Source organism: Cytobacillus sp. OWB-43, assembly GCF_034651445.1.
GTDB lineage: Bacteria > Bacillota > Bacilli > Bacillales > Cytobacillaceae > Cytobacillus > Cytobacillus kochii.
Window position 1 is genome coordinate 190133 of sequence record NZ_JAYEFF010000003.1, and the last position, 56465, is coordinate 246597.

The window sequence follows — 56465 nt, forward strand, 5'->3', positions numbered from 1 at the left end:
GCTAATCTCATTGGAACGAGTTATCGCCACTTAAATCGAGTGATTCAACAGTTTAGTGAACTTGGTTTAGTTGAAAGAAAAGACAAATGGATTCAGATTAAAGATTGGGAGGGCCTGCGGGAAATGGCTGGTTCGTCCCTATATGAATGAAACAACAGGAGAGGCTATATATGAAAAAGTATCAATATTTATTTTTTGATGTGGACGACACATTATTAGATTTTAGACATACGGAAAAAAGGGCATTAGAGCGTTTGTTTGAACAAGAAAATATCGTATTAACTGATGACATAAAAGGGGATTATCACCGCTTTAATAAAGGGTTATGGCATGCGCATGAACGGGGAGAGATTGGCAAAGAGGAACTTTTAAACACGAGATTTACCGAGTTCTTCCGACTTCATGGAAAGCAAGTAGACGGCTTAACAATGGAACGGAGTTACCGCAATTTCTTATCCGAAGGACATGAACAATTAGATGGAGCGCTTTCGCTTATTCAACAACTATCGACACAATATGAACTTTTTATTATGACGAATGGTGTAGCGCAAACGCAAAATCGCAGGTTACGTGATTCCGGGTTGTTTCCTTATTTTAAAAATATCTTTATCTCAGAAGAAACTGGTTTTCATAAGCCTATGAAAGCATACTTCGATTATTGTTTCCAGCGTATAGATCAGTTTAATTGTGGAAAAGCACTCATTATTGGTGATTCTTTAGTAGCTGATATAAAAGGTGGTCTTGCTGCTGGAATGGATGCTTGTTGGATGAATGTTGCAAAAGTAGCTAATGACACAGACATTACACCCACTTATGAAATCAATAAGTTAGTCGAGCTCTTACCTATATTAGAAAGGAGGGAGTTCATTGACTCATAATCCAAAGGGTAAAGAACGATTGATACTAGCATTACTTTTAGGGATGCTAGCGACATTAGGACCATTAAATATAGATATGTATTTACCAAGCTTTCCGAGTATTGCTTCGGACTTAGAGACATCGGCTTCTATGGTCCAATTGAGTTTAACGGCTTGTTTAATTGGTTTGGCTTTTGGACAATTGGTGATTGGACCGATTAGTGACGCAAAAGGAAGGAGAAAACCACTTTTAATTTCTATTCTACTTTTTGCTGGTGCCTCTTTTTTATGTGCAGTTGCCCCTAATATTACAACCCTTGTTATTGCAAGATTTTTGCAAGGAGCTACTGCCTCTGCGGGAGTTGTCTTATCGAGAGCGGTTGTTAGAGACACATTTAGTGGAAGAGAACTAACGAAATTTTTTGCGCTATTGATGGTCATTAATGCGGTTGCTCCGTTAGTCGCTCCCATTGCAGGGGGAGGCATTTTGCTTTTTCCTTCTGCGAGTTGGCATTGGATATTTATAAGCTTAGGAATCATAGGTTTAATCATTTTCTTAATTGTATTTTTAAAACTTAAGGAATCCTTACCTGTAGAGAAGCGTAGACCAAGCTCTTTGAAATCCACGTTTCGGACAATGGCAGAGTTGAGTACAGACCGTTCTTTTATTAGCTATGCTTTAATCGTTGGATTTGTTCATGGAGGAAGTTTTGCTTATGTCTCAGGTACACCGTTTGTTTATCAAGGGATTTATGGTGTTTCACCGCAAGTATTTAGTATTCTATTTGGCATAAATGGACTTGCAATTATAACCGGGAGCACCATCGTAGGTCGTTTAGGTGGAAAAGTGACAGAGAAAAAATTGTTAAAAATCGCGGTCACAGTCGCTGCATCGTCGACATTATTCTTACTTTTGATGACGATTATAAAAGGACCGCTTGCATTAATCGTCATTCCAATCTTTATTTATATGCTCTCAATGGGAATGGTTTTGACAAGTTCGTTTACATTAGCAATGGAATTCCAAGGACATCGTGCAGGCAGTGCAAGTGCCATTTTAGGAATGCTTCCTCTTGTGGTAGGAGCGACGGTTTCTCCATTAGTAGGGTTGAATGAATCAACAGCTATACCGATGGGAGCCATTTTGTTCGTTACATCCTTTATTGGTTTTACCCTCTTCTTCACTGTTGCCAATCGTGATGAAAAGACACAAATAAATGTATAGAAGCATAGGATGAATCATTCATCTGAACAAATTGGACTGCATCTCAATTGTTAGAATCTAACAAATGGAGGTGCAGTTTCTTTATGGACAAATGATAGGAAGAATATGGAGGGGAACTCTTCTTATTAGAATTTGAGCACCTATTTAAAAAGTCATGGAAAATCTGCACAGATTGAACTTGTATTGATTAATCAATAGTTACGAAAAGGTATAAAGTGGGTAGGTAATGGAGGAGTTAAGTAGGTTTAGGGCATAGGAAATTAGAAGTTTTCTTTGTCATAGAAACATCTATGGATCAAATAAATGTCTCGCTCAAGCAATAAAAGGACAAGTTTTTTAAAGACTACGGATTCTAGAAAGTTTTTTTGACATTGGGAAACCACCACATTTAATCGACAACTTGATCAGTATCGATCACTTCTTGCAAAAGAGAGATATGTTCATCGATAATATGAATTCTTGGATCTTGGGGGTTAGTAATATGTTTTTTCATATCTTGCAAAAAATGCAATTCTCTTTCCATCAATTGTCTTTCTATTGAATCAAGCATATATGAAAACTCCTTTTTAAAGAAAAATAATAGAGGTTGTCCCTTCTTTCTATTATTATATGCACGGCAGTCTATTATATACATTACATTATTGCCACCTTTATTATTATACCTATATTTTTTTCCTAGATACAGTGCAAATTTCCTGATTGATAGTGAAGAAAGAGAACTTCATTTAATTTTCAATTTTTCTTTAAGTAAAGAAGGAGTATTTCAATCAGAGCAGGAATGAGTATAGTTTAAGTAATAATAGAGAGGAAGATGTGAAGTGAATCAAGTTTTATTAATAATTGATGCACAAGAAGCATTAATTGAGGGGGAAAACGGTCAAACGCCCGTCTATCAAAAAGAGCAGCTGATTACTAAAAAAAATATATTAATTGAACAAGCGGAGAAAAATGATATTGACGTTATATTTGTAAGAGATCTAGATGTAGGCGGTGGGAGTGGAGATGGCTTTCAAGTACATCACTTAATTAAGGTACCTGAAAAATCTTCCAAAAAAATGTTTAATAAACTTGCGACGAATGCTTTTTACGAAACTGGTTTATTAAATTACCTAAAAGAGAGGAATATTCAACATCTAATTATTGCAGGATGTCAAACGGAATATTGTATTGATACAGCTGTCCGATATGCAACTGTTAATGGTTTTGATGTTACTTTAATTAAAGATGGACACTCGACAATTGATTCAACAGTTTTACCTGCTGAGAAAATAATTGCTCACCATAATCAAACCCTTCATGGTCACTATAATGTTGATCATTTTTCAGTCGTAAGAGGTAGTCATGAAGCTGTCTTTATCCCACCTCACAATGAATACAGGAAGGAGTGGGCAGTTGAGCAAGAGCAACTAAAATAAGAAACTTATCCTTACTGAGTTGCCAAGAGAGTCTGCCCTACTAAATATTTGTTGAGCAGACTCTCCTAGTCAAACATCGCCGACTACCATTGTCATATGTTGAGGTAAGATAGAAATTGAAGTGGGTGTTTCGGCAATTAATTCTCCATCACAATCAATTTTTTGAATTGGTTGAGCTTCTATCTTTAATGATTTTGTTCGGAAATAGACGATTTCATCATTATTTTTATCTGGATAATCGTCTTTTACTTGTGATTGGAACCAGGTCCAAAAATTTTGCATACTGGCTTGTTTAATAATTAACACATCAAGTAAGCCATCTTGGATATTTGCTTGAGGAAAGAAGGATTGCATACCGCCTAAATAAGAACCATTTCCTATTACCACCATGACAGCATCATCATCATAGGTGCAATGATCACTTTCAATTTTTAAATGGAAGACTTCGTTTTGAAAAATAAGCTTAGACGCTTGAATATAGTAAGACATTTTACCAAGTTTTTTACTATTATTATCCATTTGCTCTGATACTTTTGAAATTAAGCCAATTCCCCAGAAGTTCAAAAAGTATTGATTATTAAAAGTACCGATATCTATTTGTTTTATCTTTTTTTCTTTAATCTGTTTAGCGGCTAATATTGGTTCTTGACTTATGCCAATGGTTCTTGAAAAATCATTACATGTGCCTCCAGGTAAGATAGCAAATGCTGGTCTCTCTTGCAATGGTGCTAATGCATTGACTAGTTCAAAGATTGTTCCATCTCCGCCAGCGCCGATAATTAAATCCACTGAAGACGCAAGTTTTTCCACGTATTTAGCGCCGTCACCCTCCTGTTTTGTTTGATATATTTTCACATTTGTAAAAGTTTCTTTTAATTCTGTTTCAATTTCTTCAATTTGATTCATTAATTTCTTGTTCCCTGCATTAGGATTTAAAATAATCGCTACAGTATTCATAACTACATTCCCCCTTTCATATGTACATACTTCCCGTTTTATTTGTAAATGTAGCATGAAATAGAAAAAAATATATTATTAATTCGAGATATTTCACTTGAAGATAAATCATTTGAGTGGTAAAGTGATAAATATAACGAGGTGACTTTAAAAATGAAAAAGCATACTTTAGGGTCTTTATTATGGATGAGGATAGCTAGATTTACACATCAAAGTAACTTATTATCTAATGAGTTTTTAAAAAAATATCAATTAACTGCTTCCCAATTTGATGTTCTTACACAGGTAGCAGCTTACGAACCCATTACCCAACAAGAGCTAGCTGATAAATTAACCGTAAGCCAAGGGGGGGTATCTAGAATGCTTTCAAAACTAGAAAAAGAGGGATTGATTATAAAAGAAGTAAAATGGAAAACAAAAAAAATTTCTCTTACAGCAAAAGGGAAGACAAAACTAGCTGCTGCATATGAGGCTCAATTACATTTTCAAACCTCCTTTTTTGATGAATCACTATCACAGGATGAGCAGAAGATTCTTTATCAGTTATTATCAAAACTACAAAAAAATAGTGATCAGAAGAAAAAATCCATTATATAGGAGAGGATTAAATGACGTACATTGCAGGTCATCATCATACATCGATGATTACAAAGGATGCGAATAAAAATAATCACTTTTATAAGAATATACTTGGTTTAAGACGGGTTAAAATGACTGTAAATCAGGATGATCCCTCTATGTATCATCTGTTTTTCGGAGATGAAATCGGAAGTCCAGGCACAGAATTAACATTTTTTGAAATACCGATGGCAGGTAGAACCCATAAAGGAACAAATAGTATTACCCGCATTGGATTACTTGTTCCATCCTATGAGAGTTTACTGTTTTGGTCTGAACGTTTTAAGCAATTAAAAGTAAAACATGGAGAAATTACAGAATATACGCAACGCCCCAGTCTATCATTTGAAGATCCCGATGGCTTGCAATTAGTGCTTATTGTCTCTGAGCAAAGCCTGTCATTTTGGAGAGGTTGGTCTCAATCACTTATCCCTAAGGAGCATCAAATTATGGGCATGGGCCCAGTTGAAATGACAGTGAGAAGACCCGAGAAGTTACAGGACACGCTAGTGAATATGTTTGGCTACTCTATTTCTTATCGAGAAGAAAAATTAACGGTCTATCAATCATTAGCAGGAGAACCGTTCGGTGAAATTGTGGTGATTGAAAAAGATGGACCAGATGAGAGACCAGGACGAGGTAGTGTTCATCATTTAGCAATCCGAGTAAAAGACGAAGAGGAACTGAAATATTGGGAAAGTAAAGTAAGAGAAAAAGGTTTTTTAACAAATGGTATTATCGATCGCTATTATTTTAAAAGCCTATACTTTAGAGAATCTAATGGTATCCTTTTTGAAATTGCGACAGATGGTCCCGGGTTCACAATTGATACCGATCTCGTGCATTTAGGAGAAACTTTAGATCTTCCGCCATTCCTCGAAGAACGCCGAGAAGAAATAGAAAAGATGCTTAAACCTATAGAGGAGAATGAATAATGGAAAAATACCGGATAAATAAAGAGAATGGTCTGGAGTTCGGCTTGTACTCATTGGGTGATCACATTCCTAGTGGTAAAACAGGCAAACGAATATCCGCGCAAAAGAGACTAAATGAAATCATTGAGGCAAGTCAATTAGCTGAAGAAGCAGGTATTGATGTATTTGGCCTAGGTGAGAGCCATCAAACTTATTTTACAACTCAAGCACATACCGTTGTACTTGGTGCGATTGCCCAGGCAACGAAAAAAATAAAATTATCAAGTTCAGCAACAGTATTAAGTGTATCTGATCCTGTTAGGGTATATGAGGATTTTGCTACAATTGACTTGCTTTCAGGTGGCCGTGCTGAAATTGTCGCGGGTCGAGGTTCTAGAGTAGGAGCTTATCAATTATTGGGTATAGACTTGGCTCATTATGAAGATATCTTTGAGGAAAAGTTGGCTTTATTAAAGCAACTGAATGAGGAAGAAAGGGTGACATGGTCGGGAAGATTCCGTGCGCCATTAGATAATGCTGAAGTGCTTCCACGACCTCTGAATGGTTCACTTCCTATTTGGAGAGGTGTTGGCGGTCCACCAGCTAGTGCCGTTAAAGCAGGTAAAATGGGCATTCCAATGGTATTAACAACATTAGGTGGTCCAGCAGATAATTTCAAAATATCGGTAGATGCTTATCGCCAGACGTTAGAGGAGAATGGATTCCAAGCCAACCAATATCCAATTGCAACAACGAGTTTGTTTTATGTTGCAGATACAACTAGAGAAGCGCTTGAAGGAATGTATCCTTATCTAAATGGTGGCTTTCAAGCGATCAGAGGTGGAGGGGGTTACCCTATTCAGCAATTCACACAAGCGCCGGATGTAAGGGATGCTTTAATGGTTGGGAGTAAGCAGCAAATTATTGAGAAAATCCTCTATCAATATGAATTATTTGGGATGCAAAGGTTTTTAGCACAAATCGATTTTGGTGGAGTACCTTTCGCTGATGTAATGAAAAATATAGAGATTATTGGGAATGACATTATTCCAGCAGTGAAGAAGTATACAAGAGAAGAAGAAAAGTCGTCCGAAAGTTAATAGAAGCAAAGAAGCCACCCTATTGAAGGTGGCTTCTTTTTATATCTTATCAGTATCGATAATATTCATCTCTTTTATATGATTTTTTGCCTCTTGATCACCTAATTGATAGATCATCTCATAAAGACGCATCAAAATTTGATCATATTCAGGGTTAGGCGATTTTTTATGATACTCAAGAAAAGGAACTTGAGCTCTAGCAAAGGTTTTTAACTCTGCATTATAGTTCTCATCTAAAAAGCGGTTTAGCTCAGCAATTTCAGCACCTGTTGCATATACTCTAAACTGCCAATCATGACCATCCATTGTGTCAAGTATTGTACCGTTTTCAAGGTTGATATAGTAAGCTTCTCTATTACCGTCCATTTAAACCTCTCCTTTTTCTCGGATAGTCATGTTATTCCCTGTTGGACTTGTAGATAAACAAACTATTAAATAACTATTTTTATTAGTATGCCATTGAATCAGTTGTTTTTAACTTAATTGTTCTAAATATCGGTATAATGTAGATTTACTGATCCCTGTTTGTTCTTTAATTTCTAATAAAGTGAAATTTTTTGTTTGATACATTTCGATCGCTTTTTTAACATTCTCATCAGGCTTTTTTGGTCTACCACTCGATTTTCCATTTTCTTTTGCTTTTGTTAATCCCCTTCTGGTATTTTCACTGATTACGTCACTTTGAAAGGAAATAAGCTTATTTAACATTGGTAAGAAATGCTTACCCGTTTCATCACTTGTATCGATTTCTTCATGTATTGCTTGGAAAAAGATTTTTCGCTCATCTAACTCATTTAATAATTCTGCGAGATGATTAGTGGAGTCAGCCAATACGTTCAGTCTAGCGACAATCACTGTATCACCTTTTTGCAAATGGTTTAATAAATCCTTTAATTTATTTCTTCTTTTTGGTGAGGTATGTGCTTCTTGAAAGTATATATCGCAATCTTTTAAGTAAGTATATTGCTCATCTATATCTAAATCATGTAGAGGTCGTAAATATCCCGCGAACATAATCATTGCTCCTTTTCTTCTTAAAATGAATAAGAACTAATAGTTGCATACGTAATTAAAGATATCATATCACATCACCTGAAAATTTCTTGATATGACATAATTAATCCCAAAAACGTTCCTTTATGAAACTTTTTGTGTTAAAATCTTCTCATTGCCTAAAAAAAGACGTGAATGAGGTGTTTAGGATTGATCACATGGAAAGAACAGTGGTTTTCAAATATTAGAGGAGATATTTTATCAGGCATTGTAGTTGCACTCGCACTTATCCCAGAGGCAATCGCCTTTTCTATTATAGCTGGTGTTGATCCAATGGTAGGGTTATATGCATCTGTTTGTATTGCTATTATTATCTCTGTTACAGGTGGGAGACCCGGAATGATATCTGCAGCAACTGGAGCAATGGCACTCTTAATGGTTCCTTTAGTAAAAGAATACGGTTTGGATTATTTACTTGCTGCAACTATTTTAACAGGAGTCATTCAGTTTTTATTCGGTGTATTTAAAATAGCTAAGGTAATGAAATTTATCCCGAGAGCAGTCATGATGGGGTTTGTTAATGCACTTGCCATTCTCATTTTTATGGCTCAGGTGCCCCATATTTTAGGAGAGTCTTATATGACTTTCATCTTTTTAGCTATTACTCTTTTAATTATTTATATTGTACCAAGATTTATCAAGGTCATACCGGCTCCACTCATTGCGATCGTTTTCCTTTCAGCAGCCGCTATCTTTTTTCAAGCTGATATGAAAACGGTCGGGGATTTAGGAGCGATTTCACAAACATTACCAAGCTTCTTCATACCGAATGTCCCATTTAATTTAGAAACATTGATGATTATACTCCCCTTTTCTGTTGCTTTGGCAATTGTTGGGTTGCTTGAGTCATTATTAACTACTCAAATTGTTGACGATATGACTGATACTGTTGGAGATAAGAATAAAGAAGCAAGAGGGCAAGGGATTGCTAACTTTGTAACGGGTTTCTTTGGGGGAATGGCAGGTTGTGCAATGATTGGACAATCCGTTATCAATGTGAAGTCGGGTGGTCGAGGACGTCTATCAACGCTTATAGCTGGACTTGTATTAATGTTTTTAATCCTTGTGTTAGGAGGAGTCGTTGTCCAAATTCCAATGCCTGTGTTAGTAGGTATTATGGTTATGGTCTCTATAGGTACCTTTGATTGGTCTTCTTTTGCTTATTTGAGAAAGGCACCATTATCTGATTCGTTAGTGATGTTAGTTACAGTCGGGATCGTTGTGTACACACATGACTTATCTAAAGGTGTTATTGCAGGTGTCATATTAAGTGCTATATGCTTCGCAGCGAAAATATCAAAGGTAAAAATAACAAAGACAATCGACCACACAAATTGTTTAACAAATTATCAGGTTCAAGGCCAAATATTCTTTGTCTCTGTTGATGCTTTTTTAGAAAAAATAGATTTTGACGTAAAAAAAGAGACGATTGTATTTGATTTCACTCAAGCTCATATTTGGGATGATTCAGGTGTTGGTGCGTTGGATAAAGCGATCTTGAAGCTCAAAGAAAACGGAAATTCCGTTAAAGTTCGAGGTTTAAACGATGATAGTGAACAAATAGTTAAGCGATTAGCTGTCAGTCAACATGAGATACAAAAGAGTTAGGTAAACTATATCATCATTTAAGATGTGTAAAAAAGTTGCGAGATGCTCGGCACTCGCAACTTTTTAATTGTATAAAGTAATGATAAGTTTTTTTCCCTTATCTTTGAGTTAAAAGATAATTCATAATTATTTTTTAATGAATGATTTTCATTCATTATTTCTAAAATCTATTGTCGTCACTAATCACCCCATGATAAAATGCAGTGGTGCCCCAAATAGAGAGCGAATTGAATGATGGAGGATAGAAGCCATGAAAAAATATATATGGGATAGTATTGTCATTGTCTTTGGTGCGTTTCTTTTTGCATTAGCTATTAATCTGTTTGTCATCCCGAGTGAACTTAGTGAGGGCGGAGTTACTGGATTGACAATTATATTCTATTATCTTTTTGAATGGTCTCCAGGATTAGTGAGTTTCATATTAAATGCCATTTTATTGATTGCAGGTTATAAATTTTTAACGAAACAAACCGTTATATATACGATTATTGCTGTTATTTCGCTTTCTCTTTCCTTACATTTAACTGAAGGGTGGAACATTGATTCGAATGAGATATTAGTTAATGCCATTTTTGGAGGAATATTCTCTGGAGTTGGTATCGGATTAATTATTCGTGTTGGTGGTACTACAGCTGGAACAACCATTCTTGCGAAGATGACAAATAAGTTTTTAGGATGGAGTATTAGTTATAGCTTATTATTTTTTGATATTCTTGTTGTCTTAAGTTCTTATTTCATTATTGGTGCAGAGAAAGTAATGATTACACTTATTATGTTATATGTCGGTACAAAAGTGATGGAGCTTATTATTGAAGGATTAAATCCTAAAAAGGCTGTCACAATTATATCAAAAGAGTCAGACACGATTGCCCAACAAATCAATCAAAAACTCGACCGTGGAGTAACAGTAATGAACGGAAGAGGATATTATACAAAGCAAGCAAAGGAAGTACTATATATTGTCATTAGTAAACAAGAAATTATGAAATTGAAAAAAATTGTTTTAGCAACGGATCACACAGCCTTTGTTGCCATACATGATGTACGCGATGTGTTTGGTGAGGGGTTTGGAGATATGTCAAAAGGATGAGAAGTCGGCGATGAGCTGGCTTTTTCTTTTGGAAAGTTGAAAGTCTATAATATGTTGGAGTATTAGAGTGTAACCATTTAGAATATGATTCTCAAAAAAGGAGAGACTACGGCTCTCAGGAGAAGCGTAGTTACCTCAAGTGTCTTAAAGAAGTCAAACTTGTTGAAAAAGCAGAAGAGCTTAGCGCAACCGTCTTATATAACCGTAATTTAGAACACTAAAAGGAAATTGACTTTTCTATAGAGACGAAAGTGGCATATATTTGCAAATTGAAAAGATGAGCTAACTGATAGGCAAATTCGGCGTGAATCATGTAGAATAGGAGGGATGGTGTTTTATTCGAGATATTATAGAAGGAGAAAGAAAATGACAGAGAAGATAAATGATTTACAACAAGTCGAGATCAAGCCTTTGCCGATTGCAATTGTGTTAATGATTGCTGCTTTTATTGGATTATTTAGTGAAACGGCACTTAACATGGCTTTTACGAATATTATGGTGGACTATCAGATTGAACCTCATGCGGTTCAGTGGCTGACAACAGGGTTTTTATTAGTACTTGGTGTTTTAGTACCAGTTTCGGGATTACTTATTCAATGGTTCAGTACGAGGCAATTATTCGCTGCTTCCCTTATATTCTCGATTATTGGTACATTGATTGGCGCGTTATCAATCAGTTTTCCTATGCTATTAATATGTCGTGTGATCCAAGCGATAGGGACAGCATTGCTATTACCATTAATGACGAATGTGATCCTACTTATTTTCCCTGCGAATAAGCGTGGAAGTGTGATGGGACTTATGGGCTTAGTCATTATGTGTGCACCTGCTATCGGTCCGACCATTTCAGGGTTATTAATTGATCAATGGGGATGGCATTCTATATTTTGGTTATCATTACCTATATTAATCATTACTTTAGTTGTTGGAATGGCTTTTATGCAAAATGTTTCTACCATTACGAAGCCCCGAATTGATTTTGTTTCATTGTTATTATCGACGATTGGTTTTGGTGGCGTTGTATACGGGTTTAGTAGTGCAGGAGAGGGAAATGGTTCGTGGGTTAGTCCTTTGGTACTCTTACCAATTGTAATTGGTGTAATTAGTTTATTGTTATTCTCTATCCGCCAGTTACGTAGTCCAGAGCCAATGCTCGATTTACGTGTTTTCGCTCATCCAATGTTTTCTTTAGGAACCATTATGGTTTTCTTATGTATGATGATGATTTTATCGTCTGCTATCCTATTACCACTCTACTTAAAAGGTGGATTATTACTAACTGCACTAGCAGCAGGTCTTGTATTACTACCAGGTGGTTTAATTAACGGTTTAATGTCTCCAGTTACAGGGCGACTTTTTGACCGGTTTGGTCCAAGGTATTTAATTATACCTGGTTTCGTTTTAACAACGATTATGACCTTTTTATTTACTAGAGTAACGACGGAAACGAGTTCAGCTTTGATTATTTTCCTTCATACGGTGATGTTAATCGGCGTGGCGATGATTATGATGCCAGCTCAAACGAATGGATTAAATCAGCTGTCAAGAAGGCATTATCCAGATGGATCAGCTATTATGAATACACTATCGCAAATTGCTGGTGCTATTGGTACTGCCGTTGCTATTAGTTTAATGGCAGCAGGCCAATCCAGCTATATACCTAAAGAAGGTATGGCAAATACAGCTATCGCAGCTGAAGCACTAACAACTGGTGTTCAAACAGCGTTTTATCTTGGGCTAATTGCTTCAATCATCGGACTGGTTTTATCTTTCTTTGTAAAAAGAGTATATGTTGAGGATGAAACAAAATAAAACTCGCCATTTGGCGAGTTTTTTTAACTTTGATTTACTATAATTGTTCTACTGCATGCGGTTCTAAGATGACTTCGATGTTATTGCGTACAGCTTTAGAATACGGACAAGTTTCATGCGCTTTATGAACCAGTTTTTCTAATGTCGCTTGATCGGTTCCTTTTGCTTTAATATTTAATTTCACTTGTAAGCTATAGCCTTCTTTTTCATCCTTAAAGAGACTGACATTGCCAATTACTTCCGTATCTATCGGTGTCCGATCCATTTTAGATACACCTTGCAGGGCACTTTCAAAGCAAGCAGCATATCCTGCAGCGAATAATTGTTCTGGATTTGTCGCTTCGGGCATTTCTTTCGCTCTAGGTGTTCCTGGCATTGCTATTGCGACATTAAAGTTACCATCCTCCGATACCGCTGTACCTTCTCGACCACCACTTACTGTAACTGTTGCTGTAAATAATTTCTTAGCCATTTGGATCGTCTCCTTTTTAGAAATAGATTGTACTATATATATAACCTTTTTTTGATGAGTTACACATTTTTTTTAAAATCTATTCAAAAAAATGAGGGTTTAAGTTTGGCTCTTTCTAATAAATGTTTTGACCTCAGGAGGCGTATAAGTATAAAATTGCTGAATTAAATCAGCAGGACTCTCGCTAACTAGTGCCATTTTTAAAAATTTGTCCTGTAAAAATTGTTGTTCATTCATATGAGCAATCAGTGAAATTAAGAGGTCAAAATAGTGATCAATATTGAGGATACCAATAGGTTTTTGATGTAATCCTAACTGTCCCCAAGTAAATACTTCAAAAAATTCTTCTAATGTTCCGCAGCCACCTGGAAGCATAATAAATCCATCGGCAAGTTCTTCCATTTTATGTTTTCTTTCATGCATAGAATCAACGATGACTAGATCACTTAAGTTCGGATGGGCAATTTCTTTATCTTGAAGGAATTTAGGAATGACACCAATTACTTTTCCGCCGTTGGCTAATGTACTATCTGCTACTGCCCCCATTAAACCAATACTTGAACCGCCATATATGAGTGTGATGCTTCTTTTAGCTAATTGCTCTCCTAAAACCTGTGCCCCTTTCATATAAGAGGGATGTGCCCCTTGGCTTGAACCACAAAAGACTGCGAGTGCTTGCAAATTTTTCTACCCCCTTTTTATTTAATGAAGTATACTTATCTAAAGTATAGCAAATATTCTTATAAAATTTGAAGCGGCAGGTGGACCTATGAATGGTGTCGACATCATTACAGATTGTATGGCGACAAATTTTGAAATACAAAAGGTACAAACAGTACATCGGTTGAAATTGGCAGAATTTTGGGGCATTAAAGAAGGCGATCGTGTTTTAGAAATAGGTAGTGGCCAAGGTGACACCACAGCAGTACTAGCTTATTTAGTCGGTGAGGAAGGGTTTGTTCACGGTATTGATATTGCTTCTCCTACTTATGGAACCCCTATTACACTCGGTGAATCCATATCTTATTTGTTAAATTCAAAAATTGGCAAACAAATTCATATCGATTTCCATATGGATTTATTATCTGACCAAATTGAGTTCTTGGAAAAATCTTTTGATCATATCGTTTTTTCACATTGTGCATGGTATATGAACTCAATTGAGGAGTTTGCCGCATTAATGAAAAAAGTGAAAAAATGGGAAAAGAACCTATGTTTCGCTGAGTGGGATACGAGAATAAGTGTAGTTGAACAGTATCCACATTTATTATCAGTTCTCATTCAGGCACAATATGAGTCTTTCAAAAAAGAGAGTGACGCTAATATTCGTACATTGTTTACCCCTTTTGATATACAAAAAGTGGTGAGGGAGGCAGGCTGGGATATAGAGAAAGAACATATTATTTTCTCACCAGAGCTGCAAGATGCAAAATGGGAAGTGACTAAATTAGTAAGGGACTTGCATACTGAGTTAGAGCAATTAGGAGAAATACCTGAAAAGCTAAGGTCGCTTATCTTGTCACAAATGTCCATGTTAGAAGATTTTCGCGTGACGAATGAAATCACGCCATTATCTGTTTATGCGTTTACAGCTAAATAGCAATTGGACCGAATGAAATTTCTGTACTTAATATAGGTGTTTGTATTAGACAACTTATCACCTTCCAACATACCTTATTAAGGAATAAAACAGAATGGAGGTCTTAGCGTGAGCTATAAACAATGGAATAACCCAAATCAGGTGGCAGGTGCGCAATCGGGTGCACAATTGCCTCATCAAGTGGCAGGTGCGCAAACAGGTGCACAATTGCCTCACCAAGTAGCAGGTGCTCAAACTGGTCCATGGGGTGGTCAACCGCAATTCTTATCCCCATCTCATTCACCAGCACAACAAGGTCCAACTCAAGTTTCTCCAACTCAGCAATATGTAAAGCCGAATTATTCAAACACAAATATCAATCATGTACACCCTAGTCATACTACAAATGTTAATAAACACTGTATTACGCACAAACATTACTTCCCACACACTGAATCCGTTGTAAATGAGTGTAAAGAACAACATATCATGTGTGGTCAGCCTTACAACCCTTGTCAAACAGGCGGTTGGGGTCCTAAAAGACCTTGGTAAATTTTTTTGAGAACTGTCATTAATGGCAGTTCTTTTTTATTTTTCTTATATTTTCTTGATAGTGATCAAAAGGTTATTACAAATAGTATTCACGTTGACTTTACAAGGTACATAAAATGATGTATAGTTGGTTACACGAGTAATCAACCTATCAACTAGGTAGGAAGGGGTTAAAAGTGAAATCAGTCTTTGATGATTCTAAGCCAATATTTCAACAATTGGCGGAAACGATAGCAGATGATATTGTTGATGGTCACTTAAAAGAGGGAGATCAAGTACCTTCGACGACAGAGCTTTCTCAGTTTTATCAAATCAATCGAGCAACAGCACAAAAAGGTTTAGGGCTTCTTGTAGATAAGGAGCTGGTATTTAAACAGCGAGGTGTTGGTATGTTTGTAGCGAAAGGAGCGAAGGCGTTGTTATTAAAAGAAAGGCAAGCAGATTTCTATAAACAATATGTGCTACCTATGTTAGATGAAGCGAAGCGCATCCATTTAAAAGAAGAAGAAATTCTTCGACTTATAAGGGGGGGGAATAATGATTAAGATTCAAGGGATCGATTTTAACTACGGATCCACACTTGCTTTAAAGAATGTAAACTTAGTAGAAGAAGAGCCCATTATTATGGGACTTTGGGGTCGGAATGGCGCAGGTAAAACGACATTAATGAAGCTGTTGGCAGGTTTGGAGAAACCCAAAAATGGCGTCATTGATATTCATGGAATCTCGCCCTACAATCATTCAGAAGGGATGAAGTATATTGCTTATATGCAGGAAAATCATCCGTTTTCTGAGTTTTGGAATGTGAAAGATGCATTAATGTTTGGAGCGTATTTCAATCCAAATTGGGATCAGCAATATGCTGAAGAGCTGGTGGAATTATTTGAATTACCTAAGAAGAAGCTGATAAGGAAATTTTCTAAAGGGATGCAAACAATGATAAAAATCGTCATTGGCTTGGCTAGTAAGGCGCCAGTAACAATTATGGATGAACCGACAAATGGGTTAGACGCATTTAGAAGAAAACAATTCTATGATGTATTGTTAGAGACATATGAAGACCATCCACGTTTGTTTATACTTTCCTCTCATCATATAGAGGAAATTGAACCACTATGTGAGAAAATAGCTGTTATTCATAACAAAACATTAGCTAGTTATACCGATACGGAAGAGTTAAAGCGAAGGGGGCTCATGTTAACTGGGCCTGTAGAAGAAGTGCAAAAGCTAGTGCAGAGTCACCACCAAATACTTCAACAGAAAAAGTTACGTAACCAAATGCAAGTAATGATTGATGATGTAATAACAGATGAATGGCACACAATCGCGAATGCAAATAAGGTTCGTCTAGAAAATGTTTCGTTGCAAGACTATCTGGTGCAAAAAACAATGACGCAGGAAGGGAGAGATTAACATGTTCTCTACATTTAATGGACCGTTTAAATTAATGTTCGAAGATTTGAAGAAACAGACAATTATTATTCTCTCTATTACTGTGAGCATACTTATTCTATTTTCTATTAGTGGCTATTTAATTGGTGAGAATTTCACTGGTGCGATTTTTGGACCTATATATGGATTTTTTCTCATTTATCCGTTTTTACTCTATAATAAAACATATAAGTATGTTCTTTCACTAGGAGGAACAAGGCGGCAGTATCTTTTAAGTACAATAATTAATACAGTTTTATTTATCTGTATTAATACGGCTTTTCTTAATGTGATGTATCAGTTAAATTTATATTTATCAGAGAACAATGTTAATCCAGTTCAATTGCAACATGTTGGCTTATTATTTCAAAGTGATAATCCAGTTCTTTATTGGTGGGCTGATGTTGTGCTGTGTGTGTTTTTATTTGGTGTCTTATTATTAGTCAATAGTCTATGGTTTTATTTAGGTACAATTAGGCTATTAATTGGGATAACGATTTTCGGTGGCATATTGGTTGTTTGGTTTACAAATGAAGGAATGGGTAAAATAATTGACTTATTTATTAATCATTTACTTACATTCATTCACATATTAGGATTCGCTGGTTTATGCGGTATGGCTTTATCCTACTTGATTATGCGAAACGGCCCACTGGAAAGAGGTGGCCATTTAGTAGGGATAAGATTAAAGAATAATTAACAATTATATTGAAAAAGGTACTGCATGTCGCAGTGCTTTTTTTTCGATGATATATAGTGAACACCTAACAACAATGAGAATGAGGGGTGAAACCATATAAGACATGTAAGAAAAAGACGAAAATTAAGGTTAGATATGGTAATTGGAATGTGGAGTGAAAGAATGGGGAAAGTAATGACGATATGATTAAAATCTTATATTCGGAGTAAAGTAAGAAGCATAGTGACGTTGTAGTACGGGATAATAGATAAACGCTTGAAAAATCGATTTTTTCCATTTGGAAAAATAAAAAAGCTGAAAAAACTGTATGATATGTTAAAATAAACTCAAGAATTGAAAATGTTAAGGTTAGTGAGGACAAAAAGTTGAATAAACAATTAACAAAGGATTACTCACCCTATTTAACTTTTAATCGAAGTGAATGGTCAGCACTCAGTAGGAGATCAACCATTCCTTTAGAGGATTTGGATTTGCAGTCATTACAAGGGGTAAATGACCGATTATCATTGTCAGAAGTAACAGAAGTATATCAGCCTATTTCCCAACTTTTGAATTTGTACTATTTAAATGCAAAAAACATGCATAAAGATAGCAATCATTTCTTACAGATGGAAACAAAGAAGGTTCCTTATATTATTGGTATTGCAGGAAGTGTGGCAGTTGGTAAAAGTACAACGGCTAGAATGATTCAATATTTGATTTCGGAGTGGCCTGAACAGCCTAAGGTAGACCTAGTAACAACGGATGGATTTCTCTACCCAAATGAAATATTAGAATCAAAGGGACTTATGAAGAAGAAAGGCTTCCCAGAAAGTTATGATATTAGTAAGCTCTTCAAGTTTCTTTCTGAATTAAAATCGGGTCAATCAGTTGTGCAGGCACCTGTCTATTCACATTTAACGTATAATATTGTTCGTGATGAGATGCAAACGCTTACGGAGCCTGATATTGTCATTGTTGAAGGAATTAATGTCTTACAGCCACCTAAAAATGTGAGAGGTAAAGATAAGCCCTTTATCTCAGACTTCTTTGACTTCTCTATTTATATCGACGCTGAGGAAGCGAATGTTGAGAAATGGTACAAAGAAAGATTCCAACTACTTAGGAGTACGGCTTTTAAAAATCCGAAATCTTATTTTAATAAGTTTGCCAAAATGAGTGAAGGGGAAGCTTTAGCAATTGCTGACCGAATTTGGAAGGAAACGAATCATACAAATTTAAAGAAGAATATATTACCCACGAAGAACCGTGCTGATTTAATTATTGAAAAAGGCGAAGGCCATAGTGTGACAGAAGTAAAAGTTAGAAAGCTATAAAAGGAATCCCGACAATACCTGTACTAATAAAAAAACTGAGTGATAATCATCACTCAGTTTTTTTCTATTTAACAATGGCTAATACAAATCCGTCGTAACCTTTTTGACCAACTGTTTGTATAGCTGTAGATTCTACTTGGGGATGATTTTCAAGAAGGTCGAAGAAGGAGCGTACACCTTGTATGCGAGGGTCCGTACTATGTTCTTCAATGATTTCTCCATTTCTAACGATATTGTCGGCAATAATTACTGCTCCCTTATTAGCTAATTTTAAGGCCCAATTTAAGTATGCTGGATTATTCTCTTTATCAGCATCGATAAATATTAAATCAAATTGCACTTCTCTTTCATCAAGAATAGGTAATGTTTCTAAAGCTTTACCCTCAATGATTTCAACTTGATCTGAAAATGGAGTCTGTTCAATGTTTTTACGAGCAACATTGGCATATTTTGAATTAGCTTCTAATGTATAAATTTTAGCCCCTTTATTGAGTGCTTTTGCAAACCAAAGACTACTATAGCCTCCAAGGGTGCCAATTTCTAGAATGTTTTTAGGGGAACGTAACTTTGTGATTAAGTAAAGAAGCTTTCCTTGAGTTGGTGATACATCAATGGCAGGTAAGTCTGCTTCCTCATTTGCTCGTAGTATATCTTCGAGCTCACTATCAATAGTAATTAATTTGTCGATTAAGTAATCATCCACATCAGACCACACAATTTTATCTTCCATCATTATCTCCCCTTTTATGAAAAATGTATGTTTCTTTATTTTAAGTATATGTTATGATTTATAATAAAAAAAATATATTATTTTTATAGTTTTATAAATAATAATTATAATAAAGGGTGATTGAATGAACACACATGGATTAAGATTATTTTATCAAGTGGCAAAAATCGGCAGTTTCACTAAAGCGGCTGAGCAATTAAATATTAGCCAACCGGCTGTTTCTAGCCAAATTAAGAAATTCGAACATGAAATTGGTGTGCCTTTATTTCAACAAAATGGTAGAAAAGCCGTTCTTACTGAATTTGGTATAGCTTTGGCTGGTAAAGCAGAGCATTTGTTTTCTTTAGAAAAGCAAATTGAAGCATTTATAGATGATTACCGTAATGGTGAGGAAGGAACGATAAGGATTGCTACCACCTATTTACCTGCAAACTTATTATTACCTAAGTTAGCAGCCAGTTTTAAGCGTGAACATGAAAAGGTCAATTTGGTCATTTCTACAAGTAATACGAAAGATGCTTTTGATCAACTTCAACATTATAAAGCAGATATTGCTATATATGGTGGAATTGGTGAACGCCCGGAGAATGTTGATTGGTACGAATTATTAGAAGATGAACTATGGTTTGTTGTAGGGGCAAATCATCGATTAGCCAATCAAGCGATTAAACTTGAAGAAATGGTCAAAGAGCCATTCATTATGCGAGAAGAAGGCAGTTCCATGCGTGAGCATTTGGTCTCGCTTTGTTATGCTAACCAATTAAATCCGCCGAAGGTTGCCCTGCAATTTGATGGACTAAGTGAAACAATTTCTACGGTCATATCCGGATATGGAGCAAATTTTATTTCCTCACTCGTTGTCAAAGACCATATCAAAAATGGGCAACTAGCAAGGGTTTATGTAGAGGGCGTTTCTGTACAACATAGAATTGCCATTTGTACACGTAAAAACGAGGAACAATCCATCCTTGTCAAACAATTTATTGAGAAATGCAAACAGAACATTAGAAAAAATTATTGAAAAACATAATAAATATTGAATTTACTTATGGCCTAGTGTTGCTTAAGCTAAGAATAGAAGGTTTATAATGGAAAGGTGTTTTTCTATATGACATTTTTTATTGAGATATTCTTGCAAATTATTTTCCCTATTCTTCTTTTATTGGCATTAGGTGCTTTCTTGCAAAGAAAGTTTTCTTTTCAATTGAAGCAACTATCTACGTTAGTAACCAATTGTTTTATGCCAGCAGCTATCTTTTTACATATTTATCGCTCATCTTTTGATGCGAGTTTATTAGGCCAACTGTTGAGCTATTTGTTTATTTTTACGGTGGCTTTAATGATTATCGGGCAAATCATGGCGAAGTGTTTATCTTTAAATAAGGGAGAGGCAGCCACGTTAAAAAATAGTATTTCCTTGATGAATTCTAATAATTATGGTTTGCCTGTGAGTCAACTTGTTTTTACTGTTAATCCACTAGGTGTTTCCGTACAAATTATTATAATTGTAGTGCAAAATATTTTAACCTTTACATATGGTATGTATAATCTTCTTTCAACTAGCCGATCGATAGGTTCACTTCTATTGTCGCTCGTAAAATTGCCTGTGATTCATGCCCTTCTATTAGGATATCTCTTCTTATTATTCAACATCCCTCTTCCCACTTTTATAGAGATTCCTTTAGATCAATTGGCAGCTGGTTTTATTGGTTTAGCTTTATTATTGTTAGGTGCACAGTTATCACAAATACAATTAAAAATGTTTCATCGTGTGATTACGTGGAGCTTAATTGGACGTTTATTATTAGGACCAGCTCTTTCATTTCTTATTATTACACTTCTTGGAATTGAAGGGATTTTAGCACAATCATTATTTATTGCCAGTGCTTTTCCTACTTCAAGAAATACAGCTACAATTGCTCTTGAATATAACGTGGAACCTCAGTTGACTGCTCAAATTGTGCTCTATTCTACATTATTAAGCAGTTTAACTGTATCTTTAGTTATCTATTTATCTTACCTTTTATATGTATAATATAATGGTTTCAATCAACAATTATTTGTTATAGCATGCCGCAATTTTTTGGAAGTATGGCGTCTTCTCCTAAAATTGTAATTATATTTTCAATGCGGGTCATTTAATATTAACCTTTTGCTATAAGGAATTTTTTCTATACAGACCTGCATAGAAAAGGATCTGTTTATATATATGTCGTAACTTTAGTTTTGGACTAATCGGTACTTAATTGGTATACTACATTTATTAAGGAGGGAGGACATTTTGGCTCGTCCATTAAATTTTAATCCGCAATTAAAATTAAAAGCTGTCATGATCTTGTTTTGGAAAAAAGGATATCATGCAACATCTCTCTCTGATCTACAAGAAGTCACCGGTTTAAGTAAAAGTAGTATTTATCAAGCGTACGGTAATAAATATGACTTATTTATAGCCGCCTTTCGTATGTATCATGAGGAACAGCTCAAACAACTTCAGGACATCATACAAAATGGCGATAATGGTTATGAGGCAATAGAAACCTTCTTATTAAAAATTGTTCATGCAGAGGATGGTTTACCATGTGGTTGCATGACAAGCAATGAAGCGATTGAAATGGGTCCACATGATCAAGCGTTTAGTCAGCTCATTAATGAGCAATTTCAAGAAATAGAAGAAGTATTTATTAGTGCTATTGATAGAGGAAAGAAAGATCAATCAATAACTTCGCATACAGACAGCTTGTTGTTGGCGCGGTTTCTTATGGTGATCATTCAAGGTATAAATGTAATGAGCAGTACGAAAACAAATAGTGATCGTGTAATGGATGCAGTATCAGTCACTAAACAAATACTAAAAGGTTTATAGAAAGTAGGGAATAGAATGAAAGTAGAAATTTGGTCAGATATTGCTTGCCCTTTCTGTTATATTGGCAAAAGAAAGTTTGAACATGCACTTGATGGCTTCAATCAAAAAGATGAGGTAGAAGTGGTGTATAAAAGCTTTCAATTGGATCCAAATGCTCCACAAAATACTACAGAAACGATGAATCAAATGCTGGCAAAGAAATACGGCCAGTCTGTTGAGCAAGTTGAACAAATGCAAAAACAAGTAACGGTACAAGCGAATGAGGTAGGCTTAGATTATCATCTAAACGATGCTAAAATGACAAATACCTTAGATGCTCATCGCCTAATCCACCTAGCAAAAGAAAAAGGTAAGATGAGCGAAATGAAAGAGCAATTACTTAAAAGTTATTTTGTCGAAGGAAAACATGTAGGGGAAATAGAATCATTAGTTGATATCGCAGCAGCTGTAGGATTAGATAAAGAAGAGGTAACATCTGTTCTAGCTTCTGATCAATATAAAAAAGAAGTAGAGGCAGATATGCAAGAGGGTGTGCAGTTAGGTGTGCAAGGTGTTCCATTCTTTGTCTTTAATCGCAAGTATGCCGTTTCAGGGGCTCAACCTTCAAATGTTTTTTCTGAAGTATTAACAAAAGTAATCGAAGAGGAAAAGCAAAGCCAACCATTGAATGTAATTAAACAAGGCGATGCTTGCACAGATGGCAGCTGTTAAATTTTATTTTAAGGAGTGTTTAACAAATGAGTGAAGCAATCAAGTATCAACTAGAATTAACAAGAAACAATCTATTAAGAGAAGTAAAAAACATCCCGCAAGATTTATTAGATGTTCAACCTGAAGGCTTCAATAACACAATCCATTGGCATATTGGACATGTTCTAACAGTGACTGAGCAATTCATAATGAATTATCCAAACAACACAGATCATCTTTCTGAGAATTATTTGCAGTTATTTGGTTACGGCACAAAGCCGAGTGATTGGACAGGAGAAGTCCCGTCTGTAAATTTTTTAATTGATCAACTACAAGATCAAATCGTTCGAATAAATAAAATCCCCAATGATGTATTCAATCAAGAATTACCTGAGGCAATATTAGGGCAAAAAACTGTAGGCCAACTAGCAATGTTGTCTGCTTACCATGAAGCAAATCATCTAGGTCAAATTCATGCAATGAAGCGCATAGTTGAAAAATAATAATACAAAGTTGCAGATAGCTTTTTAGCTATCTGTATTTTTTATTTGAATTTTCCCTTTTTTCATATTATTATATTGAATAAAAATCCGTTATGATGTATTTTTATTATATTACACATAAAAGGGGTTCACGGCAATGGAAATTTTAAATGCAGTTAGTACGGATGTGAAACAAATTCATCAATTAATCAAAGTATACGCTGATAAGGGCATTGTCCTGCCAAGGTCATATCTATCACTCTATCAACATTTACAGTGTTTATATGTAATGAAAGAAGAGGGGAAGATTGTCGGCGTTGCCGGTTTACATGTATTGGGAGAAGATCTAGCTGAAATTCGCTCCCTTGTTGTAGATGATCAATATGCGGGTAATGGAATCGGCCGTCTGCTAGTCAATAAAGTGGCAGAAGAAGCTGTGAAATTAGGGATACAAAGGCTTATCTCATTAACCTATGAGCAAGAATTCTTTGCTAAATGTGATTTTACTGTAGTGTCTCGCCATTCACTACCAGAGAAGGTTTGGGTAGATTGTATGTCATGCCCTAAAAATGATGCTTGTGACGAGATTGCCATGATTCGTTTTATCGCTTAAATTTAATGTGAATGCTGCAGTCACTAGCTACTGTAGTAGTTTTTTGGTCTGCTAGTCGGGTTTACACATTATAGGATGTGCGGAATGCACAATTCTCTATTGAAACCCGTTACGGGTGCGGTATTAATTATGATTGCAATCTTAATTGCTGAGCTAAAGCCATCCCTCAATAAAAACCAATCTGCTAAAAAAATTGTACTAAGCGACTCATAAGAAACTCTTTAATTTAAACATTACATGAACACATTGTGAAACTTCGTACTTAAGCAGGGGGCGGGTTTGTTTTAGAAGGGGAAAATATTATTAGATTGATCTAAGGAATGTCTACAAAAGTTAGACATTCCTTAGAGTACAAAATAACTAAAACGAAGAACATCAGGTTTATGGGTCTAATTATTGACATAGGTGTACAATAATTACATTTCAATTTTCAATCATTTCTTTGAATTAGAGAGATAACTCGTTTCTTCCTCAGCCAGTTACTTCTTTTTAACTTTTGGCCATAAAGGTCGTTGAACATAATTAATCATCGTATTGAACACAATCCCCCATTGCGTATTTGTTAAAGAACCAATGGGTGTTCCATTTGAAATACCTAAGCTTTTTTTTATATGTTTTAACTGTGGAAGTGTAAATATTCCTCGCAAAGCAATATCTAAAGGGGCATTAGATTGCTTTAGGGCATATTGTGCCAGTCCAAGGAAAGCTAAATAATATTTTTTCTGGACAATGGGTTCTTTCCTTCTAGTTATTAGAACCATTGCAGAATCTACTTTGGGTGGGGGAGAAAAATTATTTCTTGAGATGTCTTTGATATAGTGTATATCAAACCACATTCTCCAAGCTAACACATAAGAATCTTTGACTGACTTTGAGGTAAAGCGTTTTGCAGCCCCTTTCTCCATTACAATGACCCCTTTTTGAAATCCACTTGATGGATTATTTAAAAGCATCTTCATGATCGGAGTTGTAATGGAGTAGGGTATATTCGAGACAACGACAAAATGCTCATTGGGTAAAAAAACCTTCATAATGTCCTTATGGATAATTTGCGTGTTAATATTCTGTGCCGTTTTTTTCTTTAGAATTTCGACATACTTCAAATCATATTCTACTGCAAGGACCTTTCCTGCACTGTTCGCTAATAATGAGGTTAAAGCTCCTTTCCCAGCTCCTAATTCTAAAACTATATCACTACTATTTATATTTGCTCGTTCAATAATTTCATTAAGTAATTTCTTATTACTCATCAGATGCTGGCCAGAAAAATTGGGGAACTTCATACTTTTTAATTTTTTTTCACAGTATTTATGGGTCTTCTTACTCTTCCTCGTCATACTATCTCTTCCCTTCGAAAATTAATAAATCAAAGGGATCTGCCTGTGATTCAGAGTAGAGGGAAGAAAGCCTATCTTCATAAGATAAGGGGAAATCCTAGATAGTCGCAACCAAATAAACCTACTTTTTGCTAAAAAAGAAAGGTAATCATACGTAAAAAAAGAAAAGCATAACTCAGCCTTTCTTCACATTACATATTTTTTGTAGGAAATGAAGATTATTTAAAAAGGGCAGACTAATCCCGTTTACTCTGTATACACAAAACAGAGCCTTTGAACGTATTAAATTTATGAGTTCAAAGTTGAGATACGAAGTCTGACATATGAATGACCCATTTTTAATAATCCTCCTTATAATAATTTAATGATACATTGTTTATTATAACTCGTTCTTCAAAATAAATCAAAATATTTTGAATTTTTTACCGTGCAAAGTTTTTATGGAAGTTGTATTTTTACTTCACTATCAATATATACCTTCATAGAGCCATAGAGTAAAAAGAGCCAAACTGACAAAGTAAGTTTTCTGCAAAAATGATGACTTATTTTCAAATTTAACCGATAATAGAAGAGAAGTATACCGGTTAATATCATCCTATATTGTGAATGCCTATCCTATTATCATTTTCTAAAGGAAATCTTCAGTCAACGAAAGCAGTGATATCATGTTTTTACTTCCACAACCAACATCTCGAATTGAAAAAGACAGATTCATCGATATTGTGAAGGAACGTTTATTAAAAGTATATGATGAGAAAATCATGGCTATCGGTGTCTATGGCTCATTTGCCCTTGATGAGGATGGTCCTTATTCAGATATAAATTTTCAAGTGATTGTTTTTGATGGACAACGAATCGATGATTTTCAGTTTATTTATCCGCCGTTTAAGGTAACCATTGAGTCGCTGCAAAAACAGCAATATATAACGTCTGCGAAAGAAATAAATTCAGATTGGTCATTAAACGTTGCACGTTTCATACATACGATGCCTATCTATGATCCGATTATGTTTTTCTCAAAAATGAAAAGCATCCCCCTGCAAATATCTAGCTACGAGATAAAAGATGTAATGAAAAAGTGTATGATTGAAGAGTTGTACGTGAAGATGGCTAAAATAAGAAACTTAAGGCTCCTTCAGGATGAAACATCATTGTTGTTAAATGCAGTGGAGTTTTGTGAACAAGGTGCTAAGTTAATTGGCTTAGCTAATCGTTATTATTTTCGTTCAAAAACAAGGATGCTTGAAGAATCATTAGGAATTGCCACCAAACCTCATGGCTATGAACAATTAGTGAAACTTATTCTTCAAAGAGATTGGGACATTAGTGAAATTGTATATGAAGCTTGTGAGCATCTTTGGACTGGAATCAATCAGTGGTTCAATGAACTTGGAATTAACTATCGCTCACATTCTTTTCCATTTTAAAAGTCATCTTCCAAAACGAGAGAAGATGACTTTTTTTGTAATGGAGACTAGTTCTTATTTCTTTTATTCTTGCTGATGACAAAAATAATACCACTAATCCAAAGTAAGAAAATAACGACATAGATTAGATAAATCCATATATCAGGCGTTTGGAAGGTCAATAAGATCGTCCTGGCGTTAGTAAGGACAATAAATCCACCAACGAGTACTCCTAATAGATATGGTGGCAACACTTTAACTAACCAAGCTGCAATAGGAGCAGCAATAATGCCACCGATCATTAAAGCAATGACCCAAGTCCAATTCAGTTCCTCCCAGCCTAAAGCAATGAAAAAACCAACGCTAGCAGACAGTGCAATGGCGAATTCACTAGTATCCACTGTGCCAATTACTTTTCTAGCAGATATCCCTTTTTTGGATAGTAAAACAGGTGTGGCAATTGGTCCCCATCCACCACCACCTGTTGCATCTGCAAAGCCGGCAATAAGTCCAAGTGGAATTGCTTGCTTTCGCGATAAATGTAAAGTTTGTTTTTGTCTTTTTACTTCGTATTGGAAAAGAAACCGAAAAAAAACAAATAAACCTAAAAGAAGTAGAAATCCAGCAATATAAGGTTTAACCACATCACCAGGTAGTTGACTTAAGAAGCAAGCCCCTATAAATGCACCAATTGATCCCGGAATAATTAAACGAAAAACCGCTTGTTTGTCAACATTGCCAAACTTTATGTGTGATGCACCTGAGGCAGCAGTCGTTACAACTTCGGCTAAATGGACAGATGCTGAGGCGACAGCAGGAGCGATTCCAAAAGTAAGTAAAAGAGTTGATGAAGTTACGCCATACGCCATGCCAAGGGAGCCATCTATTAACTGTGCAAAAAAACCAATAAAGGCAAAAATAATTAGTTTCCTCATAGTCCTTCCCCTTTAAAAGTAATCTAATTTAACATATGATTTTTTTGTACAAGAGTGCATGGAAAGTGTATGAGATGAGGTGTTTCTCAAATGGAATACCTCATTTATGGGGAAATGATATAGAGGATTTTGCTAAAGAGAAATGAATCTAAATTCATATAAAAGTAGCCAGCTAAAATAGCTGGCTAGGGTGGTAATGTCATGATTGTTCAGATTTTACTAAAATTTTGACCTGTGCTTTTTCTTTAACCAATGTTTCAAAACCTTCTTCAATTACCTCGTCTAAGGTAATCTTCTTCGTAACGAGTTGGCTGGCTCGGAAGTAGCCTTTTTGCATAAGTGATAATACGGCAGGGAAAACATCACGATATCCGATGATTCCTTTAACAGTCCGTTCTTTCATTACAATATCATTTGGAAGGATCTCTGCCCCTTTTTCCCAAATGCTTACGATAATTGTTTCCCCACCAATTCCAGTAGATTGAATTGCTTGTTTAAGTACAACTGGTACGCCAGTAACTTCAAAAGAGACATTCACACCACCATTAGTTAATCTAGCAATTTCCGCAACAGTGTCATCTACTTCGGCTGGGTTTATTATAGTTGCCCCTAATTCTCTTGCTTTTGCCTGTCGTTCAGGTGAAAGTTCAACAGCATAAATATCTGTTGCGCCAGCGGCTTTTAAAGCTTCTATTACAAGTAAACCGATTGGGCCGCAGCCAAATACAGCTACCTTATCTCCAGCTTTCACTTTACTAGATCGTACTGCATAGAGAGCTACTGCAGCAGGTTCGACAAGGGCTCCTTGTTCAAAAGAGAGATCATCTGGCAGTTTAAAAAGTAGCTCTTCATCAACGGCTACGTATTCACTAAAACCACCGCCACCTCCTGCTAGGCCTAAAAATCCCATTTGTTCGTCTAAGTTATAAGCACCTTGGTGTCCGTGTGTCGCAAAAATTGGTTCTACTACTACTCGGTCACCAACTTTGAGCTTACTTACACTGTCGCCAATTTCGACAATCTCTCCAGAGAATTCATGTCCTAGTGTAATCGGAGCTGTTTCATTTGTTAATGGATGTGGCTTATCAACAGGTATAAAAATAGGTCCGCCTAGATATTCATGTAAATCGCTTCCGCAAATACCGCACCATTTGACTTTTATTTTTACTTGCCCTGATTGAACGATAGGTTCGTCAATATCTTCTAGACGAATGTCTTTTTGGTTATGCCATCTTAATGCTTTCATATCATTACATCCCCTAAATATTTTGTATAATTTGTTACGATTAAAAGTATACAACTAATTTACCTTATGATAAATTTAGTTATTATTAACTAAGGTTAATCAAAACTTAACTAAAGAGGATGCTTCTTATGAATATTGAACAATTGAAATATATTGTTGTGATAGCTAGAACAGGTTCTTTAAAACAAGCAGCAGATGAATTACATTTGACTTTACCTGCATTAAGTCAATCGATTAAAAGTTTAGAAAGTGAATTAAATATTACTTTGTTTCATCGTTCACGAAGGGGATCTGTACCTACTGAGGAAGGGCATAAACTTATCGGAAAAGCAAAGTATGTCCTATTAGCATACCAAGATTTTATTGATGAAGCAGAAGCTTATACAAATACAATGAGTGGGGAAATAAGAGTTGCTACTTACCCTGGCCCCATGGGCATTTTGGTGGAAGTTATTTCAAAACTAAAAATGGATTATCCGGATATTAAAACGGCTGTTTATGAGAATAGTACAGAAGCAATTATTAAAAAAGTTCAAGATGGTGAGGTTGATGTTGGCCTTATTACTTATAACGAGAAGGAAGAACATAAATATCGTACGTTGATCTTTAATAAGTTATTGGATGGACATATGGTAGCTGCAATAAATAAGAATTCTCAACTAACAAAATACAGCCAAATTACTGAAGAAATGCTTAAAGGACAACCAATCATCTTGTATGATGATATTTATATATCTGATTTTATGAAAAGGTTTAATTTACCCGCTTTAGATATTCGTCTTATAACAAATAATATTGATACGATTAAGAATTCACTAGAGAACAATACAGCAATCAACATTGGATTTGATTATGCTTTTAAGACAGATGTCGGTTTATCAAAAAGTAGTGAGTTTGTTATTGTCGATTTCGCTCCCCCGCTTAATAATACGTATGCATTTGGTTATATTTATCATAAGAATAATGGGCTTTCAAGAATTATAAGGGAGTTTATTAAGAGGATGTCCAATAAGCTAAGAACAAATCCTCCAGATAAGCGGATTGATTAATGGCAGCATAGGTAAAGATGAAGGAGGTATTTGCTCAAAGGCGATGGTACTAATTGTTTGAAATCAGCCAGGAACCCTTAGATAAATACTATATACATGATAACTATTTAGAGCTGGTTGAGATTTTAATTCCTGGCTTATAAGGACAAGGTACCAATAGCAAATGCATGTATGAAAGGGTCTACAGAATTTTGAGACGAAGTTATCTCCATGAGGAATGGAAAAACCCAAAACATTCTTTAATCCTTCTTTTTCATAGCATCCATAATTATTTCAATAACCTCTGGCCTACTAAATTGCTTCGGGAGAGTAGTTCCTTGTTTTAACATTTCTCTTACCTTTGTTCCTGAAAGATGAAGGTGTAAAGAAGTATCATGAGGACATGTTTTATGTGAGGCCATGCCATCACATTTAATGCAATAAAAGGTGTGTTCAAAAGGTAATATGGTTATTCCTAGTTCTTCCTTAGGGAATGTTGAAAATATCTTCTGGGCATCATATGTGCCATAATAATCACCAACACCAGCATGGTCTCTGCCAACAATAAAATGTGTACATCCATAATTTTTTCGTGCAATCGCGTGATGAAGTGCTTCTCTTGGGCCCGCGTACCTCATTGCCTGTGGATAAGATGACAATAAAACTCTTTCTTGCGGATAATAATGTGCTAGTAAAACTTGATAGCTTTTCATTCTTATTTCTGCTGGAATATCATCTTTTTTTGTTTCGCCAACAAGGGGATGAAGCAGTAAGCCATCGACTAATTCTAATGCTAATTTTTGAATATATTCATGTGCGCGATGAACGGGGTTTCTTGTTTGAAATCCCACAACCGTCTCCCATCCTTGGGTAGCAATATATTTTCTTACTTCTGCTGGTTCTAATTGAAACCCTTGAAGAAAAGATGGTTTTTTGATTTCTTTTGTCAATGTGACGTTGCCACCCACATAAACTTCACCACGATTAAAAAGTTTGTCGACACCTGGGTGATTGCGGTCGAGTGTTTGATAAATTATACTGGCTTCTTTTTGTTTATCTGGCAGAAAAATATCGTTAATTTCAATATATCCATAAACACAACCATCATAGACTAAATTCGCTTTATCATTGATTTTTAACAACTCGGCTTCTTTTTTTGATAGAGGTAATGTAATTGGAATGCTCCAGATAAGGTGATTGGCTAGTCTCATTTCATGAAGGACAGAATAATAGTCAGCTGAACATAGAAAACCTTCTAAAGGGCTATAAGCACCATTACTAATTAGTTCAAGGTCAGATAAAGAGGTACCATCGAGATTGATATGCTTAGTGATATGGCTCGTGTTTGCATTTATGTTTTTTCTATTTATTAAATGTCCACCATGTGGAATAGAGTTTGTCATTTCTATTATTCCTCCTTCACTTAAGTCGCTCAATTAAGTAGTTTACAAGTTCATTTGCACACTCTTCAGGTGATTTTGAGTTAGTCGAAATAACAAGGTCTGGAGACTGCGGAGGTTCATATATTTGATCAATGCCAGTAAAATTTTTGATTTCTCCTAAACGGGCTTTCTTGTAAAGTCCTTTAGGATCTCGTAATTCACATTCTTCTAAAGAACATTCCACATATATTTCAATAAACTCATCTTCGGTAAAAAGAAAGCGGGCTAGCTTTCGATCTTCCTCGAACGGGGAAATTAGTGCTGCCAAAACAACAATACCTGCATCTACAAATAATTTGCCTATTTCAGCTGTGCGTCGAATATTCTCTTTTCTATCTTCACTACTAAATCCTAAGTTTTTATTGATACCGTGCCGTAAGTTATCACCATCTAATAGATAAGTACTCATATTTAATTCGTATAATTTAGTTTGTACAATATTTGCTATGGTTGATTTACCAGAACCTGATAATCCAGTTAACCAAACCATACAACTTTTATGATTGTGTAATTTTTGCCGATTTTCTTTTGAGACTTGTGATTGAGACCAAGTGATGTGTTTTCTACTATCCATTTAAAAATAACCTCCAATCTGATATTTGTCTCACTTATTATTATGCATATGTATTTCAGGTCGGCTTGTACAGGTCATTCGCCTGAAAATCACCAAATTCGTAACCGCTTATTCCCTTTCTCATATTCTATAAGTAGGAGAAAGGGGTTCGACGAACATTGACAAAAAGAATGCCTGAAATAGTAGCAAAAAATATGATGATGCCTTTTTATATCCCGCTTTTTTCTACCAACTTTCCATACGTTCTCTTATGGGTACCGAAAAACGGGTGCACAATTGTAAATAAGTGGTTTATGTACCATATTGGAGCTGCTGGGGATTTGTCTCAGTTGAATGTCGAAATGACGCATAACTATCGTGAATTTGTCCTTCGAAAACGATCAGGTTACGACGTTGAATTAAAAGAGGAACTTATAAATGGTGAAAAACCAATTGTGAAAATTGTTAGAAATCCATATAGGAGAGCGGTTAGTTCCTTTTATCATGCATTGAGTGGGGATTGGCTAATTAAACAATTAGGCAGTACTGTTCTAGAAGGTATGTCCTTTACAAGCTATCTCTTAAAATTGAAATCTTTCGGCGAAAGTATACATGAATTAGACAAACATATTGCACCTCAATATACCATTGGAGAGGAACAGACACCTATTCATTATGTGAGATTAGAGAATTTACAACACGAATTAATGGATTTAGAAAGAATTGCAGGGCTAAAAGCCTCTCCAATGAATGAGATTGCACGATCTTCACATCATTTTTCATCAAGAATGAAGCTAGAGGGTGATTATGCAAACAGAGTGATTAGTTTTGTCTATGATGAAGATTTACCTACAGTTAATAGTTTATTGAACGAAGAAACGAAGGCATTAGTAGAGGAAATCTTTGCGGTCGATCTGCATTTTTATGGATATAAGCTAGGGGAATATTGACTTTTTGGCTATCAAATGAAGAGATATCCTCAGTTTTGAGAAAAGTACAACTGAGGATTCCTTCTAATTTAAGAAAACATTTTACCTAACGGACCCTCATCATTAATCATATCTTGCAAAGAATAAAGTGAAATTGGGAAATAAATTGTCCCATAAACATATGGAAGTAAGCTATACACATCAAAGATTATGACCAATGTGAGGTCAGCGGTATAAAAGGATTGTGTATCTGTGATTCCGGGATAGGGTACGAGAAGGTCGGTGGTTAAACCTCTTTCCTGCAACTGCTGTTTGATTAGAGTGTTAAGCCTTACTTTGTAATTACTATCCTTTTTAAAGAGTTCTCCAAGTGTATATTGCTTACCAGTCAAACTGTTAAATGTTAACCCGCGTGTAAAAGTAAGGCCATGTGCACCCCCTGAGTATGAATAAACTGTAAGAGTTAAACTTAAGACACCTTTTTGGTTGTTTTTTAAGTCAAATCCACCAGTTAATTCAGTTTGTGGTTGTCCGTAACCTTGCTCTTTCATTAATTGATTTAGGCTATCTGATATGGCATGATTCATTTTTTGTTGGGCAGCTGGTGGCGTGTAAGAAGATACTTGTGGTTTGAAAATATCTACACGATCATGTTTGATATGAATCGGTTGAATACCAACTGGTATTTTAAATGTATTCATCACATACACCTCCTAGGAACTAACATATGAAGGGGAATGAATCGTTATGTTGCGATGATAAGTTTTATATATGATAATAAAATGATGACAACAATTTAGGATGATAACTGTGTATGAAAATGAAAAAATAAAACAAAGATTAAATACATTTATCAACGTATCAAGAAATATTACATCGAATACGAGTTTAACAAAATTAGTACAAGAAATTATTGAGGCCGTTATTGAATCAATAGACAAGGCCGATGCGGGCTTCTTTCTTATATGGAATGAAGAGATGGAATATTTAGAAATAGAAGGAGCCTACAACTTTAAAGAGGAGATGTATTTACAAAATAAGCTTTTAGCAGGTGAAGGTATTAGTGGCTCTGTTTTTGAAGAGGGTTGTAGCAAAATGATTCATACGGCAGAGAAGATTAAAGAGGCAATGGGAAATATGCGTAATCAAACTTTGCATTATTATTTAGAGTCAACCGTACATGCAGCCATTCCTGTAAGTTGTATGTCTGTGCCATTGATTCATCAAAATAAGAAAATCGGTGTTTTAACGATAGATAATTTTAAAAACGATGGTTTTTTTAGTGATGAGGACTTAGCGTTCTTAGAAGCCATCGGTCACCAAATTGCAATTTCTATAGTAAATGCTAGAGCTTTTCAAGAAAAGGAAAAACAAACAAAAGAACTAGAAACCATTTTGTCTTTACATAATGAGTTGAATCATGTGGCTTTAAAAGGGGACGGTACATTTTCTTTAGTAAAGAAGCTAGCGGAAAAGTTCAGCGGATCGATTCTTTACTTTGATTCACTTTACCGCTTGAAAACATCTTATCCGCCTTCTGAAGATCATCATTTCTATATAAAAGAATGGTTAAAGAAAAATGCAAAGAAATTAAGTATTCCAAGATTGCTTGATATCTATAAAAAAGAAGAATGGGTAGGTCAAGCAATCGGGGTGATGTCTTCTTTCGGTACAATTGGTTTTTTGGTGGTAATTGAACAGGAGAAGGAATTAGATTTAATTGGTGAATTGGCTTTTAAGCACGCAGCATCTATTATGGCCATTGAACAAATGAAACAACAAGAACAAATGAAGCATCAACTCACGGAAAAAGAAGAATTATTAAAAGATATATTGAAAAATAACTTTACTCAAGAAGTACAAAGAGCTTTGAAGAGATATGGGATTAGTATCGAAGACAAGTGTATCTTTATTGGTATCGAACGGTTGATGAATGATGAAGTATTAGAGAGCTTTAGTTCAATAGAAAATCAGGTGAAAAGAGTATTTCAGGATCGCTTTCTAACTATTTGTTTTCCAGGTAGGGATATGGTTTATGTGATGCTCACTTCTAAAGATTCTATATTGAATAGGGAAGAAGAATTAAAAACGAGGTCAGAGAGACTTCAACGGTATTATCATCCGAATTTAATATATATAGGACGACCTGTCGATTCATTAAGACAAGCTGACATTTCATTTAAAGATGTACAAATCATGCCTGATTTTTTAGTTGAGCAAGGAAAAAATTCCAGTAAAGTCATAGGGTTTAGAGAGATAGGGTATAGAAGATACTTAAACGATGTATCAGATGATGATGCTACTGCTTTTGTGATGATATTCTTAGAAGGGATTGTACAAGCAAATAAAAATGATTGGCTAAAAACGCTTACCGCATACTTACAAACAGATAAAAACGCAGTGAAAACAGCCGAAGAGATGCATCTACACCCTAATACAGTCTATTATCGCATTCAGCAAATAGAAGAGAAGCTTAATATTAATCTTGATTCATTGGAGGATTGTATGAATGTGAAAATAGCACTTGATCTTTATCAACTAAAGCATTTGTAAAATAAAAATAAATGAAAGGCTCTAGATAGTGAAGATTTACGTTAGCAATGGCAAGAAAGGTGTAAGTCTGCTGCAGAAAAAGTGATGCTAGGATAGTAATGAAAAATAAACACGAATGTCATTCTATGTTCGGTATGCAAAAACATGCTCCCTAAGTAGAATGCATTCGTGTTTGATTTTAAGGTGAAAAAAGTATATGTCTAATTAATTGTAATTTATGAGGTCTAAAGGCCAAGAAGTCCATCCAGGAGGTCAAAGTCCTGGTAGCCCCACCAGATATATACCTAACCAGCGCCATGGTATATGTGTAATCATAGAAGCGAGGTAGATACTATTTATGATTTGTTTGGTCATTGGATTCACCTCATTATTTCATATGGGTCATCAGATGAACCAATATGAAATAGGAGAAAAACAATCGTTAAACGCCGCGCTTATTTCCCCATATATATGTGTGTAATTGGGGGAGAACTCTTATATTTTTAAACTCACTATCATGCATTGTTTTCTCTAGTAACCATTCATATTTAGCTAGTAGGTTACTTCTTAGCACATCGTTATTGGTTGTCATGCTGTCATCGTTGCCAACTTGTAAGCAGAAGGAAAGTTTTGGATAGCGTAAGTGGACTTTTTTTGCATAAGCTAAATCTTCTTCATTAAAGACCACAACTTTTAAATTGGGTTGCTTTTCTTCAAGTTGAGCAATAATCTCATCTAGCTTATTGAAATCTGTTTCCATTTGTGAGCTTGGTGGTTTCGGGGATAATGTTAAAAAATCGATATCCTTAAACCAATCTTGCCACTTGCTACCTTGTGTTTCCAAAGCCGTCTGCACTTTTTTGTCTTTAAGAAGCGTCACTAATTCACCTAGGTTTTTTAGTAATGCTGGATTGCCTCCGGAAATAGTTACAAAATCAAAGTAATCTCCACCGATGTTTTTTAACTCATGCCAAATTTCTGTTGCTGTCATTTGTTTAATCAAATGTTTACTAGAACCATCCCAAGTAAATGAAGAGTCGCACCAAGTACAAGCGTAATCACATCCAGCAGTACGAACGAACATCGTTTTCTGGCCAATAACAATGCCTTCACCTTGAATGGTTGGTCCGAATATTTCCATTACAGGTATTTTACTCATCTTCCATCCACTCCCTTCTTACTTCAGCAAAGCTTGTAGGAGTTTCATAGAGTTTGACATATTCCACTCTAAGTTTTTGCGGGCTATCTATTAGTGATTCTTTCATTTTTTCGTAAACCCATACAACGATGTTTTCTGCTGTTGTATTCATGGGTGGTAGTGTTTCATTAATATATTTGTGATCGAGGTGAATTTCAATTTCTTCTTTCCAAAGTTGCTTAATATTTGCGAAATCAACAACGATTCCACGATCATCAGTAAAGCCACTAATACCGAATATGACTTCATAAGTATGACCATGTAGATTTTTACATTTCCCTTCATAAGCATGAAGATGATGGGCTGCATCAAATGTAAAGGATTTACTCACGAGTACCCTTTTGTGATGATATTTTAATTGGTCTTTCTGAATATCCTCATCTATTTTCTGGAGTTCCTCAACTATACGAAAGCCATATAAATCCTTCATGACATTTTCACCTGCAAATACTGAGTCAAGCCTTGTATTCTAAGCTCACAAGCAGGACATTCGCCACATCCGTCTGCAATGACACCATTGTAACAAGTTAGTGTTTTATTTCTAACATAATCAAGTTTGCCAAAATCATCAGCCATCGCCCATGTTTCCGCTTTGTTTAGCCACATAAGGGGCGTATGTATGACAAAGGGCCTTTCCATAGATAAATTTAAAGTGACATTTAATGATTTAATAAATTGATCACGACAATCCGGATAACCACTAAAATCTGTTTCGCATACACCTGTAATGATATGCCTTGCCCCTATTTGGTAAGCGAGAATGCCAGCGAAGGATAGAAATACTAAGTTTCTACCTGGTACGAAGGTTGAAGGTAATGCCCCATCTTCACCATTCTTGACATCGATATTTGATCGTGTCAACGCATTAGGCGCTAATTGATTTAGCAGTGTCATATCTAAAATATGATGTTCAATTTGTAAATCAGCTGTAATTGCCTTGGCGCAGTCAATCTCAATTGCATGCCTTTGGTTATAATCAAACGTTACAGCGACTACTTCAGTAAAATGTTCCAAAGCCCAGAATAAACAAGTAGTACTGTCTTGCCCGCCACTAAATACGACAATGGCTTTTTCATTTTTTTTCATAATTAATCTCCTTTTAAACAGAAAAACAGCACCACTAAGAAAATGGCGCTGTTTTTCCTTAGTTTTTTTGAGAGGGTTTAGCTAGAACCTCTACCGCTAAGCGGAATTTGACTTAAGTTGTCGCTAGTCATTATAACATAAATAATGAGCAGTATTCGTCTTTTTTTAGGCTCTTTTCGCTTCGATTGTTGTTGTTCAGCAAAAATTCACTTAGTATTACCTTCAATTTACTAGCTAAGATATAAAAAATGAGAGAGTTAAGAAGCTTGAAGAAAAAGGGATAATAGTTGGCTATAAAGCAATCATTAATCCAGAAAAAGTAGAATAACCCATAAGGGCTTTTATACTATACGACAATACCAAATGTGAACAATTTGTAGAGTTTTGCAAAAATCATTCTAGTGTTATTGAATGTCATCAACTGGCTGGATCATATAATTATTTAATTAAAGTTTTAACTGATTCTGTCCAATCTTTGGAAAACTTTATTGATGCTTCCATGTCATTTGGACAGACCTCCACATTGATTAGACTCTCTTCACCTGTTGAGAGTAGATTAATACAGTAAGACTTTTTGATGAGAAAAAGTGCTGTATTATTGATCATCTTTTCCAATGTATTTGTTTTGATTATGGATATATTACTAAAGGCTCTCGTAAGTCATCATTGCAAGGTCATATACTCTTGTATGGAGAATAAAAAGGGAATACAAAATTATATTAAAAATAGCAAATCTTATAAATGATATTGCCTTTTTAGCATTCCTTCTTCAGCTAACTTACTTTTTGTTCCATAAAAAACGAGGGCAACCCATAATTCCCCCAAGGCCCGTCCCATATAAAACTCTATGTTTACACTTTTTTGAAAGTCGAGAATAGATTACTATATTTATAAGATGGATAATTTGGCAAAAGAGGTGAAGTCCTGATGAAATTAAGGGAGCATAGAAGCTTTGTTCGTTTTTGGATTGCATCGACAACTTCAAGCTTTGGCACATATATTACAACTTTGGCTCTTCAGGTATTAGTGGTTAGTAATATGGGAGGCAGTGCTGTTGATGTTGGCTGGGTTTCAGCATCTAGATGGCTTCCGTATGTACTATTGGGATTAATAGCGGGGGTTTTGGTTGATCGTTTTCACCGAAAGACGGTATTGGTGGTAACAGATATAGGACGCGGCATGATTCTTACCTTCATTTGCTTTATGTCTATTACAGAAGTAATCAGTATTGGCTTACTCATGTTCCTGCTGGTGCTCTTTGGTACTTTGTCTCTTTTTAATGATTCTGCCTACCAGTCCTTTGTGCCACAATTAGTTCCTCGTCCTTTATTAACACGTGCAAATGCACGATTGGAACAAAGCTCAGCGGTTGCTGAAACGAGCGGTCCAGCCATTGGGGGCGGACTTGTTTCATTGATTGGCGCACCATTTGCCCTTCTTTTTGATGCCTTATCGTATTTGTTTTCGAGTGTATTAATAGCATCAATTAAACACCAGACCTCAAAAAAAGTGAAGACTGGATCACTTGGTCAGCAAATCAAGGAAGGTTTGCGATGGGTCTATCAACACCAATACCTTCGTCCTCTCGCTCTAAACACCCACGCCTGGTTTCTCTTTCATAGCATGACGATGACGATTCTAGTATCCATTTTTTTAATTGAACTTGGCTTCGATGCCTTACTCTTAGGGTATGTCCTTGCCGCTGCAGGTGTTGGTGCTGTCGCAGGAACCTCACTATCTTCTCGAGCCGGGGTGCGCTTTGGTATCGGGCGTGCAATGGCTTTTTCTCGAATTCTCTATGGCCCAGCAGTGATCTTGATGGCTCTAGCTCCAGCAGCTAACAACTCCGATTCGTCGTACATAGCTCTCATGTTTGTGATTATAGGCCAGCTCTTTTATGGCTTTGCTATGGGAATTGAAGGTCCTCTTGAAATGGGATATCGACAATATGTCACGCCATCACATTTCCAAGGTCGTATGAATGCCACACTACGATCCATCAACCGTAGTGCAGTCGTGATTGGCGCTCCACTAGGAGGAACCCTCGCTGACGGACTAGGTTTCAAAACAGCTTTATGGATTTCGATAGGTGGCCTCATTTTATGCGGATTATGGTTTAGTCTTTCATCGATGCGAAAAGCTCGAATAGAAGACGCTGAAATCTAAAAAACTGCCGCGATAAATCTATAAATAATGCAAATACTACCTTATAGTACCGTGTTTAAAAATTTCTATAATTTAAAGGCATGAGAATTCTATTTTTAACTTGCTTATTTCTTATGTCATTTTAATAATTTCCAGTTGATACCAAAGTATTTCTACATAAAAGCAACAATCTTTACGATTTAAAAAAGCAGAAGGGATAAAAAAGTCAATGCTATTCTTAATCTATTCTGAGGTACTTCATGAATAAAAGGGAAGGAGTTTTTTAGGAGAGAAGAGAAGTAAAGTATTCAGGAAAAGTCTATTAAAAAGATAAGAACTGGCTTTAAGATTGTTTCGTGAAAGATGGTGTAAAGGAATGAGGTGGAAGCTTAGAATTCCTTTAATCTTATTGACGATGGGGCTAATGTCTAAACTCTATCAACTATTCATAGGTAATGGTTCCTTTTTCAATAGCTTACTCTATATCTTCTTAACAGGTGGAGTGATTTTTATATTGGAACGAACGGGCATTAACAATCAGAAGGTACATTTTTCATTTGGTGTGCAGATTATAATTGCCGGTATATTGGTAGATTATTTCTCATAATAAGATATGATTTTTAGTAAAACGAATGCTCGTACTAAGATGGAGGTGTTTCTAATGAGTTTAACGATTGATAGTAAGATTAATAATGTTTTTATTCATGTATCGAACTTAAAGTACTCAGCCACATGGTATGCGACTTTGATGGGGTTAACAATTAATCAGGAAAAAATTCAATCTCCTGTATTTAATTTACCTGTTACAGGTGAAACAGGATTGACCCTTGATGATCATACAAAAGACCCAAGCTTTGTTTTTAAACCGGCTTCACATGCGATGTTTAATTTGTACACCAGTGATATTGATAAGGCTTATCAATTTGTCATCTCAAATGATATAAAAATAGTAAAAGAAATGGAATGGGTAGGTGATTTGGCTTATTTCCTCATTGCTGACCCTGATGAAAATGTATTGATGCTATGCAATAAGTAAAAAATGAACCCAGTTCGCAAAAAAGAAGCGGACTGGGTTCATTTTTTTATTTGGTTAGTGAATCTTGAGTTGTTTCTGTTGTTGCTCCTTCAAGAAACTTTAAAGCAGCTGTTCCTAGTGTTTTAGCTGCGATAAGAAGGGAGCGCTCATCAATATTAAATCGTGGGTGATGATGGGGATAGGTAATTTGCCAATTAGGATCCTGTGCCCCTGTAAAGAAGAATGCTCCTTTTACATGTTGGAGATAATAAGCGAAATCTTCTCCACCCATAAGCGGAGCACATTCTACTACTTCTGTTACTTCTTCAATTTCCTTAGAGATATTCGCAATAAAAGTTGCCTCTTCTGCATGGTTAACAACAGCGGGGTAGCCCCGTTTGTATTGGTAGTCATAAGTTGCCCCAAATAGCTGGCATGTTGAACTTAAATAGTTATCAAGCTCTTTTTCTATTAAATCACGTGTATCCTCATCAAAGGTTCTTACTGTACCGATTAGTTTAGCTGTATCAGCAATGACATTAAAAGGGTTTAATGCCTCAAAATGACCAACTGAGACGACTGCTGGATGAAGTGGGTTCGCTCGGCGAGAAACAATTTGCTGTGCACTTGCGACAAATTGGGAGCCAACCATCACTGCATCTTTTGTTAAATGTGGTTCAGATCCATGACCACCTTGTCCTTGGATGAGAATATCGAATTGGTCTGCTGCAGCCATAATAGGTCCTTCTTTAACTTGTATCGTGCCAAGAGGGAAGGTTGACCAAATATGTGTGCCAAATATGGCGTCAACACCATCTAAGCAACCATCTTCAATCATAGAAATTGCACCACCAGGGGCAATTTCTTCAGCGAATTGGTGAATAAAAACAATTGTTCCTTCAATGTCTTCCTGGATTTTATTAAGTGCTTTAGCTAAAACGAGTAAAGTTGCTGTGTGTCCGTCATGGCCACAAGCATGCATCGCACCGTCGATTTTTGATTTATATGGAAGGTCATTTTCTTCTTGAATGGCTAATGCATCGAAATCAGCTCGAAGCGCAACTGTTTTACCTGGTTTTCCACCACGAAGCGTAGCCACAACACCCCTGCCACCAACACCGGTACGGACGTCATGACCGAGGTTTTCATGATAATCGGCTATATAAGCAGGTGTTTTCACTTCTTGATACGAGATTTCAGGATATTCATGTAGAAACCGGCGGATAGAAATCATTTCTTCTTCGTACTCTTTTAATAAAGCAAATAATTTTTCCATTACGTGAACGCCTCTTTTCAAAAAGATTTAAATAATTGAATAGTATAATTATAGGAAAATTGAGTCACCAGGTCCAACTGGTAATCCAAGAAGGTACCAAATGGAGAACAGAATAATCCATCCGATGGCAAAACAAATTGAGTAAGGTAATAGGGCAGAGATTAATGTTCCAATCCCAATTGATTTATCATGCTTTCTAGCGAAAGATAATAAAATAGCAAAGTAGGCGAGCATTGGCGTAATCGGGTTCGTTATGGAATCACCAATACGGTAAGCCATTTGTGTAAATGCTGGACTATAACCTAAATACATAAACATTGGTACAAAAATAGTGGCTAAAAGTGCCCATTTGGCTGATGCACTGGCAATTAAAAGATTAATAAATGCACAAATAATAATAAAACCAATTAACATTGGTAATCCTGTGAAATTCATTGCTTGTAAGAGCTCAGCGCCTTTAATAGCAAGAATAGGACCAATATTACTCCAATTAAAGAAAGCAATCATTTGCGCTGCGACAAATGCCAATACAATAAATGGAGCTAAATCAGCAATGGATTTGAACATTTTATCTGCGACATCTTTATCAGATTTGATCGTCTTTGCTCCGATGCCGAAAGCAATAGCTGGTAGTAAGAATAAGAATAGCATAATCGGTACAATACCTGACATAAATGGACTATTGATAAAAGAACCTGTTTCAGCATCTCTTAACCATCCATTTTCAGGAATAACAGCGATAAGTAAAATGGCGATATAAGCAAAAACTGTGATACCAGCCCATTTTAATCCCCGTTTTTCAGCGCTTGTAATTTCTGCAATCGCTTCTACTTTACCATCGTATTTACTAAATCGTGGTTCGACAAACTTAACGGTTACCCACGTAGCTAGTCCAACGAGTAGAAAGGTTGAGGCAATCAAGAAATAATAGTTCATTGTCGGATTACCGATATAATTAGGATCGACCATTTTTGCAGCTTGTTCGGTAATACCAGCTAACAATACATCAAGTGAATTTAGTAGAATATTAGCTGAAAAACCACCACCAACTGCAGCATACGTAGCAATTAAACCTACTAGCGGGCTTCTGCCGACACTCATAAAGATAAGTGCAGCAATAGGTGGGAATACAATAAATGCTGCATCAGCGGCTACGCCACCCACAATTGCTGTAAAAAGAACGACTGGAAGGATGAGCTTCTTAGGTGCACTTAAAACTGATTTTTTCATAACAAGTTGTATAAGACCAGTGGCTTCTGCAACGCCTACGCCAAGCATAGTGACAAGTACTAGTCCTAGTGGAGCGAAGGTGGTGAAATTGCTAACCATATTGGTGAGAATCTGTTCTATCCCTGCTCGGTTGAGAAGATTAATTACTTCTATCGGTTCTCCAGAACTAGGGTCAGTAGCAGAAACACCAATCTTAGCAAGTAAAAAAGATAAAATAAGTATCATACCTGACATGATTACAAATAGTGTGATAGGATCTGGTAATTTATTTCCTGCTCTTTCAATGCTATCGAGGAATCGATCAGTTAATTTCTTTTTAGCAGGTAAAGGTGCTTGTTGTTTTGGAATTGCGCTCATATATACCCTCCTTGTTGATTAACTTTTTTGAAAATTATAAGGGTATTACGAGGAAAAAACTATGTGATGAACTCTAAAAAAAATATATTTATTTAGATTATACTACAAAATTATACACTTTCTGATGATTAAAAGAAGTAGACAAACCTACATATATCATAGGAAGTATGTAATTTCTAACACTTTATCTCACTAATGAATTTAAGTGGTGAAAAATATAAGACTATGGAAATTAAATAGTAAGTAATAAGGGTTTTCTTGTGAAAATTGTAATAAATGGTTAGAAGTTGAAACTTTCACTTGTGGGATTCGTACATCATTATGATGGGAGGGTGTTTGATTAATGAGGTTGATCAAAAGAAAAAAGAGCAAAAAGAAGAAAGAATCCATTTGGGATGTTTTATTTGAAATCGTCTTGTGGATCCCTGAGATTCTATTATGGCCATTAAGAGCTTTATTTTTTCTTGGAAGGAAAACCTACCATTTCTTTATTTCTAATTAAGGAATAAGGTTCTTACTTCCCTTTCTTTCTTTTTTCTTATAATATGGTATTGGTGAAAAGAATAGGACATTGTTTACAGCATGATAAACAGTTTATAAATAAAAGGTAGGTATAGGATGGAACAATTGATATTAGATCTTGTAAATTGGTTTAAAGATTTATCATATATAGGTATTTTTCTTGCTCTTTGTATCGAATTTATTCCGGCTGAAGTTGTTTTACCATTGGCTGGTTTTTGGGTGTCTGAAGGAGACATGTTATTCTGGGGTGTAGTCATTGCCGGCTCTTTAGGTGGTGTTGTCGGCCCGCTTACATTATATGCAGTGGGTCGTTACGGTGGTAGACCTATATTAGAGAAGTACGGCAAGTATTTTTTTATGTCCCCAGAGAATTTAGAGAAAGCGGATGCGTTTTTTGCTAAACACGGGGCATTTGTTGCTTTTTCTGCTCGTTTTCTTCCAGGGGTGAGAACAGTGATTTCTGTCCCTTGTGGGATGGCAAAAATGAATCCTTGGGTTTTCTCACTATATACATTATTAGCGATGACCCCGATTACATTCTTTTATGTTTACTTAGGTGTACAATTAGGCGAAAATTGGTCAGATGTAAAACCAATACTAAACCAATATCTTGTTCCAATTGGTATAGTACTCGTTATTTTGTTTGTCATCTATTTGCTGATTAAAAGAAGGAAAAATCAAAAAGCAGAATCCCTTTCAGATTTCTTAGGAAAAAAATAAAAATGAAAAGCAATGACTTCAACTGATTGATTAGTGAGGTCATTGCTTTTTTATTTTAATAACAAAAATTCTCGAAATTTAAAAGTCGATCAGTTATTTGCAGAATGTGACCAATCAGATTAGCAGGCACACACGGAGACAGATACAAGTAGTGAATACGCGCAGAAAACAAAAAGAGAAGGAAAAGAATTGCGCGCAAGTAACGTATACGCGCATAAATGATAAGGAAAGGGAGGGAATTGCGCGCAAGTAACGTATACGCGCACAAATGATAAGGAAAGGGAAGGGAATTGCGCGCAAGTAGTGAATACGCGCAAAAGACAAAAGAAAAAGGCAGAGAATTGCGCGTAAGTAATGTATACGCGCACAAGGCAAAAGAAAAAGGCAAAGAATTGCGCGCAAGTAGTGAATACGCGCACAAGACAAAAGAAAAAGGCAGAGAATTGCGCGCAAGTAGTGAATACGCGCACAAGGCAAAAGAAAAAGGCAGAGAATTGCGCGCAAGTAATGTATACGCGCACAAGGCAAAAGAAAAAGGCAGAGAATTGCGCGCAAGTAGTGAATACGCGCAAAAGACAAAAGAAAAAGGCAAAGAATTGCGCGTAAGTAGTGAATACGCGCAAAAGACAAAAGAAAAAGGCAAAGAATTGCGCGTAAGTAGTGAATACGCGCACAAGACAAAAGAAAAAGGCAAAGAATTGCGCGCAAGTAGTGAATACGCGCACAAGACAAAAGAAAAAGGCAGAGAATTGCGCGCAAGTAATGTATACGCGCACAAGACAAAAGAAAAAGGCAGAGAATTGCGCGCAAGTAATGTATACGCGCACAAGACAAAAGAAAAAGGCAGAGAATTGCGCGCAAGTAGTGTACACGCGCACAATTCAAAAGAAAAAGGCAGAGAACTGTGCGCAAATTATGTAAACGCGCAAAAGACAGGCAGAGAACATGCACAAGTCGTGTTTATATGCCAAGATTACAAGCAAAGTAGAGGATGCTATGGGCATAAATAAAATGTATATCGATAGCTTGAGGTTTTTAAAAGGAGCTAGATCGACAGAAGGATTCTGTGTAATTTAATTATTTTCCATAAGCTGTTGAATTCACTCATCTTTCTTTCTTCTTTCTAAAAGAATCACATCTCTCCATCCGTCTACATGCTTGGCGATTTTCTCACGGATTCCTACTTGGCGAAATCCGTGTTTTTTATGTAAAGAGAGACTTGCATGGTTTTGTGGAAAGATACTGGCTTGCAAAGTCCAGATTCCATGCTTCTCACTTTCAATGATTAAATTTGATAATAATATTGAGCCAATCCCTGTTCCTTGATATCCATTGAGAATATAAATACTTATTTCCGCAACGCCCTTATATACCTCTCTATTCGAATAAGGAGTGAGGGCAGCCCAGCCAACCACTTGCTGTCCATCTTTAGCAACTAAACGAGCATAAGGTAAATGTTTCTCATGCCAGTTATGCCAGTTTGATGTTTCCTGCTCGAAAGTAGCTAAGCCGCTATCTATCCCTTGTTGGTAGATCTCTTTTACTGATTCCCAGTCTTCAACTACTAATGATTCGATTTTCATAGCTATTCTCTCCTCTATATCTCCTATTTTTTTTAAAAAGTCTTTTTATAAAAGGAGATAATTGTTAATAGTGTAATATCTCTTATAAGAAAAAGATATCAATCATTTCTAAGGAGGAGTATAAATGAGGAGTTATGTATCGAAAAGTAAGCGTGGTATTAATCGTGAATCTCTCCCGTTTAAATTGTACGAAAAGGCAAAGAAATTTGGTGTGTGGGACCCTCGTGACATTGACTTTAGTCAAGATAAGAAAGATTGGCATACTTTATCAAAAGAACAACAGGATTCGATACTCAGACTAGTTGCTTTGTTCTATAGCGCTGAAGAGGCTGTAACTAAAGATATTCTGCCGCTGATTTATGCGATATCAAAACAAGGTCAATTTGAAGAAGAAATGTATTTAACGACCTTTCTTTTTGAGGAAGCAAAACATACAGATTTCTTTCATTTGTTTTTAAAAGAAGTAGGTATAGAAAGAGATTTGAATAATTATCATTCTGAAGCATATTTAAATGTGTTTGATGAGATCCTTCCGCAAACGATGGAAAAGCTATTGGTAGATCAGACTCCACAAACAATAGCTGATGCAGCAGTTGTATACAATATGTTTGTTGAGGGTATATTGGCGGAAACAGGGTATTGGAATTTCTATGAAAACCTACAAGACTTAAAAAAATTACCAGGCTTACTTGAAGGGATATCTTATATTAAAAGAGATGAGTCGAGACATATTGGCTTCGGCACTTTTTTGCTACAACGTCTTATTACTGAAGATGACTCTATGTTTGATTATATTATGAATAAACTTCATCATCTCATGCCAATTGCCGAGGCAATTAATCAAATGCCTGAAGAAGTTAACCCATTTGGGGTGAAATTAGCAGATAGCAGAGCTTTTATGCTGAAGCAGTTACATGCAAGAATAGAAGTTTTACGTAGAGCGAAAGGTAAAACCTTAGAAGAAATTTATAAAATGGAACTTGTTGTAGAGTAGGATATGCTGTTCTTTTAAGCCGTTCATAAAGAATGGCTTTTTATTTTGAAAAGAGTAAATTCCTTCTTTATATTGAATTTAGTGACATGTTTTCTTAAGCTTGCTTTATATAAATAGAGGTTGGATATGAATGGATATGGATTGTTGAGTAGTGTTAGAATAAAGAATGAATCAATATAGAGAGGTCATTATGGATATATCTTATTTAGGATTAGCACTGGTAGAGTCATGGGGGATTGAAACGAGCACAAAATGGAAGATGGAGAATCCTGCTTTAGGACAATGTGGTGTCACAGCCTTAGTTGTTCAAGAATATTTAGGTGGAGAAATTGTGAAAACATTGATCGGCGAGTTGTGGCATTTCTACAATAAAATAGGAGATAACTATATAGATTTTACAGTTAGCCAATTCGATCCTGCCATTGATTATAAGCCTGTTATTTCTAATAGACAGGAAGCATTTGAGGATACCAATATCAATCAGTATCGTTATTTAACAAAGGAAATGAACAATCGACTTTATTACTACTTAGAGAGGTAGGAAGAAATGATGGTAGATAGCCTTATTTTTGATTTAGATGGCACGTTATGGGATTCTAGAAAAACAGTTGCTGATTCATGGAATATCGTTATTCGAGAAGATGCAGAAGTGAAGAAAGAGTTAACAGTAGCAGATTTAAAAGCAACAATGGGGCTAAGAATGCATGAAATTATGGAAAGACTGTTCCCTTATTTAAGTAAGGAGAAAAGAGAATCGTTATTAGAAGATCTTAGCAAAGAGGAACTAGAACATATCCGGAACTATGGAGGGACACTATACCCAAAAGTAGAGGAAACCTTGTCAGAGTTGGCTAAGACCTATCAATTGTTCATCGTAAGTAATTGCCAAGAAGGTTATATTGAAGCGTTCTACGAAGCACATGGATTGGAAAAATATTTTCAGGACTTTGAAAACCCAGGAAGAACTGGATTATCTAAAGGGGAAAATATACAACTCATTATAAAGAGAAACAATCTACAGTCTCCCATTTATATTGGCGATACAGATGGAGATAGAGAAGCTGCAAAATATGCCGGGATACCTTTTGTGTATGCGAGTTACGGTTTTGGAGAAGTGATAGACAAAAATCATATAATTGAACAATTTCAAGACCTACTACATATGAGGCTAGAGAGGGGATAGCTTATGAAAGCATTGGTCATATTATTCCCGGCATACGCTGATTTTGAAATTAGTCATAGTTTATTTTTACTTCGAAAAGTCGCAAAAATGGAAATTGTTACTACAACGGTTGATGGATCGCCAGTCACAAGTATTGGTGGTTTAAAAACAGCAATTGATGTCTCATTAGAAAATCTGAATATAAATGATTACCATTTTATTTTAATCCCCGGTGGTGATGGAATTGATAACGAGCTACTGAATAATAAATGGTTAATTCAGCAAATTCAATCAGCATTCCATTCACGTATTCCGATTGCATCTATCTGTGCATCGGCATTAATTCTCGGAAAAGCAGGTATATTGTCTGGTGAGCAATTCACTTGTTTAGCACATACTTATGATAAGTATCAATCACTCTTTGAATCAAGCTTCTATACAGGACAACCAATTGAAGTAAGTAATCGCATAATTACGGCTAAAGGAACATCCTTTGCTGCTTTTGCAATTGCCGCGCTTAAACTAACTGGTGTGGAACTCACTGACCAAGAGTGGGAAAAATGGCGCCAGTTTTGCATGATAACATAGTATTTATTTGATATGAAGTAAATCAGAAGAAACTAGTAATCACTTATATATTGGTTTTGAAAGAAAAAACACAAGGGGTGTGTTATTTTTGGATGAACGTAATGATTTAATTGGTGATATGTTAAAAAGCAAAAAATCTACGCCACTGCCAGGACAAGGTAAACCACTTCCTAAAGGCTATCTACAGAGGGATATTTTTCAAAACTTCCAAAAAGTTGCCAAGGATGCTGGTTACTTACCTCCATGGTTAACACTTCAAAAGGAAATCGCAGTGCTTGTACATCAAGCACAAAGTAAACAAGATATTGCCACCATTAATGAAAAAATTAAAAAATACAATTCGATTTGTCCACCACAAATGCAGCGCTACCCAATTAGTCTAGAGGGGCTAGAAAAAGCAAAAACACTATGGTGAAAAAAGTCCACTCGAACAGATTCTTATTCGTTTGATAGTCAGCCTGTTATACTTGCAAGAAAAGGAGGCGATCATTTTGAGTAAAATTATATTATTCGATGGGGAATGCAATTTTTGTGATCAGAGTGTGCAGTTTATATTGAAGAGGGACCATCAGGGTGATTTTTATTTTGCCTCCTTACAAGGTGAAAACGGGCAATCTCTATTAAGAAAACATGAAATAGATCCTGCAACTGATAGTTTTATATATATAGAAGATGATCGTGCCTATGATCAATCAACTGCTGTAATTAAAGTATTGCAACAATTAAGGGGAATGTGGAAACTAATAGCTGCCTTCAGTATCATTCCAAAACCGATCAGAGATAAGATGTATCAATTTATTGCTAAGCGGAGATATAAGTGGTTTGGTAAAAAGGAAAGTTGCCGTTTACCCTCACCGGAAATTCGAAAAAGATTTCTAGATTAATCTGATTGATTGGTAATCAAAAAAATAGGCATACATTTCATTTTAATAACATATATTGTGGTTTAGTTGTTAAAAGACTCAGTCAATCTACAAAAAAAAACAGAAGGTGTTCTTCTGTTTTTTTTAAGCAGTTGGTTTATTAAAATACTTTGTTGTAAAAGAAGTTAAAATTGCAAGAACTGTGTACAATACTGTCCAAATCATAAAGGTTCCATTATAGATTGTAAAGGAGAGTAAAGTAAAGATAATTGCTGTTAATAAAGGAACGAGATACATATTCCGTTTTTTCCAAGCCACAAGAATAGAAGCGGCTAATACAATAGTTGGATAGATAAGTATGGTTAATACGAGTGTCATTTTAAATCGCCTCCATTATCTCTATACCCGAAAAATAAAAAAAGAACCATTTTCGGTTCTTTAAAATTCTTTTTGGGAGATAGGAAGAAATAATTTAATACCCCTACGATTAAAAGGAAGGAGTTTGGAGTCAAGCGCAAGATGACTAATATATCCCGTCATACAAGCAATATAAGCTCCATTTATGCCCGTCGATAATTGAAAAAAATCAGCAATAAAATGAAAGAATACTACACCTAAAATAGAATGAGTGTAACTCCTGTGTGGGACAAATGATGCTATAAGAATATAGCAGCCCATGAGCATAAGCCAAACTTCTTGTAATAATATTCCGCACACAATGACTCCTATACCAGTAATGATAAGCATATGTCGCTGCTTTATATAGGAAGATAAAAGAAACATCGCAAGTCCAATCCCCATGCTTACCCATTGATCTAAGGCTGTAGCTTCATAAAAACTATAAAAAATAATTAACAATCCAATCATTTGCGCAGTTGCTTTAATAAATTTGTGAGAGAGGGTGATTTTATTTCTCAGTTTACCATCGATATCTAGATCTGGTAAAAGTGCAGATATTGTGCCAATACCAATAAGCGCTAATGTGGCCGATGGCGTTGCTTGGAGTGTATTTGCGGTCACAAAACCTGCAACAGCACCAATACTCGCATGAGCGGTACCATTCACTTTAATTCCACCTTTTTCTAAGTTGTCTTTTTCTATTCTACAATAAAACATCTGTTCTGTTTATGCTTTTTGCAGGAAAAATGTCAAATGAACAAGAATTTATGTTAAATACTTTAATTAATGGGAATCAACCTCTCTTTTTTTCATCTTTTAAAACAATTTTGCCATAAGGAAGGTTAGGTACGATCCTCTTTATGGGTAAATACATTAAAATAAGTGGAATAAAAGGTTATGGTCACAGTTTAAACGAATGACTATCGTTTTTATGTTTAAGATACAAAAAAGAGGAGAGGGACAATGAACTGGACACATCCATTTGCACTGGCAGTATTAGCTTTCTGGGCGTCTTATTTTATGAATGATTCATTAAGCATCTCTTTATTAGTGGCGTTGGGTGGATTCATCATCGGTTTGATATTCTCATTATTGATCTTTAAGAAGGCAAAAAGAAAACATATATGACAAGGAACTAAGAATTTATATTCCTATGAAGAGGGTGATGACGATACAAGCGGTTTTATTTGATTTTGACGGGACATTAGCTAATACATTGCCACTGTGCATTTATTCATTGCAAGAAGTGTTTCTTAAATTTGATCAGCGAGAATTAGCTGTGAAAGAAGCAAAAGAGTGGTTAGGAAATTCTGAAAAGAAGATTATAGAAGAGCATTTAATAAGCAATCAGAAATTAGACGCAATAGAATATTATTATAATGTTTATAAGAACAACCATTCAAGGCTAGTAGATAATAATAGAGAAATTGACCATTTATTGTCTTATTTGAAAGAGGAAGGAATTAAGCTGGCGATCGTTACGGGGAAAGGGAGAAGAAGTCTGCAGATTTCTTTAGAATGTCTGCATATGACAACCATTTTTGACTGTATAGTTACGGGAGATGATGTAGTGCAAGCAGAACCTGATCCAGAAGGTATCACTCTAGCCTTATCCATGTTAGATGTACCGGCATCCGAGGTGATTTTTTTAGGGGATAGCAATTGTGATATCGAAGCAGGGTTAAAGGCGAATATTTATACAGCGGGTGTGCATTGGCTACCTGATGGTAAGACAACTGAATTTAAGGTGATACCAGATTCAGCTTTTTTAACGGTGGATGAATTTTTAGAATTTTTTAAATTAGGTGCTTTACACGAGAGTTAACAAAATAAATAGATGAATAGGAGGTAAGGAAGCAATGAGTATTCAATATCCAATAGGCGAATTTTCTGTATGTGAAGAGGAAATTAATGAGAACAAGATTAATACTTGGATAATGGAAATAGAGAAATTTCCGCGCCTACTCCGTAAAGTTGTAGAAGAGCTTACTGAAGATGAACTAAATATACCCTATAGAACAGGGGGATGGACAGTGCGGCAGCTCATTCACCATTTAGCAGATAGCCATTTAAATGCTTATTTAAGGGTAAAGTTAGCGTTAACAGAAGAAAATCCGATGATCAAGGATTATCAACAAGATCAATGGGCACGTTTAGAAGACTATCATCTACCAATTGAAGTGTCTTTAAGTATGATAGAAACTGTTCATTTGCGTTGGACTGTTGTGCTAAAAAGTTTGTCTATTCATGATTGGGAGCGCACGTTTGTTCATCCTGAATCGGGACAAATTTCCATTGGGAAAGCAATTGGAATGTATGCATGGCATGGGCGCCATCACCTTGCTCATATTACGACTAAGCATAAAGGTGAGAAATGAATGAAGGATAAAAAATGGGGAGAATTTACGATTTCTCTTAATAAATCATATTTAGATAGAGAGTTAATTTATCAGTTTTTACATAATGAAGCGTATTGGTCAATCAATATTCCTAGAGAAGTCGTGATGAAATCGATTGATGAAAGTAGGCTAGTTTTTGGGCTGTATAGAGGTAGGTTCGATGGTGATTTTGAGCAAGTAGGGTTTGCAAGAGCAGTCACAGATTTATCTACATTTGCTTATCTATGTGATGTTTTTATTTTACCTCAATACAGAGGAAAAGGCCTTTCGAAATGGTTGGTCGAAACAATCATTTGGCATCCAGATTTACATGATATTCGTAAATTTATGTTGGCAACAAAGGATGCCCATTCGTTGTACGAAAGATTTGGGTTTGAAACAGTTGAATCACCTGATTTGTTATTGCAAAGGGTAAGGAAAGTACCTTATTAATCGTTCTTTAGAAAGGTGTAATCGTTTGTGAAAAGGTTACTATTTACATGTTGAGATGCTTTTTTATACATTAACTAGTTCTTTTGGTATGGTAAATTACCATTATTATTAAAGCAATATTCTAAAAATATTGAATTATAAAGATGGAATCGATAAAATGTATAAATATAGAAATAGAAAAGGGGTGTCACATGAAAATGGAACTGATTAGACATACCATTCGTGCAAGAGAAACATATGAAGTGAAGATAGAGTCATCGTTATTATGGGAGTGTGCCCTCGGAATCGCAGCCGTGACAAATACGCGTTTAATTTCACATATGGAAAAGCCGATGGAGGAATGGGATAATATTAAAAAAAAATTATCAAACGAGCTCCTAAATGAACTAGATATCGTCCAAAAGCACAATACATGGAAGGCATTGCTACAATTATTACATCAAAAAGAATTTGATAGTTTACATATGTTTGTTGATTATATTAATCATTTATCAGATAGAACGTTACGCTTTATATGTTTACCTTATATCGGATCGGATTTCCAACAATTAAGGTGTGATGCTTCAACAACAGATGAAACAGCGATAAAAGATATGCAGGAAGTAACGGAAAATAATTCTTTCTTTCCAAAATATGTTGAATATATTAGCTCTTCAGATGCAGATTTTTTGAAAAGGCATTTGGTTACAGTAATGACAGGCTGGTATGAAGCAATTATCAAACCAGAAGAAAAGCAGCTACGAAACATTCTCGAAAAAGATAAAAAGCTAAAAGAGTCTATGTATAAAAAGATGACAGCTGAAGAATTAGTAGAATGGGCGACAGGAGGCATCATTTATCATCCCGAACCAAGTGTAAAGAATGTGATGCTCATTCCCCAATATACATACAGGCCGTGGAATATTGAAGCTGATATAGAAGAAACAAAAGTATTCTATTACTCAGTATCGGATGAGAGTATAAGAGATACGAAGCCCTATGCAGTTAATCCATCATTAGTTCTTAGATACAAGGCATTAGGCGATGAAACAAGAATGAGAATGGTGAAATTACTTTCTGAAGGCGAATGTAGTTTACAAGAAATAACGGAGCGGTTAGCACTTGGGAAAACAACAGCTCATCACCATTTAAAAATTTTAAAAACAGCAAAACTAGTCGATACTGAAACATCTAAATATAAATTAAAACAACAAGCACTCCATTGGATGAATGAGGAAATGGGCATCTATCTTTCACAATAATGTTGAAATCAGGTGAGGAACGATAATGATAAGGTTAAAGATTAACAACGAGCTAGAATTGAAGGGTTTTATGTATGAAGAGGCGGATGAACTATTTGCGCTTATTAATGAGAATCGTACATACTTACGCGAATGGCTTCCATGGGTAGATGGAACAAAATCTGTTCAAGATTCAAAAGCGTTTATTGACCATACAGTTGAACAAATGGATCGAAATACTGGCTTAACCGTTGGTATTAGAGAAAACGGAAAGTTAATCGGCATCATTGGCTATAATAAGTTGAATCATGCCAATCGGATAGGTACAATCGGGTATTGGCTTTCACAGCAGGCAGAAGGTAAAGGTGTGATGACAAAAGCTGTGCAAGCGATGATTTCCTACGGATTTACTCAGCTTAATTTAAATAAAGTAGAAATTCATGCTGCAGTTAAAAATAGTAAAAGTCGTCGTATACCTGAAAAGCTTGGTTTTGTATATGAAGGAACGATTAGAGATGGCGAATGGCTCTATCATTATTATGTTGACACAGTTATTTATGGTTTGTTGAAAAGAGAATATAAGTGATGAGCTACCATTGATGCAAGAACAAATTCTATTTAAAAGAATTTGTTCTTTTCTTTATGAATAGAGTAGGAAAAAGGATTTACTTCTAGAATCTTATTAAAGATAGAAAGTGGGTGGAGGATGAGAGATGGAAATTAAAACAGAGGCAAAGAAAAATGTAAGATGGAAGCGCTTGCTACTATGGATGGGAGGGAGTCTTCTTGGGCTCATTCTACTTGTAATCATTGGCGCTTATTATTTCTTGAATCGCCCGTTACCTCAAGTTAATGGTGATATTCAACTGAAAGGGTTACAACAAGCTGTTGAGGTGGTCCGAGATGAAATGGGTGTTCCTCATATAGAAGCAACGAATGAGTATGACCTTTACTTTTCCCAAGGATATGTACAAGCGCAAGATCGTCTATTTCAAATGGACTTAAGTAGGCGGCAGGCATCTGGGAGATTAAGTGAAGTAATTGGTGAATCGACAGTAGATACAGATAAGTATTTCCGTACCTTGGGCTTAAGAAGAGCAGCAGAAGAATCAGTAGCTGAATATTCAGATGAGGGGATGCGGGTATTAAATGCATTTGCAGACGGAGTAAATGCCTATATAGAGGAATTACATACCACTGGAAAGTGGCCAATAGAATTTACGATACTTGGCTATAAACCGGAAGCATGGAAACCAATTGACTCATTAACAATTGGTAAGTATATGGCCTTTGATTTGGGCGGACATTGGAAAGATCAAGCTTTTAGACAGTATCTGTTGCAAACATTTCCTGAAGAAAAAGCGTATGATTTATTTCCGACCTATCCAGAAGAGGCACCAACTATTATTACTAAAGAACAATTAGATTTTTCAACCGCCTTTGCTCAAGCTGTTATCCCACATGAATTCAATGGGAGTAACAATTGGGTGGTAAGCGGAGATAAAACGGCAACTGGCAAAAGTCTTTTAGCAGATGATCCCCATTTAGGGTTGGCGACTCCTTCTGTATGGTATCAAATGCACTTACAGTCTGATGAAGTGAATGTAGGTGGAGTGATATTTGCCGGAGTCCCTGGAATTATTTTAGGACATAACGAAAACATCGCATGGGGTGTGACTAATACTGGTCCTGATGTGCAAGATCTTTATATTGAAAAAAGAAATCCAGAAGATCCTCACTTGTTTCTTTATAACGACAAATGGGAGAAGGCTCAAGTGATAGCTGAGCCTA

At 35.7% G+C, this 56465-nt stretch carries 67 protein-coding genes and 1 riboswitch (2 of these 68 running past the window's edge); of the genes, 46 read left to right on the forward strand and 21 right to left on the reverse strand.

Features of this window, described 5'->3' with window-relative positions:
- The 3 genes in view from U9M49_RS13610 to U9M49_RS13620 are tightly spaced (at most 20 nt apart) and all read left to right on the forward strand, a layout consistent with a single transcriptional unit that may run on beyond the window.
- Positions 1-150 carry the final stretch of a Crp/Fnr family transcriptional regulator gene (locus tag U9M49_RS13610; protein WP_095373514.1) on the forward strand. It extends 537 nt beyond the left edge of the window, so 150 of the gene's 687 nt are visible here — the last part of the coding sequence; the start codon falls outside the window, past its left edge; its stop codon occupies positions 148-150.
- Positions 151-170: 20 nt separating this feature from the next.
- Entirely contained in the window at positions 171-878 is a 708-nt protein-coding gene (locus U9M49_RS13615) for a YjjG family noncanonical pyrimidine nucleotidase (RefSeq protein WP_322909977.1), read from the forward strand.
- Complete coding sequence (locus U9M49_RS13620) at positions 868-2082, forward strand: Bcr/CflA family efflux MFS transporter (protein WP_095370268.1); 1215 nt, start codon at positions 868-870, stop codon at positions 2080-2082. Before U9M49_RS13615 ends, U9M49_RS13620 begins: the two co-directional genes overlap by 11 nt.
- A gap of 388 nt (positions 2083-2470) precedes the next feature.
- Here the strand turns inward: U9M49_RS13620 and U9M49_RS13625 are convergent, their stop codons facing one another.
- Entirely contained in the window at positions 2471-2632 is a 162-nt protein-coding gene (locus tag U9M49_RS13625) for a hypothetical protein (RefSeq protein WP_157733771.1), read from the reverse strand.
- A gap of 268 nt (positions 2633-2900) precedes the next feature.
- Here U9M49_RS13625 and U9M49_RS13630 point away from each other — a divergent pair, with 268 nt between their 5' ends.
- Positions 2901-3497, forward strand: a complete 597-nt coding sequence (locus tag U9M49_RS13630) for an isochorismatase family protein (protein WP_322909978.1) — start codon at positions 2901-2903, stop codon at positions 3495-3497.
- 69 nt (positions 3498-3566) lie between these two features.
- Here the strand turns inward: U9M49_RS13630 and U9M49_RS13635 are convergent, their stop codons facing one another.
- The gene (locus U9M49_RS13635) at positions 3567-4454 is read right to left on the reverse strand and encodes a diacylglycerol/lipid kinase family protein (protein WP_095370266.1); all 888 of its coding nucleotides are present in this window, start codon (positions 4452-4454) and stop codon (positions 3567-3569) included.
- A gap of 153 nt (positions 4455-4607) precedes the next feature.
- Here U9M49_RS13635 and U9M49_RS13640 point away from each other — a divergent pair, with 153 nt between their 5' ends.
- Genes U9M49_RS13640 through U9M49_RS13650 form a run of 3 tightly spaced genes read left to right on the forward strand, consistent with a single transcriptional unit; the run spans position 4608 to position 7086 of the window.
- Complete coding sequence (locus U9M49_RS13640) at positions 4608-5051, forward strand: MarR family winged helix-turn-helix transcriptional regulator (RefSeq protein ID WP_095370265.1); 444 nt, start codon at positions 4608-4610, stop codon at positions 5049-5051.
- Positions 5052-5062: 11 nt separating this feature from the next.
- A complete protein-coding gene (locus U9M49_RS13645) occupies positions 5063-6007 on the forward strand; it encodes a ring-cleaving dioxygenase (RefSeq protein ID WP_095370264.1) in 945 nt (314 codons plus the stop codon).
- Positions 6007-7086 carry an LLM class flavin-dependent oxidoreductase gene (locus U9M49_RS13650; protein WP_322909979.1) on the forward strand — a complete coding sequence of 360 codons (1080 nt, stop codon included), beginning with the start codon at positions 6007-6009 and terminating at the stop codon, positions 7084-7086. The genes U9M49_RS13645 and U9M49_RS13650 overlap by 1 nt, the downstream gene beginning before the upstream one ends.
- A gap of 39 nt (positions 7087-7125) precedes the next feature.
- Here the strand turns inward: U9M49_RS13650 and U9M49_RS13655 are convergent, their stop codons facing one another.
- Both U9M49_RS13655 and U9M49_RS13660 read right to left on the reverse strand, forming a co-directional pair.
- Positions 7126-7452 (reverse strand): hydrolase, encoded by a 327-nt coding sequence (locus tag U9M49_RS13655; protein WP_095370262.1) that lies wholly within the window; start codon positions 7450-7452, stop codon positions 7126-7128.
- Between the two features lie 108 nt (positions 7453-7560).
- Positions 7561-8100: a recombinase family protein gene (locus tag U9M49_RS13660; protein ID WP_095370261.1), complete on the reverse strand. Its 540-nt coding sequence runs from the start codon at positions 8098-8100 to the stop codon at positions 7561-7563.
- 189 nt (positions 8101-8289) lie between these two features.
- Here U9M49_RS13660 and U9M49_RS13665 point away from each other — a divergent pair, with 189 nt between their 5' ends.
- From U9M49_RS13665 to U9M49_RS13675, 3 genes are all read left to right on the forward strand, one after another.
- Positions 8290-9747, forward strand: a complete 1458-nt coding sequence (locus U9M49_RS13665; protein ID WP_322909980.1) for a SulP family inorganic anion transporter — start codon at positions 8290-8292, stop codon at positions 9745-9747.
- 250 nt (positions 9748-9997) lie between these two features.
- Positions 9998-10837, forward strand: coding sequence for a YitT family protein (locus U9M49_RS13670; RefSeq protein WP_251162892.1), 840 nt, complete (start codon positions 9998-10000; stop codon positions 10835-10837).
- 366 nt (positions 10838-11203) lie between these two features.
- Positions 11204-12649 (forward strand): MDR family MFS transporter, encoded by a 1446-nt coding sequence (locus U9M49_RS13675; protein ID WP_095370259.1) that lies wholly within the window; start codon positions 11204-11206, stop codon positions 12647-12649.
- Positions 12650-12686: 37 nt separating this feature from the next.
- Here the strand turns inward: U9M49_RS13675 and U9M49_RS13680 are convergent, their stop codons facing one another.
- A complete protein-coding gene (locus U9M49_RS13680; RefSeq protein WP_095370258.1) occupies positions 12687-13121 on the reverse strand; it encodes an organic hydroperoxide resistance protein in 435 nt (144 codons plus the stop codon).
- 99 nt (positions 13122-13220) lie between these two features.
- A complete protein-coding gene (locus U9M49_RS13685; RefSeq protein ID WP_322909981.1) occupies positions 13221-13802 on the reverse strand; it encodes a TIGR00730 family Rossman fold protein in 582 nt (193 codons plus the stop codon).
- 88 nt (positions 13803-13890) lie between these two features.
- Between U9M49_RS13685 and U9M49_RS13690 the strand changes: the two genes are divergently transcribed.
- From U9M49_RS13690 to coaA, 6 genes are all read left to right on the forward strand, one after another.
- Positions 13891-14721 (forward strand): class I SAM-dependent methyltransferase, encoded by an 831-nt coding sequence (locus U9M49_RS13690; RefSeq protein ID WP_322909982.1) that lies wholly within the window; start codon positions 13891-13893, stop codon positions 14719-14721.
- 108 nt (positions 14722-14829) lie between these two features.
- Complete coding sequence (locus U9M49_RS13695; protein WP_233435294.1) at positions 14830-15252, forward strand: CotD family spore coat protein; 423 nt, start codon at positions 14830-14832, stop codon at positions 15250-15252.
- 176 nt (positions 15253-15428) lie between these two features.
- A complete protein-coding gene (locus tag U9M49_RS13700; protein WP_095370255.1) occupies positions 15429-15797 on the forward strand; it encodes a GntR family transcriptional regulator in 369 nt (122 codons plus the stop codon).
- Positions 15790-16665 (forward strand): ABC transporter ATP-binding protein, encoded by an 876-nt coding sequence (locus tag U9M49_RS13705; protein ID WP_095370254.1) that lies wholly within the window; start codon positions 15790-15792, stop codon positions 16663-16665. The genes U9M49_RS13700 and U9M49_RS13705 overlap by 8 nt, the downstream gene beginning before the upstream one ends.
- Before the next feature lies 1 nt (position 16666).
- Positions 16667-17383 carry a hypothetical protein gene (locus U9M49_RS13710; RefSeq protein WP_095370253.1) on the forward strand — a complete coding sequence of 239 codons (717 nt, stop codon included), beginning with the start codon at positions 16667-16669 and terminating at the stop codon, positions 17381-17383.
- Positions 17384-17748: 365 nt separating this feature from the next.
- Complete coding sequence (gene coaA, locus U9M49_RS13715) at positions 17749-18699, forward strand: type I pantothenate kinase (RefSeq protein WP_095370252.1); 951 nt, start codon at positions 17749-17751, stop codon at positions 18697-18699.
- Positions 18700-18763: 64 nt separating this feature from the next.
- Here the strand turns inward: coaA and U9M49_RS13720 are convergent, their stop codons facing one another.
- Positions 18764-19429, reverse strand: a complete 666-nt coding sequence (locus tag U9M49_RS13720; protein ID WP_095370251.1) for an O-methyltransferase — start codon at positions 19427-19429, stop codon at positions 18764-18766.
- A gap of 124 nt (positions 19430-19553) precedes the next feature.
- Between U9M49_RS13720 and U9M49_RS13725 the strand changes: the two genes are divergently transcribed.
- From U9M49_RS13725 to U9M49_RS13755, 7 genes are all read left to right on the forward strand, one after another.
- Positions 19554-20450, forward strand: a complete 897-nt coding sequence (locus U9M49_RS13725; protein WP_322909983.1) for a LysR family transcriptional regulator — start codon at positions 19554-19556, stop codon at positions 20448-20450.
- Positions 20451-20537: 87 nt separating this feature from the next.
- A complete protein-coding gene (locus U9M49_RS13730) occupies positions 20538-21464 on the forward strand; it encodes an AEC family transporter (RefSeq protein WP_322909984.1) in 927 nt (308 codons plus the stop codon).
- 246 nt (positions 21465-21710) lie between these two features.
- Positions 21711-22292: a TetR/AcrR family transcriptional regulator gene (locus U9M49_RS13735; protein ID WP_322909985.1), complete on the forward strand. Its 582-nt coding sequence runs from the start codon at positions 21711-21713 to the stop codon at positions 22290-22292.
- A 15-nt stretch (positions 22293-22307) separates the two neighbouring features.
- Positions 22308-23003 carry a DsbA family oxidoreductase gene (locus U9M49_RS13740; protein ID WP_322909986.1) on the forward strand — a complete coding sequence of 232 codons (696 nt, stop codon included), beginning with the start codon at positions 22308-22310 and terminating at the stop codon, positions 23001-23003.
- Between the two features lie 26 nt (positions 23004-23029).
- Positions 23030-23485: a DinB family protein gene (locus tag U9M49_RS13745; protein WP_095370246.1), complete on the forward strand. Its 456-nt coding sequence runs from the start codon at positions 23030-23032 to the stop codon at positions 23483-23485.
- Between the two features lie 136 nt (positions 23486-23621).
- The gene (locus tag U9M49_RS13750; protein ID WP_095370245.1) at positions 23622-24077 is read left to right on the forward strand and encodes an N-acetyltransferase; all 456 of its coding nucleotides are present in this window, start codon (positions 23622-23624) and stop codon (positions 24075-24077) included.
- An 84-nt stretch (positions 24078-24161) separates the two neighbouring features.
- Positions 24162-24290, forward strand: a complete 129-nt coding sequence (locus U9M49_RS13755) for a hypothetical protein (protein ID WP_263624095.1) — start codon at positions 24162-24164, stop codon at positions 24288-24290.
- Positions 24291-24556: 266 nt separating this feature from the next.
- Here the strand turns inward: U9M49_RS13755 and erm are convergent, their stop codons facing one another.
- A complete protein-coding gene (erm, locus tag U9M49_RS13760; RefSeq protein ID WP_224935020.1) occupies positions 24557-25414 on the reverse strand; it encodes a 23S ribosomal RNA methyltransferase Erm in 858 nt (285 codons plus the stop codon).
- Positions 25415-26079: 665 nt separating this feature from the next.
- Here erm and U9M49_RS13765 point away from each other — a divergent pair.
- Positions 26080-26841, forward strand: coding sequence for a kanamycin nucleotidyltransferase C-terminal domain-containing protein (locus tag U9M49_RS13765; protein WP_095370241.1), 762 nt, complete (start codon positions 26080-26082; stop codon positions 26839-26841).
- Positions 26842-26888: 47 nt separating this feature from the next.
- Here the strand turns inward: U9M49_RS13765 and U9M49_RS13770 are convergent, their stop codons facing one another.
- Together U9M49_RS13770 and U9M49_RS13775 are read right to left on the reverse strand one after the other, a co-directional pair.
- A complete protein-coding gene (locus U9M49_RS13770; protein ID WP_095370240.1) occupies positions 26889-27755 on the reverse strand; it encodes a sulfite exporter TauE/SafE family protein in 867 nt (288 codons plus the stop codon).
- Between the two features lie 199 nt (positions 27756-27954).
- Positions 27955-29001, reverse strand: coding sequence for a 2,3-butanediol dehydrogenase (locus tag U9M49_RS13775; protein ID WP_322909987.1), 1047 nt, complete (start codon positions 28999-29001; stop codon positions 27955-27957).
- Between the two features lie 128 nt (positions 29002-29129).
- Between U9M49_RS13775 and U9M49_RS13780 the strand changes: the two genes are divergently transcribed.
- Complete coding sequence (locus U9M49_RS13780) at positions 29130-30050, forward strand: LysR family transcriptional regulator (protein WP_322909988.1); 921 nt, start codon at positions 29130-29132, stop codon at positions 30048-30050.
- A gap of 239 nt (positions 30051-30289) precedes the next feature.
- On the opposite strand, the gene sat is transcribed toward U9M49_RS13780, so the two are convergent.
- Together sat and cysC are read right to left on the reverse strand one after the other, a co-directional pair.
- Positions 30290-31432, reverse strand: coding sequence for a sulfate adenylyltransferase (gene sat, locus U9M49_RS13785; protein ID WP_322909989.1), 1143 nt, complete (start codon positions 31430-31432; stop codon positions 30290-30292).
- A 16-nt stretch (positions 31433-31448) separates the two neighbouring features.
- Positions 31449-32045 (reverse strand): adenylyl-sulfate kinase, encoded by a 597-nt coding sequence (cysC, locus tag U9M49_RS13790; protein WP_322909990.1) that lies wholly within the window; start codon positions 32043-32045, stop codon positions 31449-31451.
- Positions 32046-32203: 158 nt separating this feature from the next.
- Between cysC and U9M49_RS13795 the strand changes: the two genes are divergently transcribed.
- Positions 32204-32974, forward strand: coding sequence for a sulfotransferase family 2 domain-containing protein (locus U9M49_RS13795; protein WP_307318596.1), 771 nt, complete (start codon positions 32204-32206; stop codon positions 32972-32974).
- 68 nt (positions 32975-33042) lie between these two features.
- Here the strand turns inward: U9M49_RS13795 and U9M49_RS13800 are convergent, their stop codons facing one another.
- A complete protein-coding gene (locus tag U9M49_RS13800) occupies positions 33043-33654 on the reverse strand; it encodes a DUF3298 and DUF4163 domain-containing protein (RefSeq protein ID WP_322909991.1) in 612 nt (203 codons plus the stop codon).
- A gap of 109 nt (positions 33655-33763) precedes the next feature.
- Between U9M49_RS13800 and U9M49_RS13805 the strand changes: the two genes are divergently transcribed.
- Positions 33764-35506, forward strand: a complete 1743-nt coding sequence (locus U9M49_RS13805) for a helix-turn-helix domain-containing protein (RefSeq protein ID WP_322909992.1) — start codon at positions 33764-33766, stop codon at positions 35504-35506.
- Between the two features lie 421 nt (positions 35507-35927).
- On the opposite strand, the gene queE is transcribed toward U9M49_RS13805, so the two are convergent.
- The 3 genes from queE to queC are packed head-to-tail and all read right to left on the reverse strand — an operon-like array spanning position 35928 to position 37769.
- Complete coding sequence (queE, locus tag U9M49_RS13810; protein ID WP_095370231.1) at positions 35928-36644, reverse strand: 7-carboxy-7-deazaguanine synthase QueE; 717 nt, start codon at positions 36642-36644, stop codon at positions 35928-35930.
- Complete coding sequence (queD, locus tag U9M49_RS13815) at positions 36637-37113, reverse strand: 6-carboxytetrahydropterin synthase QueD (protein ID WP_322909993.1); 477 nt, start codon at positions 37111-37113, stop codon at positions 36637-36639. Before queD ends, queE begins: the two co-directional genes overlap by 8 nt.
- Complete coding sequence (gene queC / locus U9M49_RS13820) at positions 37110-37769, reverse strand: 7-cyano-7-deazaguanine synthase QueC (protein WP_322909994.1); 660 nt, start codon at positions 37767-37769, stop codon at positions 37110-37112. Before queC ends, queD begins: the two co-directional genes overlap by 4 nt.
- A gap of 52 nt (positions 37770-37821) precedes the next feature.
- A riboswitch (PreQ1 riboswitch) is annotated at positions 37822-37866 on the reverse strand.
- Positions 37867-38112: 246 nt separating this feature from the next.
- Between queC and U9M49_RS13825 the strand changes: the two genes are divergently transcribed.
- From U9M49_RS13825 to U9M49_RS13840, 4 genes are all read left to right on the forward strand, one after another.
- Positions 38113-38337, forward strand: a complete 225-nt coding sequence (locus tag U9M49_RS13825; protein WP_322910074.1) for an Lrp/AsnC ligand binding domain-containing protein — start codon at positions 38113-38115, stop codon at positions 38335-38337.
- A 359-nt stretch (positions 38338-38696) separates the two neighbouring features.
- A complete protein-coding gene (locus U9M49_RS13830) occupies positions 38697-39935 on the forward strand; it encodes an MFS transporter (RefSeq protein WP_095370229.1) in 1239 nt (412 codons plus the stop codon).
- Positions 39936-40290: 355 nt separating this feature from the next.
- Positions 40291-40521, forward strand: a complete 231-nt coding sequence (locus tag U9M49_RS13835; protein ID WP_322909995.1) for a hypothetical protein — start codon at positions 40291-40293, stop codon at positions 40519-40521.
- Between the two features lie 54 nt (positions 40522-40575).
- Positions 40576-40950: a VOC family protein gene (locus U9M49_RS13840; RefSeq protein ID WP_095370227.1), complete on the forward strand. Its 375-nt coding sequence runs from the start codon at positions 40576-40578 to the stop codon at positions 40948-40950.
- 46 nt (positions 40951-40996) lie between these two features.
- On the opposite strand, the gene U9M49_RS13845 is transcribed toward U9M49_RS13840, so the two are convergent.
- The gene (locus U9M49_RS13845) at positions 40997-42205 is read right to left on the reverse strand and encodes a M20 family metallopeptidase (RefSeq protein WP_095370226.1); all 1209 of its coding nucleotides are present in this window, start codon (positions 42203-42205) and stop codon (positions 40997-40999) included.
- A 48-nt stretch (positions 42206-42253) separates the two neighbouring features.
- Positions 42254-43792 (reverse strand): AbgT family transporter, encoded by a 1539-nt coding sequence (locus U9M49_RS13850; RefSeq protein WP_322909996.1) that lies wholly within the window; start codon positions 43790-43792, stop codon positions 42254-42256.
- A gap of 618 nt (positions 43793-44410) precedes the next feature.
- Between U9M49_RS13850 and U9M49_RS13855 the strand changes: the two genes are divergently transcribed.
- A complete protein-coding gene (locus U9M49_RS13855; RefSeq protein WP_251162903.1) occupies positions 44411-45034 on the forward strand; it encodes a DedA family protein in 624 nt (207 codons plus the stop codon).
- 290 nt (positions 45035-45324) lie between these two features.
- Entirely contained in the window at positions 45325-46044 is a 720-nt protein-coding gene (locus U9M49_RS13860) for a hypothetical protein (RefSeq protein ID WP_322909997.1), read from the forward strand.
- Positions 46045-46134: 90 nt separating this feature from the next.
- Here U9M49_RS13860 and U9M49_RS13865 read toward each other — a convergent pair whose 3' ends face one another.
- A complete protein-coding gene (locus U9M49_RS13865; protein WP_322909998.1) occupies positions 46135-46617 on the reverse strand; it encodes a GNAT family N-acetyltransferase in 483 nt (160 codons plus the stop codon).
- 124 nt (positions 46618-46741) lie between these two features.
- Here U9M49_RS13865 and U9M49_RS13870 point away from each other — a divergent pair, with 124 nt between their 5' ends.
- The 6 genes from U9M49_RS13870 to U9M49_RS13895 all read left to right on the forward strand — a co-directional run bounded on the left by U9M49_RS13870 (position 46742) and on the right by U9M49_RS13895 (position 50245).
- Positions 46742-47611 (forward strand): R2-like ligand-binding oxidase, encoded by an 870-nt coding sequence (locus tag U9M49_RS13870; RefSeq protein WP_289433103.1) that lies wholly within the window; start codon positions 46742-46744, stop codon positions 47609-47611.
- A 190-nt stretch (positions 47612-47801) separates the two neighbouring features.
- Complete coding sequence (locus U9M49_RS13875; protein ID WP_322909999.1) at positions 47802-48152, forward strand: hypothetical protein; 351 nt, start codon at positions 47802-47804, stop codon at positions 48150-48152.
- A 6-nt stretch (positions 48153-48158) separates the two neighbouring features.
- A complete protein-coding gene (locus tag U9M49_RS13880; RefSeq protein WP_322910000.1) occupies positions 48159-48794 on the forward strand; it encodes an HAD family hydrolase in 636 nt (211 codons plus the stop codon).
- Positions 48795-48797: 3 nt separating this feature from the next.
- Positions 48798-49361, forward strand: coding sequence for a DJ-1/PfpI family protein (locus U9M49_RS13885; protein WP_095370219.1), 564 nt, complete (start codon positions 48798-48800; stop codon positions 49359-49361).
- 88 nt (positions 49362-49449) lie between these two features.
- Complete coding sequence (locus U9M49_RS13890; protein WP_095370218.1) at positions 49450-49776, forward strand: DnaJ family domain-containing protein; 327 nt, start codon at positions 49450-49452, stop codon at positions 49774-49776.
- Positions 49777-49852: 76 nt separating this feature from the next.
- Entirely contained in the window at positions 49853-50245 is a 393-nt protein-coding gene (locus U9M49_RS13895) for a thiol-disulfide oxidoreductase DCC family protein (RefSeq protein ID WP_095370217.1), read from the forward strand.
- 123 nt (positions 50246-50368) lie between these two features.
- Here U9M49_RS13895 and U9M49_RS13900 read toward each other — a convergent pair whose 3' ends face one another.
- Positions 50369-50602 (reverse strand): DUF2651 family protein, encoded by a 234-nt coding sequence (locus tag U9M49_RS13900; protein ID WP_095370216.1) that lies wholly within the window; start codon positions 50600-50602, stop codon positions 50369-50371.
- Positions 50603-50662: 60 nt separating this feature from the next.
- Positions 50663-51289, reverse strand: a complete 627-nt coding sequence (locus U9M49_RS13905; protein WP_322910002.1) for a metal-dependent hydrolase — start codon at positions 51287-51289, stop codon at positions 50663-50665.
- Between the two features lie 297 nt (positions 51290-51586).
- Between U9M49_RS13905 and U9M49_RS13910 the strand changes: the two genes are divergently transcribed.
- From U9M49_RS13910 to U9M49_RS13940, 7 genes are all read left to right on the forward strand, one after another.
- Positions 51587-51751, forward strand: a complete 165-nt coding sequence (locus U9M49_RS13910) for a hypothetical protein (protein ID WP_157733768.1) — start codon at positions 51587-51589, stop codon at positions 51749-51751.
- A 37-nt stretch (positions 51752-51788) separates the two neighbouring features.
- The gene (locus U9M49_RS13915) at positions 51789-52448 is read left to right on the forward strand and encodes an HAD family hydrolase (protein ID WP_322910003.1); all 660 of its coding nucleotides are present in this window, start codon (positions 51789-51791) and stop codon (positions 52446-52448) included.
- 34 nt (positions 52449-52482) lie between these two features.
- Entirely contained in the window at positions 52483-53001 is a 519-nt protein-coding gene (locus tag U9M49_RS13920; protein WP_095370213.1) for a YfiT family bacillithiol transferase, read from the forward strand.
- Entirely contained in the window at positions 53002-53454 is a 453-nt protein-coding gene (locus tag U9M49_RS13925; protein ID WP_322910004.1) for a GNAT family N-acetyltransferase, read from the forward strand.
- A gap of 197 nt (positions 53455-53651) precedes the next feature.
- Positions 53652-54695, forward strand: a complete 1044-nt coding sequence (locus U9M49_RS13930; RefSeq protein WP_095373511.1) for an ArsR/SmtB family transcription factor — start codon at positions 53652-53654, stop codon at positions 54693-54695.
- A 25-nt stretch (positions 54696-54720) separates the two neighbouring features.
- Positions 54721-55260, forward strand: a complete 540-nt coding sequence (locus U9M49_RS13935; protein WP_095370211.1) for a GNAT family N-acetyltransferase — start codon at positions 54721-54723, stop codon at positions 55258-55260.
- A gap of 127 nt (positions 55261-55387) precedes the next feature.
- Positions 55388-56465 carry the beginning of a penicillin acylase family protein gene (locus U9M49_RS13940; RefSeq protein ID WP_095370210.1) on the forward strand. The gene runs 1292 nt beyond the window's last position, so 1078 of the gene's 2370 nt are visible here — the first part of the coding sequence; its start codon is at positions 55388-55390; the stop codon falls past the right edge of the window.

Excerpts from the sequence above, each read along its gene's own strand:
- U9M49_RS13615 (WP_322909977.1), top strand. The coding sequence starts at position 171 with ATGAAAAAGTATCAATATTTATTTTTTGATGTGGACGACACATTATTA.
- U9M49_RS13625 (WP_157733771.1), bottom strand. The coding sequence starts at position 2,632 with ATGCTTGATTCAATAGAAAGACAATTGATGGAAAGAGAATTGCATTTT.
- U9M49_RS13635 (WP_095370266.1), bottom strand. The coding sequence starts at position 4,454 with ATGAATACTGTAGCGATTATTTTAAATCCTAATGCAGGGAACAAGAAA.
- U9M49_RS13640 (WP_095370265.1), top strand. The coding sequence starts at position 4,608 with ATGAAAAAGCATACTTTAGGGTCTTTATTATGGATGAGGATAGCTAGA.
- U9M49_RS13645 (WP_095370264.1), top strand. The coding sequence starts at position 5,063 with ATGACGTACATTGCAGGTCATCATCATACATCGATGATTACAAAGGAT.
- U9M49_RS13650 (WP_322909979.1), top strand. The coding sequence starts at position 6,007 with ATGGAAAAATACCGGATAAATAAAGAGAATGGTCTGGAGTTCGGCTTG.
- U9M49_RS13655 (WP_095370262.1), bottom strand. The coding sequence starts at position 7,452 with ATGGACGGTAATAGAGAAGCTTACTATATCAACCTTGAAAACGGTACA.
- U9M49_RS13660 (WP_095370261.1), bottom strand. The coding sequence starts at position 8,100 with ATGTTCGCGGGATATTTACGACCTCTACATGATTTAGATATAGATGAG.
- U9M49_RS13670 (WP_251162892.1), top strand. The coding sequence starts at position 9,998 with ATGAAAAAATATATATGGGATAGTATTGTCATTGTCTTTGGTGCGTTT.
- U9M49_RS13675 (WP_095370259.1), top strand. The coding sequence starts at position 11,204 with ATGACAGAGAAGATAAATGATTTACAACAAGTCGAGATCAAGCCTTTG.
- U9M49_RS13680 (WP_095370258.1), bottom strand. The coding sequence starts at position 13,121 with ATGGCTAAGAAATTATTTACAGCAACAGTTACAGTAAGTGGTGGTCGA.
- U9M49_RS13690 (WP_322909982.1), top strand. The coding sequence starts at position 13,891 with ATGAATGGTGTCGACATCATTACAGATTGTATGGCGACAAATTTTGAA.
- U9M49_RS13705 (WP_095370254.1), top strand. The coding sequence starts at position 15,790 with ATGATTAAGATTCAAGGGATCGATTTTAACTACGGATCCACACTTGCT.
- U9M49_RS13710 (WP_095370253.1), top strand. The coding sequence starts at position 16,667 with ATGTTCTCTACATTTAATGGACCGTTTAAATTAATGTTCGAAGATTTG.
- U9M49_RS13720 (WP_095370251.1), bottom strand. The coding sequence starts at position 19,429 with ATGGAAGATAAAATTGTGTGGTCTGATGTGGATGATTACTTAATCGAC.
- U9M49_RS13725 (WP_322909983.1), top strand. The coding sequence starts at position 19,554 with ATGAACACACATGGATTAAGATTATTTTATCAAGTGGCAAAAATCGGC.
- U9M49_RS13730 (WP_322909984.1), top strand. The coding sequence starts at position 20,538 with ATGACATTTTTTATTGAGATATTCTTGCAAATTATTTTCCCTATTCTT.
- U9M49_RS13740 (WP_322909986.1), top strand. The coding sequence starts at position 22,308 with ATGAAAGTAGAAATTTGGTCAGATATTGCTTGCCCTTTCTGTTATATT.
- U9M49_RS13745 (WP_095370246.1), top strand. The coding sequence starts at position 23,030 with ATGAGTGAAGCAATCAAGTATCAACTAGAATTAACAAGAAACAATCTA.
- U9M49_RS13750 (WP_095370245.1), top strand. The coding sequence starts at position 23,622 with ATGGAAATTTTAAATGCAGTTAGTACGGATGTGAAACAAATTCATCAA.
- U9M49_RS13755 (WP_263624095.1), top strand. The coding sequence starts at position 24,162 with ATGCACAATTCTCTATTGAAACCCGTTACGGGTGCGGTATTAATTATG.
- erm (WP_224935020.1), bottom strand. The coding sequence starts at position 25,414 with ATGACGAGGAAGAGTAAGAAGACCCATAAATACTGTGAAAAAAAATTA.
- U9M49_RS13765 (WP_095370241.1), top strand. The coding sequence starts at position 26,080 with ATGTTTTTACTTCCACAACCAACATCTCGAATTGAAAAAGACAGATTC.
- U9M49_RS13770 (WP_095370240.1), bottom strand. The coding sequence starts at position 27,755 with ATGAGGAAACTAATTATTTTTGCCTTTATTGGTTTTTTTGCACAGTTA.
- U9M49_RS13775 (WP_322909987.1), bottom strand. The coding sequence starts at position 29,001 with ATGAAAGCATTAAGATGGCATAACCAAAAAGACATTCGTCTAGAAGAT.
- U9M49_RS13780 (WP_322909988.1), top strand. The coding sequence starts at position 29,130 with ATGAATATTGAACAATTGAAATATATTGTTGTGATAGCTAGAACAGGT.
- sat (WP_322909989.1), bottom strand. The coding sequence starts at position 31,432 with ATGACAAACTCTATTCCACATGGTGGACATTTAATAAATAGAAAAAAC.
- cysC (WP_322909990.1), bottom strand. The coding sequence starts at position 32,045 with ATGGATAGTAGAAAACACATCACTTGGTCTCAATCACAAGTCTCAAAA.
- U9M49_RS13800 (WP_322909991.1), bottom strand. The coding sequence starts at position 33,654 with ATGAATACATTTAAAATACCAGTTGGTATTCAACCGATTCATATCAAA.
- queE (WP_095370231.1), bottom strand. The coding sequence starts at position 36,644 with ATGAGTAAAATACCTGTAATGGAAATATTCGGACCAACCATTCAAGGT.
- queD (WP_322909993.1), bottom strand. The coding sequence starts at position 37,113 with ATGAAGGATTTATATGGCTTTCGTATAGTTGAGGAACTCCAGAAAATA.
- queC (WP_322909994.1), bottom strand. The coding sequence starts at position 37,769 with ATGAAAAAAAATGAAAAAGCCATTGTCGTATTTAGTGGCGGGCAAGAC.
- U9M49_RS13830 (WP_095370229.1), top strand. The coding sequence starts at position 38,697 with ATGAAATTAAGGGAGCATAGAAGCTTTGTTCGTTTTTGGATTGCATCG.
- U9M49_RS13835 (WP_322909995.1), top strand. The coding sequence starts at position 40,291 with ATGAGGTGGAAGCTTAGAATTCCTTTAATCTTATTGACGATGGGGCTA.
- U9M49_RS13840 (WP_095370227.1), top strand. The coding sequence starts at position 40,576 with ATGAGTTTAACGATTGATAGTAAGATTAATAATGTTTTTATTCATGTA.
- U9M49_RS13845 (WP_095370226.1), bottom strand. The coding sequence starts at position 42,205 with ATGGAAAAATTATTTGCTTTATTAAAAGAGTACGAAGAAGAAATGATT.
- U9M49_RS13850 (WP_322909996.1), bottom strand. The coding sequence starts at position 43,792 with ATGAGCGCAATTCCAAAACAACAAGCACCTTTACCTGCTAAAAAGAAA.
- U9M49_RS13855 (WP_251162903.1), top strand. The coding sequence starts at position 44,411 with ATGGAACAATTGATATTAGATCTTGTAAATTGGTTTAAAGATTTATCA.
- U9M49_RS13865 (WP_322909998.1), bottom strand. The coding sequence starts at position 46,617 with ATGAAAATCGAATCATTAGTAGTTGAAGACTGGGAATCAGTAAAAGAG.
- U9M49_RS13870 (WP_289433103.1), top strand. The coding sequence starts at position 46,742 with ATGAGGAGTTATGTATCGAAAAGTAAGCGTGGTATTAATCGTGAATCT.
- U9M49_RS13875 (WP_322909999.1), top strand. The coding sequence starts at position 47,802 with ATGGATATATCTTATTTAGGATTAGCACTGGTAGAGTCATGGGGGATT.
- U9M49_RS13880 (WP_322910000.1), top strand. The coding sequence starts at position 48,159 with ATGATGGTAGATAGCCTTATTTTTGATTTAGATGGCACGTTATGGGAT.
- U9M49_RS13885 (WP_095370219.1), top strand. The coding sequence starts at position 48,798 with ATGAAAGCATTGGTCATATTATTCCCGGCATACGCTGATTTTGAAATT.
- U9M49_RS13900 (WP_095370216.1), bottom strand. The coding sequence starts at position 50,602 with ATGACACTCGTATTAACCATACTTATCTATCCAACTATTGTATTAGCC.
- U9M49_RS13910 (WP_157733768.1), top strand. The coding sequence starts at position 51,587 with ATGAACTGGACACATCCATTTGCACTGGCAGTATTAGCTTTCTGGGCG.
- U9M49_RS13915 (WP_322910003.1), top strand. The coding sequence starts at position 51,789 with ATGACGATACAAGCGGTTTTATTTGATTTTGACGGGACATTAGCTAAT.
- U9M49_RS13920 (WP_095370213.1), top strand. The coding sequence starts at position 52,483 with ATGAGTATTCAATATCCAATAGGCGAATTTTCTGTATGTGAAGAGGAA.
- U9M49_RS13925 (WP_322910004.1), top strand. The coding sequence starts at position 53,002 with ATGAAGGATAAAAAATGGGGAGAATTTACGATTTCTCTTAATAAATCA.
- U9M49_RS13930 (WP_095373511.1), top strand. The coding sequence starts at position 53,652 with ATGGAACTGATTAGACATACCATTCGTGCAAGAGAAACATATGAAGTG.
- U9M49_RS13935 (WP_095370211.1), top strand. The coding sequence starts at position 54,721 with ATGATAAGGTTAAAGATTAACAACGAGCTAGAATTGAAGGGTTTTATG.